Origin of the sequence: Streptococcus australis (genome assembly GCF_040226615.1) — a bacterium.
Taxonomy (GTDB): domain Bacteria; phylum Bacillota; class Bacilli; order Lactobacillales; family Streptococcaceae; genus Streptococcus; species Streptococcus australis_E.
In genome coordinates, this window is record NZ_JBCOAT010000008.1 from 57672 (window position 1) to 114133 (window position 56462).

Sequence of the window (56462 nt, forward strand, 5' to 3'; positions counted from 1 at the left end):
TTTCGACCCAGCCCCTCATCATTCTAGATGGCGCCCATAATCCGCATGCAGTAGCCCCTCTTGTAGCCACCATAAAAGAACGGTATGGACAGTTGGACAAACAAGTCTTGTTTACCTGTATCCAGACTAAGGCGATTGAGGAGATGCTAGAACTATGGAGCGGATTGGAAAAGAGTCAATTAACCTTGACGACCTTTGAGGATTCACGCGCCTATTCCGTGAGAGACATGCAGGAAATAGCCCATCAAAAAGGCCTGCCTTATCAAGAATGGAAGGTGTTTTTAACCCAATATCTAGAAAGAAAATTGCAACAATCTGATCTCCTCTTAGTGACGGGATCCTTGTACTTTTTGGCTCAGGTGAGAGCCTTTCTAATCGAAGAAATCAGTAGGAGATAACATGGATACAAAGAAAATTCAAGAAGCCGTGAAGATGATTATCGACGCAGTCGGTGAAGACGGAAGCCGTGAGGGCTTGCAAGAAACACCAGAACGCATTGCCAAGATGTACCAAGAGATTTTTGCAGGTCTCAACCAAACTGCGGAAGTCCACCTATCAAAATCTTTTGAGATTGTGGACAACAATATGGTGGTAGAAAAGGATATCTTCTTCCACTCGATGTGTGAACACCATTTCTTGCCCTTCTATGGCAAGGTCCACATTGCCTATATCCCAAATGGGCGCGTAGCGGGCCTCTCTAAGCTAGCTCGGACAGTGGAAGTGTACGCCAAAAAGCCTCAAATCCAGGAGCGCTTGACAGTGGAAATCGCGGATGCCTTGATGGAGTATCTGGGAGCGCAGGGAGCCCTTGTCTGGGTGGAAGCAGAGCACATGTGCATGAACATGCGTGGGGTACGCAAACCAGGGACAGCTACTGTAACGACAGCAGCGCGTGGCTTGTTAGAGACAGATAAAGACCTGAAAAACGAAGCCTATAAACTAATGGGACACTAATCCCTAGATAAACTGAGGTGACGATGGTGGATCAATTACGGATCAAAGATTTGGAAATTTATGCTTATCATGGTGTGTTTTCCGCTGAAAAGGAATTGGGGCAACGCTTTGTCCTGGATGTCTGTGTCGATTATGAGATGACAAAGTCTGCTCGGACGGGCGATTTGACGGCTTCAATCCATTATGGAATCTTAGCAGAGCAACTGACAAATTGGGTTCAAGCTGAGAAAATTGATTTGATTGAGACAGTAGCTTTTCAGCTTGTGGAGAAGATTTTTGCAACCTATGACTTTGTCAAAAAGGCTCGACTGGAGCTGAAAAAACCTTGGGCGCCAGTTCCTCTACCTTTGGATACTTGTTCGGTCACGATTGAACGAGAAAAAAGACGAGCCTTTATTGGTCTGGGAACCAATATGGGCGATAAGGGACAACAGTTGGAGACGGCTGTATCTAGACTAGAAGAAAAGGGGCTTACGATTCTCCAAACCTCTTCTCAGATTGAGACAGCACCTTGGGGAGGGGTCGAGCAGGATAGCTTCCTCAACCAAGTCGTAGAGGTCGAAACTTGGTTTACGCCCCAAGACTTGATTGAGACCTTGCTAGGAATCGAACTAGAAATGGGCCGGATTCGTGAGATCAAATGGGGACCACGGGTCATCGATTTGGATCTCCTTTATATGGAGGATTTGATCCTCTATAGTCCAGATTTGATTCTCCCTCATCCGTATGTGGCAGAACGGGCATTTGTCCTAGAATCCTTGAATGAAATTGCTCCTTACTTTGTGGATCCTGTCCAAAGAAAACAGATCCGACAACTGTGGGAGGCTGTGAAAGAAACATAAGGTAGTTGACCCTTAGGTCAACTACCTTTTTTACCTTGACAGGTTGACTGAGCAGGAGTATACTATGCATAAATAGATTAGGGGTAGGTGGGCGTCATGAAATCTTATCTTGTAAAATGGTTGATCGCGATTGTCTTGGCTGTTTTTTTCCTTTGGTTGAGTTTGGAAACGGACTTACTGCCAAAAGAAGCGTATCCCCTTCTCCTTGTCCCGATACTGATTGTGGGCCTCTATCTTTTTAAGGAGAGGTAACTCTCCATCCAATTAAACTATGAAAAATCCCCTGGGTGCCAACTGGTTCAGGCACTCAGGGGATTTTTTGTATATGGAGCTAGGACCAACGGTCTAGCCTTGCCTTTCTTTATTTGCGGTACAAGCGATCGTATTGGTAAACTGGATCCATGGTCACATGAATGCCCAGTTTGCGAAGAACGTTCTTATCTTCGTCTGTCAACATGACTGTTGAATGGGCTTCGCTCCCTTTCAATCGACCCAATTCTTGCATGGCAAGATTTGCCTCTGGATGGTTCATGGCGGTAATGGCGAGGGCGATGAGGATTTCATTTGAGTGGAGGCGAGGGTTGCGACTGCCCAAGTGGTTGATCTTCAAGCCTTGGATTGGTTTCACATATTCTGGCTCAATCAACTTGGTTTCTTTATCAATATGGGCCAATTTCTTGATGGCGTTGATGAGAACAGCTGCCGTTGGACCAAATAAGTCAGAAGTCTTACCTGTCACGGTTTCTCCGTTCGGCAATTCCAGTGCCAAGGCAGGTTCACCGGTTTCTTCCTCTTTTTGACGGGCAAGGACGGTGACTTGGCGGTCTTTTGGTGAAATGCCTAAGTCATTCATCAAGAGTTCAATTTTCTTAATAGCTCCGTTTCCGACACGCTCTGCCTTCACATCTAGAATGGTTTGGTAGTAACGGCGGATAATTTCTTGCTTAGAGGCTTCAATCGCTGCGTCATTGTCCACGATGGCAAAGCCGACCATGTTCACACCCATATCTGTTGGGGAAGCGTAAGGAGATTCTCCAAGGATGCGTTCCAACATCCGCTTCAAGACAGGGAAGATTTCGATATCCCGGTTGTAGTTGACCGTTGTTTCGCCATAGGTTTGGAGGTGGAATGGGTCAATCATATTGACATCGTCAAGGTCTGCAGTAGCAGCTTCATAGGCCAAATTCACTGGGTGATGCAAAGGCAGGTTCCAAACTGGGAAGGTTTCAAATTTAGCATAACCAGATTTGATGCCATTTAATTGGTCATGGTACATGTTGGACATACAAGTCGCCAATTTACCAGAACCAGGACCAGGAGCTGTCACGACAACGAGATTACGGCTAGTTTGAATGTAGTCGTTTTTCCCCATTCCCTCAGGAGAAATGATGTGGTCCATATCCGTTGGGTAGCCCTTGATTGGGTAGTGGAGGTAAGAGGCGATACCGTTCTTTTCCAACTGTTTGCGGAAAAGGTCTGCAGCTGGTTGACCAGCATATTGAGTGATGACGACAGAGCCGACATAGATGCCCAATTCATTGAATTTATCAATCAAGCGGAAGACCTCTTGGTCATAAGAGATTCCTAGGTCACCACGCGCTTTTGAATGCTCAATGTTATTGGCATTAATAGCAATCACAATCTCCACTTGGTCACGAAGTTCTTGGAGAAGCTTAATTTTGTTATCTGGTTCATAACCAGGAAGGACACGAGCTGCATGGAAATCTTCCAACATTTTTCCTCCAAACTCTAGGTAGAGCTTGCCATCAAATTGGTTGATGCGCTCGAGGATGTGATCGCGTTGCAAATTCAAATACTTTTCGGAACTAAAAGCTTGTTTCTTCATTTAAACCTCCAATAAAGAAGCGAGGGTGATCTTTAGCGGTGCTCCGCCTTTCACATAGGGAAAGGGGAGTGCAAAAGAACACCCGTTGCAATATTCATTCAGTATTATATCAAAAAAACCCCAAAATGGGGGTTTAAAAGAATTATTTTGGAAAAATATTAATAATTCTTAATTAAATCAACGGTTGAACGATCCAATTTTTTGACCAAGGCTTGAAGGAAGGCTTGGGCTTGAAGGAAGTCATCCATAGCGTAAAGGGTCTGGTGGGAGTGGATGTAGCGTGCGCAGACTCCGATGGTAGTAGATGGCACTCCACCGCTTCGTAAGTGGGCTACTCCAGCATCCGTTCCGCCTTTTCCACAGTAGTATTGGTACTTGATGCCGGCTTCTTCAGCGGTGGTGAGGAGGAAGTCCTTCATATTTGGCAACATGAGGTGACCTGGGTCAAAGATGCGAAGGAGGGTTCCCTCGCCGATGGCTCCTTGGCCTCCGTAGACATCTGCAGCGGGAGAACAGTCAACAGCTAGGAAGATTTCCGGATCAAACTTGGTCACAGAAGTCCCTGCACCGCGCAGTCCGACTTCTTCTTGGACAGTTGCTCCGACATAGAGCTCGTTTGCTAGGGCTTGTCCAGAGAGGGCTTGTGCCAATTCGCTGACCATCAAGACCCCATAACGGTTGTCCCAAGCTTTGGAGATGATGTTTTTCTGATTGGCTGTTAAGATTGCAGTGCTTTCAGGGACCAAGGTGTCACCTGGACGGATCCCAAAGCTCTCAGCTTCTTCTTTGTTGGCAAAGCCACCATCAAAGACAATATCTCCGATTGCGGGAAGGGCAGGACCGTTTGCGCCCCGTGTCAAATGCGGAGGAACAGATCCAGAAATGACAGGGTAGGAATGGCCATCGCGGGTCAAAAGGGTGAAACGTTGGCTGCTGACCACCATAGGGTTCCAACCACCGATTTCCACCACGCGGAAGGTGCCGTCTGCCTTGATCTCACTGACCATAAAGCCAACTTCATCCATATGGCCTGCGACCATGATGCGAGGAGCATCAGCCACTTCTGAGTGGCATACCCCAAAAATACTTCCCAAGCCGTCTGTGACCACTTCATCCACATGTGGAGTGATCTGTTTGCGTAGATAATCGCGAACAGGCGCTTCGTGGCCAGAGATGGCAGGAAGTTCTGTTACTTCTTTGATTTTAGAAAATAAATCAGTCATAAGTTACCTTCTTTCTGATTGTTATTTTATCACTTTTTTAGTTGAGATGGTAGTGGCAGTTGACGGGAATGAAAGCAGATCGTCATGATGGGGAGAACTATTCTCCTTCGTTGTCCCAGCTTGTATTTTGTGTTACAATATGAGGTATGAAAGCTAAAAAAATCATTTTATCCAGCCTTGCAGCAGCTAGTGCAAGTGCTCTTGCCCTTGGGGCCTATAAAATTGCCAAAGATCAAAAACGTCTACGGACGCAAGAAGAGTTAGTCGCAGAAGTCCGTGAGCAAATGGAGAATATGGGGAAGATTGCGACCCTTTATGTGGAACTCTATGAATCAAGCGAAGAGCGTTTGGTAGGAGGGATCGTATTTGAGGATGAGCGCCACTATCGCTTTGTCTATGAAGAGGGTCTCCTTCAGTATGAAGAGGAAAAACTATGATCATTCCACAGTCCTTAGAGGAATTAGCCCGCTACGTCGAGCAAGAAGGAAAGAAGGTTTTCTTCTTTTCAGCGGATTGGTGTGGCGATTGCCGGTATATCCAGCCCTTTTTGCCAGAGATTGAAGCAGACAACCCTGAATTTACCTTCATTTTGGTTGACCGAGACCAGTATCTAGACCTGGCTAAGCTTTGGGATATCTATGGCATTCCGAGTTTAGTGGTCCTAGACAAGGATCGGGAACTGGGGCGTTTCGTCAATCGTGATCGCAAAACCAAGGCTCAGATTTCAGAATTTTTAGCAGGATTGAAGTAGGAGAAAGAGAAAGAATGATTGTAACCTATAATAAAGAACAAGTCGGTGATGTCTTAATGCTCACCTTGAAAAATAGTGGGGATGCCAAGTTAGCAGTCGAGCGCAAAGGCAAAGTAGCCCGTGTCTACCGTGAAGACAAGCAAGAAACAGTGGCCTGGAATATTTTTGAGGCTTCGACTTTCTTTGCCCTTGACGGCAAGGGGCAACTTTTCTTGAGTGATGAGCAAGTTGCACGCCTCAATCAAGAATTACAAGCTGAAGGATTTGCAGAGGTCTTGGTTAATGACAAGGAGCCTAAGTTTGTCGTGGGGCAAATCGTTGAAATGGTTGCTCATCCAGATAGTGACCACCTCAACATCTGCCAAGTGGCTGTTGGACTAGACAAGACGGTTCAGATCGTAGCAGGTGCACCAAATGCGCGTGAAGGCCTCAAGACAATCGTGGCTCTACCAGGTGCGATGATGCCAGATGGCAGCTTGATTTTCCCAGGAGCCCTTCGTGGAGAAAAGAGCTTTGGCATGATGTGTAGCCCACGCGAATTGCACTTGCCAAATGCACCACAAAAACGTGGTATTATTGAATTGCAGGATACAGAAGAGGTGGGAACTCCATTTGACCCCGCTCGTCACTGGCAAGGATAAGAGAGTGGGACAGAAATCCGGCCCCTCAATTGTCTTTGGATTGTCGAGCAAGACGCAGTGGTTGAGTGGGCTCTACTACGCTGATTTCATCAGTTTTTACAGCCCTACTCAACTGTGCGGAGGTGGGACGACGAAATCGAATTCTAACGAATTACCGATTTCTGTCCCACTCTCTTTTTTTTATTTTTTCCTCAAATAGCTAGAAAACTACGAATTATATAAGTAGGAGGAAGAAATATGTACAATAAAGTAATTTTAATCGGGCGCCTTGTGGCTGACCCGGAGCTTCATAAGACCAGTACGGATAAGTCCGTTGCGCGTGCGACCCTGGCTGTCAATCGGCGTTACAAGGATCAAAATGGCGAGCGTGAGGCGGACTTTATCACCCTAGTGGTCTGGGGGAAATTAGCAGAGACCCTTGTATCCTATGCCAACAAGGGGAGCTTGCTCTCAGTAGATGGCGAGCTTCGAACCAGACGTTATGAGAAGAATGGGACGACCCAATATGTGACAGAAGTGCTCTGTCAAGGATTCCAGCTCTTAGAAAGTCGCGCTCAACGAGCGATGCGGGCTAATGGAGCAGGAGGAGATTTAGCGGATCTGATCCTCGAAGAGGAAGAGCTTCCATTTTAACAGAAGAAAACGGTGCAGCTGGTCAGCTGTGTCGTTTTTTCTTTTTCGAAACTTCTTACTGAAGTTGTAGGGAGAAGTTATTATCTAGATAGAGACGTAAAACGCATTCATTTCCGAGAGACCTTCAAGCTCTTGGTAAAAAATGCTATAATAAAAGGTATTAAATGCGAACGAAAATGTTTGATGTAGCAAAATAATCCGTTTTTAAGAGGAGAAGAGATGGAATTAGAAGAGGAAATCGTTCAAAAGAAACGGAATCGAGCGATGATTTATGCGATATTTTGGAGCCTGATTTTTGTGGTAGTGGTCATCTACTTGAATGCTAGTCAACTAAAGCCTGTTCCTGGTCAAATGCGGATTGGCGTGACTTACATGACCATGAACAATGAATTCTATCAAACGCTTAATGCAGAGATTGAACGAGTGGCTGACGAAAAAGGGGACTTGCTTCTAGTTCGTAATCCAGAGTTAGACGAAGAAAAACAAAGTCAACAGATTGATTATTTTCGTAAACAAAAGGTCAATGTGATTGTGATTAATCCTGTAAAAGGAGATAGTCCTAAAATCATTGCTTCCCTGAAGAGAGCCCAACAAGCAGGGATTAAAATCATTGCAGTGGATAGTCAGCTCAGCCATTTCACGGTGGATGCCAGTGTGGTGTCGGATAATTACCAGGCAGGGGTCTTGGTCGCCCAGCGCCTGATGAAGCAGAAAAATGGGGCGAAAATCCTACTCTTAGAGCATAAGGGGACAGTGTCGGCTGAGCAACGTATTCAAGGGTTCTTAGATACGATTCAGTCGGAGCCTGCCTATCAGGTTGTTGGGAGAGAAGAGACTCGTGGTCAAACAGAATTGGCCTTGCCAGCTGTTTCCCAGGTCATTCAGGATGGTCTGGTATTTGATACCGTCGTAGCCTTAAATGATCGAGCGGCCATCGGAGCCCTTGCGGCAATCAAGGAAAACCAACTAGCCATGCCGATTTCTATCTATGGAATCGATGGCTCTCCAGATATGAAGGTATTGCTCTCAACGACGGATGATATCGAAGGGACGGTTGCCCAATCTCCTCTTAAAATGGGGAGACAGGTGATGCAAGTGATTGAGTGCATGAGGACAGGTAAATCCTACAAGGAGCAATATAAGATTCCAGTTGAGATGATTGATAAGGATAATGTTGACCGATACGATGTCAACGGGTGGCAGTAATGACCAAGCTTCGTGGCATTCGTTATAGTTTGATTTTATTGAAAATTATTAATTTCATCGCCATTTTATTTAGTAGTTCGCTCTACTTACATGCGACCAATTACATCATCGCCAAGGGGCAAGGCTATCAATTGTTGGAGCAATTGAGAGAAATACCGAGTTCCCCAGCTCAGAATTTTTGGATCTCCATCCTTCTCTTTGGAGGGATTCTTCTCATTACCTTTTATCGGATGCGCCCAGGGACACAGGAGTGGTCGGTTTTTGACAAGTGGAATATCCTAGAAATATTGCTGATGTTAGGTGTCATGATGTCCCTCAGCTTCTCCTACAATGGGATCATCCTCTTGGTATTTGCTGATATCTTTTATGGTTCTAAAGAGTTTAGTAGTTCCAAGGACAGGCGCTACTGGTTTGCCTTTATCCTTCTGAGTTTCATAGTCCTCCTTGTGACCAATTATGACATTCTCTCTCTCGTTGTACAGTTGCCTTCGCTGGATACCTATATCGCCTTTTATCCTTCATCGATTCGGATGCTTATTCTATTTGCTAAAAATGCGCTAGCTTCCTTAAATATGGTTGTCTTTATTATTTCTCTTCTCTTTTACATTTTATCGGTAGTAGCAGAGCACCATCGAATCGAAAAAGAGTTAGAAATGGTATCGCAAGTTAATACGGAATTAAATAGCTACATGGCCCTTTCGGAAAAGATTGCGGAGGACCGGGAGCGCAAGCGGATAGCACGGGAAATTCATGATACTCTAGGCCATGCCTTGACAGGCATTTCTGCTGGGATTGATGCAGTTGGGGTTCTGATTGATATTGACCCTGGTCGTGCCAAGACCCAGCTGCAATCGGTCTCTACGGTGGTACGGGATGGAATCAAGGACGTCCGGGGCTCTTTGAACAAGCTTCGGCCAGGTGCCCTAGAGGATCATACCTTGAGGGATGCGGTTTTGAAATTGGTTCACGAATACCAAGTCATCTCCCACCTGCAAGTCGATCTCACCTATGACTGGGATGAGGTTGATCTGGATGTCATGGTGGAGGATACCGTCTTTCGCGTGATTCAGGAATCCATGACCAATTCTGTCCGCCACGGTCATGCTAGCCATATGCAGATTTCCTTTTTGGTGGAAGATGCCTATATCATGATTCTCCAAGATAATGGGGTTGGTTTTGACCACCTGCAGGTTGGCTATGGTTTGAAACAAATGCGAGAGCGGGTTTCTATCTTGGGAGGAAGGATCGAATTTGCCAATCGAAATGGATTTTATACACGAATTGAATTGCCCAAAGAAAAAGGAGGAAATCTTTTATGATCAAAGTAATGATTGCGGATGATCAAGCGCTGATTCGCGAATCGCTCCAAATTATTTTGTCTGCTCATCAAGATATTCAGGTGACTTCTGCAGTGGCAGATGGTCATGAGGTGCTAGAGCGAATCCCCCAAGATCGACCAGATGTTGTATTGATGGATATTCGTATGCCTAAGATGGATGGTGTGATGGCGACAAAAGAAGTCAAGGAACGCTTCCCTGAGGTAAAAATCATCATTCTAACCACCTTCGACGATGATGATTTCATCTTTCGGGCTCTGAAATATGGAGCTTCAGGGTATTTGCTCAAAGGGGCTTCCACAGAGGAACTCTACCAAGCCATTCAAATTGTCTATCATGGGGGAGCCATGATTAACCCCAATATTGCCAGTAAGGTTTTTCAGATTTTTTCTCAGATGGCTCAGAGCAATTATACAATCTCCGTTTCTGAAGAATATGTGAGCGACTTATCCCTGACCGAATGGCGGATCATCCAGCAGGTTGGTTTTGGGGAGTCTAATAAGGAAATCGCAGCCAAATTGTTCCTATCTGAGGGAACGATTCGGAATTACCTATCAACCATTTTGTCTAAGTTGAACTTGCGGGATCGGACCCAGTTGGCTATTTGGTCTGTTCAAAAAGGTGTGACCACTAAGGACTTTGGAACAGAAAGTGATAGCCGATGAAGAAAAAACGTAAGATTCGAGGCTCCAGATTGTTTCTAGGCTTGCTTTTGCTTTTTCTACTTGCTGGAGGGATTTGGTGGCAGCGTCAGCCTAAGCTTGTCCGCTTGGGGGTCTACGCTGGATCTAGCTGGGATGTGCCCACCCAAACGGAAGAAAAAGTCTTGGACCAAGCGATTGCTCGTTTCGAAAAAACGCATCCAGGGGTAAAGATTGTCTACGAAAGCGGGATTCCGAAGAATCAGTATGCGAGCTGGTTAGCCAATCAGATCCTCCATGGACAGGAGCCAGATCTATATATGGTATCCAGTACTGAGCTCCCGGTGTTAGCTGCGCGTGGGGCGGTAGAAGATTTGACCCCCTTGATGGACAAACAGGTCGATCCTTCTCATTTTTATCCAGTTGCCCTAGAAGCAGGTAAATACAAGAACCGTCAGTATGCCCTCCCATTTGAGAGCAATCCTGTTTTGATGTGTGTCAATAAAGATTTATTGGAAAAGGAAGGGATTGCTATTCCGAAAGAGGGGTGGACTTTGGAGGAATTTTATACGATTTGTCAAAAAGTGACGCGGGATACAGATGGAGATGGTGAGCTAGATCAGTTTGGAAGTACAGATTATACCTGGAGGGAGGCCTTGGCAGCTCATGGTGGCCAGCTTTTCCGTCAGGATAACATTAATCTGACGAGTAAAGAAATGAAGCGCTCGCTCTATTTTGTCGAAAAACTCGAAGCCCTTCATGGGAATTTCAATGTTACTTCTAAGGATTTTGATGAAGGCAAGGTCGCTTTTTATCCGATGACCTTGGCCCAGTACCGAACTTATAAACCTTATCCCTATCATGTTGCCAAATATTCAAATTTCACTTGGACCTGTATCCCTATGCCCGGGGCTTCTGGATCAACTCCGTCAACCTTAGTGGATACGTCCTTGTTTGCTCTGTCTTCTCGGGCCAGTGCTAGCAAGGAGGCCAAGGAATTCATGGAATTTTTGACCCAGGACCAGCAGGTCCAGCAGGACCTCTTCCGGCAGTCGCAGGGGACCTCTGTCCTCCCTTCGGTGGTCAATAGTTCGGAAAGTCGGGACCTTCTTAAAGCGGATGATTTCGGGGTTGATTCCTTGACGAATCGGACCCTGGACCAGATTATGAAAAAGGCTGTCCTAAGTACTCCTGGCAACCTACCCGATGATATCTGGGATCGATTGGATTATTTGATTTATAATGCTCTAAAAGCAAAGGATATTGATAATCAATTGCCTCAAATTCAAAAGATTATTGAGGAAATGCTTCGGGAGAAGTTTCGTTAAGAGCAACTAGGCATCTGTCAAGTGACAGATGTCATTTTTTTATTGACAGATGTCAACTTTTCTTTGTGACAAATGACAATAGTAAAACGCTTTCAAAAACAATACAATAAGGTCATCATAAAGGAGGAGAAAGGATGAAGTATCTGGTATTGGTCAGTCATGGTGGACTGGCAGAAGGTCTGAAAAGTTCGCTGGCAATGTTTGCTGGGGATAAGATAGATCAGGTGATTGCGGTCGGACTGAAAGAAGGCAAATCGGTAGATGATTTTGCTCATGATTTTCGTCAGGCGATTTCCCATTTAACAGATGAGGACTCTGTCTTAGTTCTAGCAGACATTGTAGGTGGCAGTCCTTTGACAACGGCAGCGACAGTGCTAGAGGAGCAAGGAAAGCTGAGTACAGCCTTGATCTTAGGTGGAATGAACTTGACCATGGCGTTGACAGCAGTTGTGATGAAGGACATGATGGAGGGGGCTGATTTAGCCCAGGTGATTTTATCCGAAGCTTCCACTGCCTTGCAAGAATTTGTCCTTGCCCCGGTAGAGGGTGACGATGAAGAAGATGATGATATTTAACTAAGGGAGGTTAGAAAATGGTAGTATCATTTGTACGGATTGACGACCGTATGATCCACGGTCAAACAGTAACTCGATGGGCTAAAGAAAAGCCTTGTGATGGCTTGATCGCTGTCAACGACGCAGCAGCTTCTAATAAGGTCTTGATCCAAGCCTATAAAGGGGCTTCAGATAAAAAAACCTTTGTCTGGACCAAGGAAGCTTTCAAAGAAAAATCTGCAAAAGTAACTGAATCAGAAACTCGCTATTTCTTGATTACTAAGAACCCCATCGATATGAAAGAAATTTTGGTAGACCAAGGGTTTGTCCCAGGCGATGTCAAAGAAATCATTGTCGGTCCTGCAAATGACCGTCCGGGTGCTGTGAAATTGGGAAATAACCAATCCATCACCCAGGAAGAAGCAGAAGCCATCGAAGCCATTCAGGCTGCAGGCTACAAGGTGAAATTCCAGTTGCTTCCAGATGTATCCATCGGTTACTGGGATGATTTTAAATCAAAATTCGGATTCTAGAGAGGGGAGTATCCTAGCTCTTCGTCACTAAACTATACTTACAAACAAAAGGAGCGTTTGTTATGACAATTTCATGGATTCAAGCAATCTTGCTTGGTATTTTCGCCAGCTTGTCTTCAATGCCTGGTATGGGTGGTTCCAGTATCGGGAACTATACACTTGGTCGTCCCCTAGTTGGTGGGTTGATCTCAGGGTTAATCCTTGGAGATGTGACAACCGGTATCATGGTCGGGGTTGCCCTTCAGGTCGTTTATATCGCTTTGGTAACACCTGGTGGAACTGTATCTGCCGATGTACGGGCTATTTCTTATATCGGAATTCCTCTTTCCATCTTATTTGTTCATGCCAACAATATTACTGGTGAGGCAGCAATTGCAGCGGCAGCAGCCCCAATCGGTGCAGCCGTTGGGACTATCGGTACCGTTCTTTTCTACGGTACTGCAACCATGAACTTGCTTTGGCAACATATCGGTTGGAAAGCCGTTGAAGAAGGAAACTTCAAAAAACTCTACGCAGTTGACTGGGTTTACCCATGGATTTCTCACTTCCTCTTCTCCTTCCTTCCAACGATGATTATCACCAAATACGGTGAAAACATGGTGGATTTGATGAAACAATACCTTCCAATGGATGGTTACTGGATGAAAGCCCTCTTTACAGTCGGTGCCCTTCTTCCATGTGTCGGTATTGCCATCCTCTTGAAGCAAATCGTTACAGAAGTGAGAGACTTCATTCCATTCTTTGTTGGATTTACCTTGGCAAAATCTCTTGGCTTGAACTTGGTAGCGAGTGCGGTAGTTTCATTGATTTTTGCAGTGATCTACTATGAACTTGAAGTGATTAAAACAATGAAAGTCGTCCCTGCTGGAGCAAATGACTTTGACGATGATGAGGAGGATATCTAAGATGGCTGATAAAAAGAAAATTTCAAAGAAAACGCTAACCAAAGCATTCCATCATTGGTATTATGGTCACTTGACCTGTTTCTCTCAAGAACACATGCAAACCTTTGGGTATTTGACTTCGATGCTTCCAATCGTGGAAGAAATGTATGATTCCAAAGAAGAACAAAAAGAAGCCATGCAAACCTATACAGCCTTCTTCAACACTGAGCCCCAACTAGGATCTCTTGTTGTAGGGATTACAGCTGGTTTGGAAGAAGCGCGTGCCAATGGAGAAGCAGTAGATGGCGAAACCATCAACGGGATGCGTGCTGGTTTGATGGGTCCAATCGCTGGGATTGGGGACTCCTTGGTTGTTGGGACCTTAATCCCTGTACTTCTCGGGATTGCCCTTGGTCTTTCTAAAGGCGGAAACATTGCAGGGGCTCTCTTCTATATCGTCGTTTGGAACCTCTTGGTCTACTTAGGCATGCGTTTCGCCTTCTTCAAAGGGTATCACTTAGGGGACAAGGCTGTTGAATTCCTTGTAGGACCAAAAGGACAAGCCCTTCGTAAAGCGATTAGTGTGGTCGGTGGTATGGTCATCGGTGCCGTAGCAGCGACTTGGGTCTCTGTTACAACAGCCCTCGAATTCAAAAATGCTGACGGAGAAGCCTTCCTTAAAATCCAAGAAAAGATTGATGGCGTCTATCCAGGTCTCTTGACTGCTGCCTTTATCACGCTTTGCTGGTGGCTCATGGCGAAGAAGAAAGTCTCACCAAACAAGGTCATGCTTCTCTTAGTCATCATCGCCTTAGCTGGGGTAGCTCTTGGAATCTTTGATCCAGGTCTCAAATACTAAGAGAAAACTGGAAACAGTTTATTGCAACCGGAGCATTGAGAATGAAGTACGTGACCTCCTTTACGAATACTTCATTCTCAATTTTTATTGAAGGAGGCATCTATGCACACCAGACAAGAATTAATAAAAGGGTATGAGACGGAAATTCGCTACCAACGCCATATGTTGGAAAACTTGGGTCGCTGGTTTAGTGTGCTCTTTCTCATGGCCAGTATTGGTGGACTGCTGATTTATTTCTTTCACAAGACTTCCCTCCTATTTTTGATCTTAGGTAGCTTGGTCGCCCTGATTGGAATAGCAGGGATGTTGCTAGTGGGGTATGGGATGTATCGTGGTCGAGCCAACTTACAAAAAGTCATCCAAGCTTACCAACAAAAACTAAATTTGGTTGGCTAGAAATCGAAAACACTTCGAAGAGATTGAGGTGTTTTTTTCTTGACTATTTTTGACCAAGTGATACAATAGAAACATGAGTTAGCACTCGATGTTGAAGAGTGCTAAAATACAAGAACGGAGGAATGACATGTTAAAACCATTAGGAGACCGCGTGGTCTTGAAAGTAGAAGAAAAAGAGCAAACAGTCGGTGGCTTTGTCATCGCAGGAGCAAGTCAAGCTGAAACCAAAACAGCAGAAGTCATCGCTGTAGGTGAGGGAGTTCGGACCCTCAGTGGCGAGTTGGTAGCACCAAGTGTCAAAGTCGGTGATACGGTCTTGGTGGAAAATCATGCAGGCGTTGATGTGAAAGACGGCGATGAGAAGTACACGATTGTTGGGACTGCAAGTATTCTTGCCATTGTTGAAGCCTAAAGAATCAGAAAGGAGAAAGATGTATGTCAAAAGAAATTAAATTTTCATCAGATGCTCGTGCAGCCATGGTCCGTGGGGTGGATATCCTAGCAGATACTGTGAAAGTGACCTTGGGACCAAAAGGTCGCAATGTGGTCCTTGAAAAATCATTTGGGTCACCATTGATCACCAATGATGGGGTGACCATCGCCAAAGAAATCGAATTGGAAGACCACTTCGAAAATATGGGTGCCAAATTGGTATCAGAAGTTGCTTCGAAGACCAATGATATCGCTGGAGACGGAACAACCACTGCGACTGTCTTGACCCAAGCCATCGTCCGTGAAGGGATCAAGAACGTTACAGCAGGTGCGAATCCAATCGGTATCCGTCGTGGGATTGAAGCAGCGGTTGCAACAGCTGTTGAAGCCTTGAAAAACAATGCCATTCCAGTTGCTAATAAAGAAGCTATCGCCCAGGTTGCGGCTGTCTCTTCTCGCTCTGAAAAAGTCGGTGAATACATCTCAGAAGCCATGGAAAAAGTGGGCAACGACGGAGTGATCACGATTGAAGAATCTCGTGGAATGGAAACAGAGTTGGAAGTCGTTGAAGGAATGCAGTTTGACCGTGGTTACCTCTCTCAATACATGGTCACTGATAATGAAAAAATGGTGGCAGACCTTGAAAATCCTTATATCTTGATCACCGACAAGAAGGTGTCAAACATCCAGGAAATCCTGCCATTGCTTGAAAGTATCCTTCAAAGCAACCGTCCGCTCTTGATTATTGCGGATGATGTGGATGGAGAAGCTCTCCCAACGCTTGTCTTGAACAAGATTCGTGGAACCTTCAATGTCGTAGCTGTTAAGGCTCCTGGATTTGGAGACCGTCGCAAAGCTATGCTAGAAGACATCGCGATCTTGACAGGTGGTACTGTTATCACAGAAGATCTCGGTCTTGAGTTGAAAGATGCGACCATCGAGGCGCTCGGTCAAGCAAGTAAAGTGACAGTGGACAAAGATAGCACAGTCATTGTAGAAGGTGCAGGAAATCCTGAAGCTATCGCTAACCGTGTGGCCGTGATCAAATCACAAATTGAAACCACAACGTCAGAATTTGACCGTGAAAAACTCCAAGAACGCTTGGCCAAATTGTCTGGTGGCGTTGCAGTCATCAAGGTCGGAGCTGCAACTGAAACGGAGTTGAAAGAAATGAAACTCCGCATCGAAGACGCCCTCAATGCGACACGCGCAGCGGTTGAAGAAGGAATTGTTGCCGGTGGTGGTACGGCCCTTGCCAATGTTATTTCTGCAGTTGAAACCCTTGAATTGGAAGGGGACGAAGCGACAGGACGCAACATCGTGCTTCGCGCCTTGGAAGAGCCTGTACGCCAAATCGCCCACAATGCAGGATATGAAGGGTCAATCGTCATCGATCGCTTGAAACATGCAGAAGTCGGAACAGGCTTCAATGCTGCAACAGGTGAATGGGTCAACATGATTGAAGCAGGAATTATCGACCCAGTGAAGGTGAGCCGTTCAGCCCTTCAAAATGCGGCTTCCGTAGCGAGCCTTATCTTGACGACCGAAGCAGTGGTAGCCAACAAACCAGAACCAGCTCCAGCAGCACCGGCTATGGATCCAAGCATGATGGGTGGGATGATGTAATCTGATACCAATGATTGGTGCTAAAGCACCGAATCATTGGACGGTAGCCGCTTTGTTGCGGCCTACCTAATCATCTTACTAAGAAAACAAAGAAGGCATTATCGGCCTTCTTTATTTTCTGTCGTAATCTGTGTGCTTGATTGAGGCTATGCTTCTAATCATTTGACGCCAACCGCTATCAGGCGGTTTGGCTAAACGTCTTACTAGCTCAAAGAGGTTGGCAAGTCTCCAATCCTCAATCGATCATTGGATGAACTGATTATTCTAATCTTTTCTTTGTGGCAGAAGGATGCATATTTATATATATTACGAAAGTTTGTGAAATAAATTTGGCTGAAGCCGGTCTTTTCTACAGGTCGGTTTCCTTTATTGAAGAAACTAAGATCAATCCGATGGGGATTATAGCAGTTATTTGAGGTGCGGGTTTTTGTTCACATATAGTGAAATCACGGGAAGAATAACCTTTGAAGTAGGTGGATAGATAGTTGGTATTTTGAAGTAACCTGCCTGTTCGATATTTGGAACAAAAATGCAATACAAATTCCTTTATTTTGTAACAAAGATGCGTTAAAATATAGGAAGTAGATAAATGTTCTACACTAGAGCAAGGGGGGAATACTTCCCACATACATGTCTAAAGACAAAAACTTGATCGAATAAATTAAAACTTTTTGATTCTTAATTTTTATCGACCTTTTTCATATTAAACTTTTTCATCCACCCCTTGCTAAGGCTCTTCCAGATTTTTCTGGGGGAGTTTTTTTTCTATTTCATAAACATTTCACATTTCTTTTCTATAATAACTATAACAAATGATGAAAGCGCCCATTTTGCATTGCTATGGGCTTTGAAATGGAGGGTGAGTTCATGCTCTTACAACAGGCAATTGCCTATATTACTCGAAAAAGAACGAGGAATCTGGTTCTCTTTCTGATTCTCCTCTTGATCCTCTCTTGCTTATATTTCTGTTTTTCACTGATGCAAGTAGGAGGAAGGCTGGAGGAACATATCAAACAGTCGGCTGGGACCAGTTTTGCCCTGACCAGTAAGCAGGGGAATACTCCCTTTGCGCTGAAAGAGGCTGAAAAGGTGCAGCGACTAGCTGGGGTGGGAGGCATGGTTCCTCAATATGAAAGTCCCGTTCGCATTCTTGGTAAAGAAGCGGTGACGGGGCAGCAGTCGGTGGAGCGAGACGATTTGGGTCAGGAAGCCAAGCAAGCGCTAGGTGCTGTCTTTACCCAGAAGACAGACCAGCACCTGGATTTCCGCAGTGGTAGTTTCCAACTGGTGCAAGGCAAGCACTTATCCGATAAAGCGAGCGGGCAAATCTTAATCCACGAAGAGTTGGCTAAGAAGAACAAGCTAAAGGTCGGAGATCAGTTGACCTTATCCAGCTTTCAGATGGGAGAGACTCCTGCCAAGGAGCAAACCTTTGAAATCGTTGGGATCTTTTCAGGTAAGAAACAGGAAAAATTCACAGGAATGACCTCTGATCTGAGTGAAAACCAAGTCTACCTTCCTTATGAGGATGCGACCAAGCTCTTAGGTCTCAGTCAACAAGAAGTGACCCAGGTTACCTTTGGCGTTAAAGATCCTGAGAAAATCGATGCTCTCTTGAAGCAAGTCAAAAGCTTGGATCTGGATTGGCAATCTCTCCGCTTGGTCGAAGATCGCAAGGCCTTTGACCAGATGAAGGAATCCTCTCAGACCCTAGAAGGCCTGGTACGGATCATGATGATCGTCCTCCTGGTGACGGGAGCAGGTGCCCTATCGCTCTTACTGAGTCTCTGGACACGGGAGCGAATCCATGAAATCGGGGTGCTCTTATCCATTGGGAAGAGCAAGGGACGGATCTTTGGACAGTTCCTCTTGGAAGTGGTGCTAGTATCCCTACTAGCAGTGATTCCGGCCTTTCTCATCGGGCGGATGGTTAGCCATCGTTTCTTAGAACAATTTGTCGGAGAGACGGGTCAACAGCAGACCCTAGACTTACTCCATCAGATCCCTCAAGGCCTTTCCTTAGGAATCGCCTATGCTAGCCTCTTGGGCTTGATCCTTCTGTCGCTCGGTGCAACCACCAGCTTGATCTGGCGCAAGACACCAAAAGAAATATTAACAAAAATGAGTTAAGGAGAAATGACACATATGTTAGAACTCAAAAATGTAGCCTATAGTTACCAAAGCTATAGTGAAGATATCCTCTCAAATGTGAACTATCAGTTCGAGAATGGGACATTTTACAGTATTATTGGCCAGTCAGGAACTGGGAAATCAACCCTCCTTTCCCTCCTAGCTGGTCTGGACAATCCCAAGAAGGGGCAGGTTCTCTTTGATGGGGAGGACATCCAGACCAAAGGGTCTAGCTACCACCGCAAGCACCATGTTTCCCTGGTCTTTCAGAATTACAATCTGATCGATTATTTGACACCACTTGAAAATGTCCGCCTGGTCAACAAACAAGCTGGGAAAGAGATTCTTTTGGAATTGGGGCTGGACGAAACGCAAATCAAACGTAATGTCCTCCAACTATCCGGAGGGCAGCAGCAACGGGTGGCGATTGCGCGTGCACTCGTTTCAGAAGCGCCTGTCATCTTGGCTGATGAGCCGACGGGAAACCTAGACGAACAGACAGCAGGTGATATCATTGCCATTTTGAAGAAATTGGCCAAGGAGCGCCAAAAATGTGTCATCGTCGTCACTCACAGCAAGGAAGTAGCAGAGGCCTCCGATGTGGTCTTGGAATTGAGTCGTCGTAGCCTCGTTGAGAAGAGCAAGTAAGGAGGGAATGCTATGTTGCGAAATGCTTTTGCTTATATCACACGTAAATGGCCCAAGTCTCTCTTGCTCTTTGCCATTATTCTCCTCATGGGGACCTTGAGCTTGATCGGACTCTCCATGAAGGGTGCAACCCAAAAAGCTTCATCGGAAAGTCTAGGCTCCATCACCAATAGCTTCTCCATGCAGATCAACCGCCGGACCAATCCGGGAACCCCTCGGGGAGCTGGAAATCTCAGAGGAGAAGATATCGAAAAAATCAGCCAGGTAGAGGGGATCACCTCCTCCATCAAGCGGATCAATGCCATCGCGGATATCCTAGACCACGAGATCATTGAGACCGAAGAAACCTTACAAAACCAATCTCCAGAGCGGGCTAAACACTTCAAGAATACCTTGATGGTGACAGGGGTCAATGACTCTTCAAAAGAAGATAAGTTTGTCTCCGGAGCCTACAAACTGGTCCAAGGGGAGCACCTGACTGATAAAGACAAAAACCAAATCCTCATGCACGAAGATTTGGCGAAAAAGAATGGCCTCAAGGTGGGCGACAAGGTGCGCCTCAAGTCTAACCTCTATGATGCTGACAATGAAAAAGGGGCCAATGAAACCGTCGAAGTGACCATTAAAGGCTTGTTCTCAGGGAAAAACCAAGCTCCTCTCACTTACGCCCAAGAATTGTATGAAGATACACTCATTTCTGACTTGGATACAGCTGCCAAACTCTATGGCAATACCGTCCAAACAGCCACCTATGAGGATGCGACCTTCTTTGCAAAAGGGGATCAGGACCTGGATAAACTGATCGAAAAAATCAAAGCCTTGGATATCCCATGGAATTACTTTGACTTGGTTAAGAGCTCTTCGAACTACCCAGCCTTGCAAAAATCCATCAGCAGCATGTTCCAAGTGGCAGACTACTTGTTTATCGGTAGCCTCATCTTTGCTAGCTTGCTTCTCACTCTTCTTCTTGTCTTGTGGCTCAATGCCCGTCGCAGAGAAGTTGGTATCTTACTGGCTCTTGGACTTTCTAAGGTACAGATTGCGGGGCAATTCGTGGCAGAATTGGTCATGATTTCCATCCCAGCCTTCCTCCTCTCCTATGGAGTCGCAGGACTTCTTGCCAAAGCAGTGGGAGATACGGTGCTCAAAAACGTAACCAGTGGCATTGCCAAACAAATGGCTCAAGAATCCTCTGCAGCTAACCTTGGTGGAGGAGCTGAGGCAGAAAGCTTCAGTAAGACCCTGACAGATATCCATATGGATATCCAACCGAGCCAATTGCTCGTGATTGTTTTGGTCGGTGGGCTTCTCTTGATTCTCGTATCCATCCTTTCTTCTCAATGGCTCTTGCATAAGAAACCAAAGGAACTCTTGGTGGATGTCGAATAAGAGATTGTTTCCTAAAATAGAAATAGGGTATAATAGGAGGTAGAAGAAGTTTCTTAGATAAAAGGAAAGTGTATGAAGATACTAATCGTAGAAGATGAAGTCCTGATTCGAGAAGGGATGAGCGACTATCTCATGGAATGTGGCTATGAGGTCTTTGAAGCAGGCGATGGGCAGGAGGCCCTGGACCTCTTTCACAGAGAGACACCAGATCTAGTCTTGCTAGACATCCAGCTCCCGATCCTCAATGGCTTGGAAGTCCTCAAGGTCATCCGGAAGACTAGCTCAGTCCCTGTCCTCATGCTGACGGCCTTCCATGATGAGGACTATAAGTTGACAGCCTTTGGAGAGTTGGCAGATGGCTATCTGGAAAAACCCTTCTCCTTGTCCCTCTTGAAGGTCCGCATCGAAGCTATTTTTAAAAAGCTCCAGCCTTCCCGGGTCTTCACCTATGGAGAGGCACGGGTGGATTTTGAGAGCTATACAGCCAGCCTAGCTGGGCAAGCCATCTCCATGAATGCCAAGGAGTTGGAAATCTTGGAATACTTGCTCCAGCATGAAGGCAAGGCCCGGACCCGCTCTCAGATCCTCGATGCCGTCTGGAAGGAGACAGAGGAGATTCCTTTTGACCGGGTGATTGATGTCTATATCAAGGAACTACGAAAAAAACTAGAGCTGGACTGTATCGTTACGGTGCGCAATGTCGGCTATAAATTGGAGAGACCATGACCAAACGGAGTATCTTTGCAAAGATTTTTCTGATCACCTTTGCCCTTTTTAGTGGCTTAGTCATCCTTCTACACGCTTCGGTTTACTTTATTTTCCCGTCGACCTATATCGAGTCCCAGCGCCAGACGATTTTGAAGAAATCACAGGCCCTGTCCAAGAGTTTCCAAGGTCAGGAAGAAGGAACCATTGAGTCGGTCATCGACCTATATTCCAAGACCAATGATATCAAGGTCTCTATCAAGGGCAAGCAAAAACAAAATGCCATAGAGGTCAAGGATGACCTGCTCCTGAACCCTAACAGCCAGAACAATTCCCTGGTGATTGAAGAGCGAAAGATTCAGACCAAAGAAGGGAAAGACCTGACCTTACAATTCTTAGCGACCGTCGATTCGCAAAAGGAAGCGCGGGACATCAGTCTGGGTTTTCTTCCCTATAGTCTCCTTGCCTCCTTTGTTCTGTCGCTGATTGCCTCCTATCTCTATGCCCGCATGATTTCTGCTCCGATCCTTGAGATCAAGCAGATGACCAAGCGGATGAAGCGCTTGGATCGGACAGCCAGTCTCCCCATTCACTCGCAGGATGAGATCGGCGTCCTCAAGCAACAGATTAACGACCTCTATCACCATCTTTTAGAAGTGATTGACAATCTAGAGCAGCAGAAGCAGGAAAATCTGAAGTTGGAGCAGATGAAGGTCGAATTTCTAAGAGGGGCCTCCCATGAGCTCAAGACCCCTCTGGCCAGCTTGAAGATTATCCTAGAAAATATGCGGGATAAGATCGGCCGCTACAAGGATCGGGACCGTTACCTATCGGTCTCCCTCGATATCGTCGATGAGATGAATCAGATCGTCCTAGAAATCCTGTCCCTGTCCTCTGTCCAAGAACTGGCTGGTGACAAGGAGTGGATCCAGCTGGACCAGGTCTTAGAGCAGATCCTCGACCAGTACAAGGTCTTGGCTCAATCCCGCTCACTCACGATTGACAATCGAATCCCTGACAAACCAGTCTATATGGATCCAGCCATTCTGAAATTGGTCCTCTCAAATGTCATCAGTAATGCTGTCAAGCATTCGGATGCCGGTGGAGAGATCCAACTCCGTCTCGAAGAAGAAGGGACGCACTTGGCTGTTGAAAATACCAGCCAGGAAATGGTAGAGACCGCTGAGATGCCAATGTCCGCTAGCCGCCAGAAGAAGGAAGGTGGCTTGGGACTCTTCGTGGTTCAACACTTGCTGGACCATGAAGAACTGGCCTACCAATTTGATAAAACGGCTATGGGCTTACGCTTCCGTATGGAACTGCCCAAAGATCCTCAAGACTAAAAAAATAGAGAGTGGGACAGAAATCGGTCATTCGTTAGAATTCGATTTCGTCGTCCCATCTCCGCACAGTTGAGTAGGGCTATAAAAGCTGATGAAATCAGCGTAGTAGAACTGCGTCTTGCTCGACAATGCAAAGACAATTGAGAGGCTAGGACTTTTGTCCCAGCCTCTTTTTGTACTTAATCAAGCTGTTCTACCTTTAGCAATTGGCCATGTTTTAATTCATAAATGGTATCCACATAGGTCAGGATGGAGCGGTCATGGGTCACCATGATGGCGCTCTTGTTTTTGGATTTGACTTCTTTCCAGATCAACTGGGCGATTTCTTGCCCCCGATCAGGGTCTAGGCTAGCGGTTGGTTCATCGGCTAAGATGACCTGCGGATTTCCGATAAAGGCCCGCGCGATGGCTGCCCGTTGTTTTTGTCCACCAGACATCTGATTAGGGTATTGGTGGTAACAAGCTTCGATGCCCAGATCTGCCAGCAAGGCTTTGACTTCCTCTTGGCGTTTTTTCTTGTCCTTTTCTCCTTTCAATTTGGCCACCAGTTCTAACTGGTCACCGATTTTCATATAGGAGAGGAGCTGGTGATCTTGAAAGATGAAGCCAAGCAATTCCAGCCGTTTTTGTGTCCACTGGCCTTGGTTGAGGCCGGTCAAGTCTTGGCCAGCGATACGAATCCGGCCCTCGTCTGCTGACAAAAGTAAGCCAGCGATGGCTAAGAGAGTGGATTTACCAGATCCTGAAGGGCCCAAGATCGCGACAAATTCGTTGGGTTCGACGCTTAAATTAAGTTGGTTGAGGACATGGTGCATCTGGCTGCCATCGGCGTAGGATTTTCTGATATTTTCTAATGCAATAATGGCCATCTTATTCTCCATTTCCACCAATGACTTCGATTGGATCTACTTTTTTGATTTTGACAAGGGACAAGGCACCACACAACATAGAGGTCAGGATAAAGCTAATCGAGATGGTGAGGTTGTCTTTCAGGGTCATAAAGGAAGGGACACTATTGGGTAAAAATGGTGCCATCATAGTTGCCAAGCCAAGCCCCAGTAGCACTCCGATGAGGGAGATGATGGTAAGTTGGGATAATTGGACATAGGTAATCTGGCTCATGGACATGCCAATGGCCTTTAGGACGCCAAACTGTTTCAACTTCTGCAGGGTGAGAATATAGAAGAAGACCCCAAGGATAGCAGAGGAAGCGAGTAGCAGCACCCAAGTAATCATCCGCAGCGTCAAGTTTTGAGCCTTGTAGCCAGGGATTTTATCGATTACTTGCTTTTTATCCGCTACCATTAAGTTGCTGGCTAGATCGCTAGAGGTGATGCTATTCTTGGTCACAAGGGTTTGGGCTTGCCATTGATAGCTTGGATCTGTTTTTTGCCGCATACCTGTGTAGGTCTCCGAGTTGATAAAACCAATCTCACTATAGCCGTATTTGGCATTGTTCGCGAAGGCCACGACCTTGAGTTTTTGCTTAGAAGTTTTATCGATCACTTGATCGCCGACCTGGATCCCCTCATCCTTTTTGAAAGAGCTGTCCAGAATGACCTCATTTTTCTTTAAATCGGATATCTTGAGGTCACTATCTTCCATGATTGGATTAAGGATTTCTTCTTCATTGTGGTCGGTCGCGAAGTAGGTGATATCTAGGGTATTGGAATCCTCTGATTTTGAGATAGTTGCTCGCTGGATCGACAAGCCAGAATAATCCATTTCCTCTATCTTGTTAATCTCATCTAAATCCTTAGCCGTAATGGTTGAGAAGGGGATAATCCCTTCTGAATCCGTCGAAAGGATGTAGTGGAGCGACCCATAGTTATCGATTTGGGCCGATACCGAACGCCCCAGTCCATTTGTTAGACCAGACAAGAATACCACCATAAACATGAGAATGGTAATGAGGAGTTCAATCAGGATAAACTTCTTGGGTTGGTATTTAATTTCATTCCATGCGATTTTCATATTCGTTCTCCTTTTAGTACGGAGGTGCTCAAGTAACTTGGCACCTAGACATACTCTACCATCATACCACAAGTTGGGGGAGAATAGGAGGCTGGTGTTTGGTAGAGTATGAAGGAATCGGATTTGTTTACTGTATTCCATTTGTTTCTCAATTATTAATTATTAATTGTTAATGTATACAAAAAAGAGATATACTATAGACAAGCAAAAAAGCCTTGGTTATCAAGGCTTTTTCCTGTTGGTTTAGATGCCCCTGCATGAATTTGTAAGAACTTTTCATATTGAAAATAATCAAAAATGTGAAATATAGATGATTTTAGGGAAGTACTTTTAGGTGTTTTCAATGCATGATATAAAAGTGGGGCAAAAACGATTGACTCACATTTGGTTTGAAAACCTATAATACCTAATGATTATGCTATACTAGATATATAGTGTTTTTATCAATAAATATCAGTGCGAGATCAAATCGGAGGATAAAATGGAAAAACAAATTAATGAAAAAATTATCGAGATCGTGCATCAAGCCAACGATATGATTCCAGTTGAGTGGGATGATTTGTATATTGTAATAGAGATGGACAAGACCTATAGTGGCGAAGCCTATTTTTATTTTAAATATAAGAATGAATATCATTACCATCTTGAAATGTCAGATGATTTTGGTCTATCAATGATGGAAGTTCTAAACGAGAATACCGTTTTATTTGAAAAATGTGAAGAACTGAAAAAAGTATTCGTTGAGAATGATTTGGCGGATTGGTATATTTGTATCATTCATTTGGATGAAGATAATAAGCTGTCAGTCGACTTTGACTATGCGCCATGGTTGGCAAGTGATTTTGGACCTACTGCTCGTATGAACTTTTTTAGATATCAGTTTCTTGGTTTTGAACCTCGAGATGAAAAGGAACTTGAGCAGTTCAAAGCCATGGAAGCCTTCCAAAGAGAGCATAATAGCAAATAGTTATATCAAAAGAATAAACCACCTTCGCGGTGGTTTTCTTATGGCTTGATCAAACCTATTACATAGGTTTTGTGGTATACTAGAGGCAGAGTGAAACGTGAATAGGAAATCAAATCGGAGGAAAACATGTTAGAAAACTTTATCAAAGTGGCAGACATGCCCCAAGAAGTTATTGAAAAATACAAGGACCAAGTCCCTGCTGAGTTGCTACAGATTTGGCAGGAAGATGGTCTGGGAACCTTTTTAGATGGTTATTTGAAGGTGATTAATCCAGAGGATTATCTAGAGCTTCTCCAAGATAGCTATTTCAGAGGAGATATCGCTTTTCCGATGTTCGTAACAGCATTTGGAGATATTGTTACTTGGGAAAAGAACGCCTATGTGGGAATTGTCCAATATAATATTCAGGATTTGGATATTATTTGTAAGGGGATGGATTTATTCGTTCAATTTTTAGATAACGAATATATTACAAAAAAATTTGAACTTGATTTATATAGACAAGCTCTTGCCAAACATGGTGAATTGGCCTACGATGAATGTTTCGGTTTTGTTCCTTTGCTAGCTTTGGGAGGCTTTAAAGATGTGGATCACATGGATAAAGTAAAAGTCCTGGAGCACATTTACCTCATGTATCAACTCACAGGCGGAGTAATGGACGATTGATAAAAAAGAACCCCCCTCGCGGTGGTTTTTTTATGAAAACAAGGTGTTAGATAACTAGCGAGTCTTTGGATGAGACTCGCTTATTCTGTGAATATAAACTTTTTGGTACAAATTTTGGTACAAAAAACAAAATGACAAGCAAAAAAGCCTTGTAAATCAAGGCTTCTTCCTGTTGATTTAGATGCCCCCTACATGAATTTGTAAGAACTTTTCATATTGAAAATAAACAAAAGTGTTGAAATATAGCTGATTTTAGGGAAATACTTTTAGGTGTTTTCAATGTCAGGATTTAAAAATGGGGCAAAAGTGGGGCAAAAACGAATGACTCACATTTGGTTTGAAAACCTATAATACCTAATGATTATGCCATACTAGATATATAGTGTTGTTATAAATAAATGTCAGTGCGAGTTCAAATCGGAGGATAAAATGGAAAAACAAATTAATGAAAAAATTCGTGAGATTGCACAGAGTGTTAATGAGACAATACCAGTAGCATGGGATAATCTTTTTATTAACATAAGTTTAGCTTTTGATGGAGGAGAGGTATATTATTTCTTTAATGAAGAGGGGAAAAATGAGTATATCTACAATCTATATATTCCAAAGCGGTATGGTATTCCTAATTTAGAATTTCGGAATCAAGAAAGACGCACCTTTAGATTAGCTTGGGAGTTGAGAGAAATTTTTGAGAAAGAAGGCCAACCTTTGTGGACTTCTTGTACTATAAAAGTAATTGGCACGAAATTATCTGCTGAATTTGACTATGCACCTTGGAATGAAAGTGATTATAGTTCAGGTCAACAAATGGACTTTTTTGAATATAAATATCTCGGAAAGCAACCAGCTAATGAAAAAGAACTAGAACAGTTCAAGGCTATGAAAGCCTTCCAAAGAGAGCATAATGGCAAATAGTTATATCTAAAGAATAAACCACCTACGCGGTGGTTTTCTTGTTGTTTAACAAATGTTGGTACATATGGTTTATGGTATACTATGGTTGTAGAGAAATGATGCTAAAAATCAAATCGGAGGAAAACATGCTAGAAAACTTTATCAAAGTGGCAGATATGCCCCAAGAAGTTATTGAAAAATACAAGGACCAAGTCCCTGCTGAGTTGTTACAGATTTGGCAGGAAGATGGCTTGGGAACCTTTTTAGATGGTTATCTCAAAGTCATTAATCCAGATGACTATCTTGAACTTCTCCAAGATAGTTATTTCAGAGGAGATATCGCTTTTCCTATGTTCGTAACAGCATTTGGAGATATTATTACTTGGGAAGAGAATGAATTTGTTGGTATTGTAAAATATAACCTTCAAGACTGCGACATTATTATAAAGAGCTTGAAATATTTCCTTCAGTATTTAGATAACTCATATGTGACTGATAACTTTGAACTTGATTTATATAGACAAGCTGTATCAAAACATGGTGCTCTGTCTTATAACCAATGTTTCGGTTTTGTCCCGCTCTTGGCATTAGGAGGCTTTAAAGATGTGGATCACATGGATAAAGTAAAAGTCCTGGAACACATTTATCTCATGTACCAACTCACAGGCGGAGTATTTGACGATTGATAAAAAAGAACCACCCTTGCGGTGGTTTTTTCGACGAAAACGAGTGTGAGATAAATAACGAGTCTTTGGATGAGACTCTCTAATTTGGTGAATATAAATTATTTGGTACAAAATTTGGTACAAAAAACAAAATGACAAGCAAAAAAGCCTTATAAATCAAGGCTTTTTCCTGTTGATTTAGATACCCCCTACATGGATTTGTAAGAACTTTTCATATTGAAAATAAACAAAAATGTTGAAATATAGCTGATTTTAGGGAAATACTTTTAGGTATTTTCAATGTCAGGATTTAAAAATGGGGCAAAAGCGGGGCAAAAACGAATGACTCGTATTTTGTTTGAAAACCTATAATACCTAATGATTATGCTATTCTAGATATATAGTTTTGTTATAAATAAATGTCAGTGCGAGATCAAATTGGAGAATAAAATGGAAAAACAAATTTCTACGCAGAATGGAATGCGAAAAAGTGATAATTAAAGAGACAAAAAAGCTGAGAATATGATTTCCCAGCTTTTTTGAATGCGATAGAAATAGCAACTAGACTATTTACGAAAGGCCTCAATAATGTAGGTGAAGCCAGTAACTAAAACTGAAAAGGCAATGACATAAACGACAAAGACACCTGTAGCCACTGGATTGAACAGAATCACTAGACCTAGTAAAAATTCAAGCAAGGCTACCCACGTGATATTGCTACCAATAATAGGGAAAGTCAATCTTAGACGATTGCCTTTAAAGAAAGCAATAATGGCTTCTACAATTAACCAAATTCCTACAATGGTCGGAATGACGACCGGCAGGGTCACAAAGCCATAAGCAACGAGGTAAAGAGCTAAGAGAAGACTAACAAATCCTTGGAAAAGATAAACAGGTGAGCGAAGCTCTTTTGGTGCAGAGAAATAGCCTAAAATAGCTGCTATAGAAGAAACCAGTAAACCAAATGAAATCCACCAGCTGTAAGCAACAAGATTAGCTACTGGGTTTGTAAATAGGAAAAGTCCTAAAAGGACAAAAACAACTCCTGCAAGGAATAGCAGTAAACGATTAGAAAATTTCATTTCAATACCCCCTATATAGTATAGTTTTCTAATAAAACTATTATACTTATTTTTATAGAAAATGTCAATAAAATAAATAAACAATTTGGAAGTTTCAGTCTGACTTACAAAAAGAAAAGGAGTTTTCACTCCTTTTCACAGATTGAAGACAAAGTCCTTATAAAAGTGTCTTCTAAAGATTTTAACTTCAATTTGAAGCGAGGTTATCCTCGCTTTTTCTATTTATCAAACAATTCCTTATTTTCAATTAAGAGTTCTAGTGGAGATTTATCCCTTGCTTCAATAAAACCAGGTTCATATTGGTTATGAAGTGTTCTTTTCTGAGAAGTTGGATCAATATACAACTCATCTCCATCTTCTGTGTATAGTTGGTTGCCTCTTGTTAAGTAAAGTAAATCCTCTAAGTACTGTCCATCAGTTTCTAGAAAATCTTCGATGTATTTGACAGCTTTTAAAATCTCACTTACTTTATCAGAGTATTCATTAGATTCAAGAACACTCTTTTCTAACTCAATCTCTTTACTAGTTCCAAATAGTTGGGTTGGAGTTGCATTAAAATATTCTGCTATCTTATCCAAATTTGCAAAGGTAGGATAGCTTTTTTGTTTTTCGTAATCAGAGATGTCTGGAAAGATTGCTCATAAAAAAATGTGGGGCAAATGATGGGGCAAATCAGTTATAGACAAGCAAAAAAGCCTTATAAATCAAGGCTTTTTCCTGTTGATTTAGATGCCCCCTGCAGGGCTCGAACCTGCGACCCATAGATTAAGAGTCTACTGCTCTACCAACTGAGCTAAGGAGGCAAAAAAAAGCTGTATTGGTGCCGAAACTTCACGGTTTGTATTGAACCCGCGCAATTAAGCAGGTGGGCAACTTGCTCTAACTGAAGCTGCTTCCGCGTGATACGGCCTGCATGCTGTTAGAAGTCCTTTGTTTCCCTAATAATACAAAAAATAGTCGGTCAACACTTAAGTGTGAAGTCGTACACCACAGCGTTTCTATATGTATATGATACCATATTTCAAAAAAATTTCAAGGGAAAATCTCAATTTTTTGGAACCGATATCACCTTTTCTTGAGTTGATCAATCTTCTCTTTTGTCGCCCCTAGGGCTCGCTCGTATTTGCCATTTTCATTGGGAGTGAAATAAGAGACCCCCTTAAGCTTGTCTGGTAGGTAGTCCTGTTGGACCCAATTGCCAGGATAATTGTGAGGGTACTTGTAGTCTTGGGCATTTCCCAGTTCCTTGCTTCCAGCATAATGACCATCGCGGAGGTGGCGAGGGATAGGAAGATTGCCCGATTTCCGGAGATCAGACAAGGCCTTATCCATGGCGACGTAGGCCGAGTTGGACTTAGGCGAAAGTGCCAGGTCAATGACGATGTTGGCGATGAGGATGCGGGCTTCGGGAAAGCCGATGCGCTCCGCTGCCTGAAGGGCTGTCACCGTATGGATCTGTGCATCTGGATTGGCCAGGCCGATATCTTCGTAGGCAATGACCGTCAAGCGACGGGCTAAGCTAGGGAGATCGCCCGCTTCAATCAAGCGTGCGGCGTAGTGGAGACTAGCATCGACATCGGATCCGCGGATGGACTTTTGCAGAGCAGAGAGGACATCGTAGTGGCCGTCTCCATCCTTGTCCATGGTGATATAGCTGCGCTGGAGGCTGTTTTCCATGATGTCGAGACTGATGTGGCGAACGCCATCCTCCCCTTCCTTGGTAGAGAGAACAGCCAAATCGAGAGAATTATAGGCAGAACGCAGGTCTCCATTGGTCGAAGTGGCGATGAAATCCAAGGCTTCCTCATCGAGGGTAACAGGGAAGTCAAAGCCCCGCTCAGGGTCGCTCAGTGCCAACTGGATCGCCTCTTTGACCTGTTCATTGGTCAAGGGTTCCAGCTCAAAGATCTGCACCCTACTGCGAATGGCAGGCGTCACGGAAAAGAAAGGATTTTCGGTTGTAGCGCCGATCATGATGACCAGACCGCTCTCCAATAAAGGCAGGAGAAAATCTTGTTTGGTCTTGTCCAAGCGATGAATCTCGTCCAAGAGCAGGACTAGACCACCTGAAAACTTAGCTTCCTCTGCAATCTCTTGCAGGCGTTTTTTACTGTCGACAGTTGCATTGAAGGTCCGAAAGGCATACTTGGTCGTGCCTGCGATGGCAGAAGCAATACTGGTCTTGCCAATCCCTGGTGGGCCAAAGAGAATCATGGACGAGAGACGATTGGCCTCCACCATGCGGCGGATGATTTTCCCTGGGCCGACCAGGTGTTCTTGTCCGATGACCTGATCAATGGTTTTGGGGCGCATGCGCAGGGCGAGATTGTCCGGCATGAGGGTCTCCTTTCTAGCTTTGTCTCCTTTAAAAGAGGCAGTTTTTATGGTAAGATTGTAGTAACTATTGTATCATATTCCGCTCTAAGAGTGGGAAATTAGAAAGAGGACATGATGTCTAAATATGGATTTTTGGATGTTTTAGAAGAGGAAATGGAAAAGGTCTTTCCCTTTGACTTTGAGATCAATTGGGATAAGAAGAATCATGCGGTAGAAGTGGCTTTTCTCTTAGAAGTACAAAACACAGGAGGGGTTGCCTTGGTCGATGAGTCGGGGGAAGAGTCTGACGAGGATATCTTCTTTGAAGAAGCCGTCATCTTCTACAATCCAGCCAAGTCGCATGTGGAAGAAGATGCCTATTTAACAGCCCTTCCGTATGAGCCGAAAAAAGGCTTGTCTCGGGAGTTTCTAGCTTATTTTGCGACCTTCCTAAAGGATACAGCCGAGCTGGCCTTGGATGACCTCATGGATTTCTTAGCAGACGAAGAAGCAGAGAGCTTTGAGATCGTCTGGAACCAAGAAGTTTTTGAAGAAGGCAAAGTCGGCCTGGAAGAAAGCACCTTTTACCCTTATCCGAGATATTAGAAACGAGTGGGTGAGTTGATGAAAAAACTTGGGACCTACCTGGTTTACGGCCTGTCCTTTCTTCTCTTGATGGGGGCTTTTGCCTTGGGGACGATCGCCTTTACGGAGTTAGGTTTTCAACTGGTTTTTGTACCGGGGTATCTCTTCACTTTTTCTAGCATGTATCTCATTTTCATTCTCCATGAACTGGGGCATGCTTTTTGTGGCTATCTGACGGGCTATCGGCTCGTCGCTTTAGGCTTGGGAAGTTTTCTCCTGACTAAAAAAGCAGGGAAGTTTCGTCTTAGTCGCACGGCCGTTCTGAAAAATGTCGGCGCCCAGTATATTGGACTAAAAGAGGATGAAAGTGACCAACGAATGATCTTGATGCTCTCCGGTGGTTTGCTGGTTCATTTGACTTTACTTATCGTATCCATCCTTTTTGGAGTTCTGACACAGAGTTGGTATTTTGCAGGCACTTGGATTTGTCTCAATCTCTCCTTCATTTTGGCCAATGCTCTCCCCCTTGGGATTACAGATGGAGCTAAAATTTTAGAATTGATGCACCATCCTGAAAATGTACCCTATGCTTATCTAGGATTGCGCCATTCTGCTCAGACCCTGCTAGCACCAGAAGATTACGATCTAAAAGATTTTGTTAGACCTGTTCCTGAGGAGGCGCAAGGAGGCTTTGTGGAGGGTGTCTTAGCCCTTCAAGGAGAAGTCTTGATTCTAGAGGGCAATCGCGAGGCGGCTAAGGAGCAGTTTCAGGCTTTACTGGAGAGAGCAGATAATCCGATGATTCAAACGGCTGCTCAGTTATCCCTACTGCATATCGCCTTGCTGGAAGGAGATGATGATAAAGCAGAGGAGTACGCGACCATTCGACGAGTCAAGTCTTTTTTGTCGATGAAATTGACCAATATACAGGCGGTCCAAGCCTGGTATCAATTTACCGTCAAGAAGGATTTGGCCCAGACCCACAAGGCGATCAAGATTGCCAGACAGAAGATGGATGTGAGTCGCATGTTGCGGGATGAGAAAGCCTATTACCAGCAGTGGTTAGATGAGTTGGAACAAGCCATACAGGAAGAAGAGACCCAGGTGAACTGAGAAAAGGAAAGAGAGCTGTACGATGCTTCAGATATTTAAGCGGTTATTTAGTAAAAAATCCCAAAAATCTCAAGAGCGTGAGTCGATCCTTCCTCGAAATCGCTTTGCGGATCTTGATTTCGAGCGAATATTGAAGTCTGGAACTCGTCGACTTGTCGATGAGGAGGGGCGCTATGCAGAAGATGGTACAGTCACAGAACTTGAATTTCCTGAAGACTTTGCGGAATTTGAATTTCTAGTTGGTTTTAATACGGAGGAAGAAGAGCAGTTTCAGCAACTATTAGCTAGTTTGAATAGTTTTGACAATGCCATTCAGTCCCATTTGGAAAGTGAGATGCAACAACCTATCCCTCAGTATGCCAAGAATCTCGGTTATACTCAGAAGAGGTGGGAGAAAACCTTTTGCTTCCATCCTTGGATATTAAGCGGTGAGGAAAACCCGCCTAATCTTCGCTATGTTGCAGATTATGTAAACGATGAGTTTACGGTTTATTTTGCGAAAAGACATGGCAGATGGCTGGCGTACTGGGATGCAGAGTGCCAAAAAGTAATCGAAGAAAGCTAGCTCGTATTTTCCTAGAGAGTAATTGTTATCATAGAAAAGAGTAAATATCATGGAATTATTGGATAGCAGAATGGATTTCCAAGGTTGCAAGATTGCCTTGATTTGTGGGGATAAGGTCTTGACTATCTTACGTGATGACAAGGACGATATCCCTTGTCCCAACATGTGGGAGTTGCCAGGTGGTGGTCGTGAAGGAAACGAAAGCCCTTTCGAGTGCGCAGCGCGTGAAGTTTATGAGGAATTGGGAATTCATTTAGATGAAGACTGTCTGCTTTGGAGCAAGATTTATCCTAGCGTAATCTTTAAAGACAAGCAATCGGTCTTTATGGTTGGTCAGCTAAGACAAGAACAATTTGACAATATTACCTTTGGGAATGAAGGACAGGCCTATAAACTGATGCCTATTGAGGAATTTTTGAAGTCTAAACAGGCAGTGCCTCAGCTACAGGGGAGATTGAGGGATTATTTGGAGGAAGGTTTATGATAACACTTGTTCGAGCGGGAGCAGAGGATTTAGAAACTATTATTGCAATTCAGAGAGCTAGCTTTAAGGCTGTTTATGAAAAATACCATGATGAATATGACCCTTATCTCGAGGACCGCGAACGAATCAAATGGAAACTAGTCGAACGTCCCAATAGCTATTACTACTTTGTAAAAGAAGATGAAGAAAACATCGGATTTTTACGAGTTCAGACCAATGCCGAGTTAACGGAAGCTTGGTTGGGGACCGCAGCGATTCTGCCTCCGTATCAGGGAAAAGGGTATGGATCTGAAGGATTGCGCTTACTAGAAGAGGAATTTTCAACTGTTAGACAATGGGACTTGTGTACGGTGTTACAGGATGCAGGCATGGTTGCGTTCTACGAGAAGAATGGCTACCATCAAACCCATATCGAGCCTGAAAAAGAAGGCATGGATATGGTCTACATGAAAAAATTGATAGAGAAATAGAAAGGACGGTTCAGTTAAATTTTTAAACTGAACCCGCCCTAAACACGGTGCCAAAAAGATAAACTTCTCTTAGACACAAACGTCTTCAGAGAGTTTCCTATTTTGGCTTTGTGTTTTACGGGCTTGGTATCTTAATAATGGAAACATGGCAAGAGTTAAAAGTTACAGTCAAGCGTGAGGGAGAGGAGTTGGTCTCCAATCTCTTGATTGAGTTAGGTGCCCAGGGTGTTGCGATTGAAGACAGTATGGACTATGTGGGCAACGTCGATCGCTTTGGTGAGATTTTCCCTGAGGTCGAGCAACAAGAAGAAATTGTGGTGACAGCCTACTATCCTGAAACGGTTGATGTGGTAGCGGTTGAAGCGGACTTGCAGGCTCGCTTAGCAGAATTGACGGATTTTATGGACTTAGGAGAAGTCAAGATTGGTACTACTGCCTTGGCGGAGGAAGACTGGGCCGACAACTGGAAGAAATACTATGAACCAGCTCGCATCACTCATGACTTGACAATTGTGCCGTCATGGACGGACTATGAGGCGACTGCGGGAGAAAAGATTATCAAGTTAGATCCAGGTATGGCCTTTGGAACTGGGACCCACCCAACAACCAAGATGAGTCTTTTTGCCTTGGAGCAGGTTCTTCGTGGTGGCGAAACAGTGCTAGATGTGGGGACTGGTTCAGGAGTTCTTTCTATTGCTAGCTCACTTCTGGGTGCCAAGGAAATCTTTGCCTATGATCTAGATGATGTGGCAGTTCGCGTCGCTCAGGAGAATATTGAACTCAACCCTGGCATGGAAAATATCCATGTGGCGCCAGGCGATTTGCTCAAGGGGGTGGAGATTGAAACAGATGTCATCGTGGCCAATATCTTGGCGGATATCCTCATTCATCTGACAGATGATGCTTATCGCTTGGTCAAGGATGAAGGTTACCTGATCATGAGTGGCATTATCAGGGACAAGTGGGACATGGTCCGTGAGTCGGCGGAAGCAGCTGGATTTTTCCTTGAAACCCACATGATTCAAGGGGAATGGAATGCCTGCGTCTTCAAGAAGACCAAGGATGTCTCAGGTGTGATTGGAGGCTAGCATGCAGCAGTATTTTGTCAAAGGTCTTGCCACATCACCTGTCACCATCGAGGACAAGGAGACCAGCAAGCACATGTTTCAGGTTATGCGCCTGAAAGAAGATGATGAGGTCGCTTTAGTATTTGATGATGCCATTAAGCGTTTGGCGCGCGTGGTCAATGTGGAGGCGCGTCAGTTTGAGCTGGTTGAGGAATTGGATGACAATGTGGAACTACCTATTCAAGTGACCATCGCATCAGGCTTTCCCAAGGGGGATAAACTGGAGTTTATCACTCAAAAAGTAACAGAGCTCGGTGCTAGTCAAATTTGGGCCTTTCCTGCCGATTGGTCAGTTGCCAAGTGGGATGGCAAGAAATTGGGTAAAAAGGTTGAGAAACTAGAAAAAATCGCCCTTGGAGCAGCAGAGCAAAGCAAGCGGAATCTTGTTCCAAGCATTACCCTTTTTGAGAAAAAGGCAGACTTTCTAGCCCAACTCGACCAGTTTGACCGCATCGTGGTGGCCTATGAAGAGTCAGCTAAAGAAGGAGAATCAGCTGCGCTTATCCAAGCTGTCGCTGGTCTTGAAAAAGGAGCTAAACTGCTCTTTATCTTTGGTCCAGAAGGTGGTTTATCCCCTGCAGAAATTGAAAGTTTTACAGCCAAGGGAGCGGTCCTTGCAGGACTTGGTCCTCGCATCCTACGAGCAGAAACAGCGCCACTTTACGCTCTCAGCGCAGTGAGTGTTGTCACAGAATTAATGAAAAACGCGTGAAGGTGATCTTCACGCGTTTCTTCTATATCTTATTTTATTCAGAATTTATTCGTTTTCTTATTTTTTATATATTACAAATTAATGGATTTTTTATAAAAAATGGAGTATTTGTATAAAAAAGGAGCCTACGTTTGGGATTTCTGGCTGATAGTGCTGGAAAGCTCCTCAAATAGCATGAAAGTCAATCGGACTAGTTTTCATATAGAGCTAAAAGTGATAGAATAGAAGGCAAGAAAGTGGAGAAAACTAGATGCCGAAAGAAGAACCTTTAACAGGGGGCCAGGTTATTGCCCTTACCAAAAAATACTTGTCGGGAGAGGATGTTGCATTTGTAGAAAAAGCTCTCCTTTATGCAGTCGACTGCCATAGTGGGCAATTCCGTAAATCAGGTGAACCCTATATCATCCACCCTATTCAAGTTGCCGGCATTTTGGCAAAATTGAAGTTGGATGCTGTGACGGTTGCTTGTGGTTTTTTGCACGACGTTGTCGAGGATACAAACGCGACCCTAGATGATCTAGAACGTGAATTTGGGCACGATGTCCGAGTGATTGTTGATGGAGTGACCAAGCTCGGGAAGGTCAAATACAAGTCCCATGAAGAGCAGCTGGCAGAGAACCACCGCAAGATGCTCATGGCCATGTCTCAGGATATCCGTGTCATCTTGGTCAAGCTAGCAGACCGCTTGCACAACATGCGGACTTTGAAGCATTTACGCAAGGACAAGCAAGAACGGATTTCCCAGGAGACCATGGAAATCTATGCGCCGCTAGCCCACCGTCTCGGGATTTCCAGCGTCAAGTGGGAATTGGAAGATCTATCCTTCCGTTATCTGAATGAAGTCGAGTTTTACAAGATTTCCCATATGATGAAGGAGAAGCGACGCGAGCGGGAAGCCTTGGTAGAGGAAGTCGTCCAAAAGATCGAGTCCTATGCGGCAGAACGCCACCTTTATGGGAAAATCTATGGTCGTCCTAAGCATATCTACTCCATCTACCGCAAGATGCAGGATAAGAAGAAGCGCTTTGATGAAATCTATGACTTGATTGCCATCCGCTGTATCCTAGAGTCACCAAGTGACGTCTATGCCATGCTGGGCTATATTCATGAGCTCTGGAAGCCCATGCCAGGTCGCTTCAAGGACTATATCGCCAACCGCAAGGCCAATGGTTACCAGTCTATCCATACGACTGTCTACGGTCCAAAAGGTCCCATCGAGTTCCAGATCCGTACCAAGGAAATGCACGAGGTTGCTGAGTACGGGGTTGCGGCCCACTGGGCCTATAAGAAAGGGATCAAGGGCCAAGTCAATAGCAAAGAATCAGCTATTGGGATGAACTGGATCAAGGAGATGATGGAACTCCAAGACCAGGCGGATGATGCCAAGGAATTTGTCGATACGGTCAAGGAAAACTATCTGGCTGAAGAGATTTATGTCTTTACCCCAGATGGAACTGTCCGTTCCCTTCCAAAGGATTCTGGACCGATCGATTTTGCCTATGAGATCCATACCAAGGTAGGGGAAAAGGCTGTCGGAGCCAAGGTCAATGGCCGGATGGTGCCTCTCAATACCAAGCTACGGACAGGGGATCAGGTGGAGATTATCACCAATGCCAACTCCTTTGGTCCAAGTCGTGACTGGCTCAATATCGTCAAGACTAGCAAGGCGCGTAATAAGATCCGCCAATTCTTTAAGAACCAAGACAAGGAACTCTCGATCAACCGTGGACGAGAGTTGCTCATGGCTCAATTCCATGAGCATGATATGATTGCCAACAAGTTCATGGACAAGAAGCACATGGACAAGGTCTTGCAAAAGACCAGCTACAAGACCGAAGATGCCTTATTTGCGGCCATCGGTTTTGGAGAAGTGGGAGCCATCTCTGTCTTTAACCGTTTGACGGAAGAAGAGCGCCGCGAAGAGGAAAAAGCCAAGGCGCGTGCGGAAGCAGAAGAGCTGGTCAAGGGTGGCGAAGTCAAGGTTGAAAATAAAAAAGACACCCTCAAGGTCCGTCATGAAGGTGGCGTGGTCATCCAAGGAGCTTCTGGTCTCTTGATCCGGATTGCTAAATGTTGCAATCCCGTGCCAGGAGATACAATTGTCGGCTACATTACCAAAGGACGTGGGGTTGCTATTCACCGTCAAGATTGTATGAACCTGCGGGCCCAAGAAAACTACGAGCAACGTTTGATCGATGTCGAGTGGGAAGACAATAACACGACCAAGGACTACATCGCCCATATCGATATTTACGGCCTCAACCGTGCAGGCCTCCTCAACGATGTCCTTCAAGTCCTCTCCAACACGGCTAAGATGATCTCAACCGTCAATGCCCAACCAACCAAGGATATGAAATTTGCCAATATCCACATTTCCTTCGGGATTCCAAACCTGTCTATGTTGACAACGGTTGTGGATAAGATTAAGAGTGTGCCGGAGGTGTACTCTGTTAAGCGTACCAACGGCTAATCTTCTGCGAAAATCGACTTCATACTGCGTTAGTTTCGACTGGTCTAACTACAGTTATGCCTGCGTCTCACTGCCTTGTCTGATGTCGATGTTCTTTGAAGATTGAGAAGCGTGGTCAGAACTCTTTTATTGCTTGGTAGCTCGCCTCGCCGTACTTCAGTACTGTCTTCATCTCGCTGCCTTGCTCTAAAAGCAACTTTATAGCCTCTGTTTTTTCAAAATAGTTGCCTGCTTTTCATCGTCTTATTTGAAGTCGATGTTCTTTGAAGCTTAGTGGTGAGCCCAATAGATTGTTTAAATAGGATAATAAGATGAAATTAGTGATTCAACGGGTCAAAAGGGCCTCGGTTTCTATTGATGGTCAAGTCTATAGTCAGATTCAGGATGGGCTTCTGCTCTTGGTGGGAGTGGGGCCGGATGATGACCAAAAGGACCTGGAATACGCGGTGCGGAAGGTCACCCAAATGCGGATTTTCTCGGATGAAGAAGGGAAGATGAACTTATCTGTCAAGGATATTCAAGGGGAAATCCTATCTGTTTCGCAGTTTACCCTCTTTGCCCAGACAAAAAAAGGCAATCGTCCAGCCTTTATTGGGGCAGCCAATCCAGAGATGGCCAGCCAGCTCTACGATGACTTCAATGATTTGTTAGAAAAGGAAGTCCCTGTCAAACGAGGGATCTTCGCTGCAGATATGGCAATCGAACTCATTAATGATGGCCCAGTGACTATCATCCTCGATACGAAAAATCCATAAAAAAACAAGCCCTTGATTAAAAGGCATGTTTGAATGTAGACAAATTACTTTTTACTTAGGATAGCTGGATAATTTTTCAAAAAAATTCTTATATTACTCTGGATTGTCAAAGTAAATCCGAAACTTTCCGCTGTGAGAAAAATGCTTGAAACATTGTTGTTTCAAGCATTCGGGAGTTTTGAAACCTTAGGTTCAAAACTAAGTCATGGAACTTCGTAGAAGTTCGCTGACGTCCGTACTCACCTAAGGAAAGTTTCTAGGAATACTATTTCTTCAATCTGACATGCCCTTTATCAAAGGGCATGTTTTTCTATGTAAAGTTGTTGGGCAATCAGATGATTGATTTGGATGTCTTGGTCTTTGATCTGGAGATGATAGAGGCCGGTGTAATCATCATAGCCTTTGAAGAGAATGACATCTCCAATGGTCAGCTGGATCTGGTCTAAAAAATTCAGCAATTCAAAGCTATCCTGGACTCTTCGCAAACGATAGGTTCCCAGTTCGCTGACATCACTCAAACGGTCCTGGTAAGCCTCGATGAGAAGTTTTCCTTTAGGTGGAATGGTTCCTCCGTGGGGGCAGGTCTTGGGAGTGTCTAACATTTGGTCAAGTTTATCTATAAAGCGGTCGGAGACAGTATGCTCGAGCACTTCAGCTTCTTCATGGACTTCTTCGGCCGTATAGCCCAGTTTTTTGAGCAAGAACACTTCAATCAATCGGTGCTTGCGAAAGAGATCGGAAACTGTTTGAAGGCCGAGCTCGGTAAGCAGATAGCCGTGGGTCTTATCCTTGATGAGGAGATTCTCCGAGATCATTCGCTTGACCATCTCAGTCACGGCTGGAGGCGAAACCTGCATCCGGGCCGCAATCTCTTTGTTACTAATTTTTTCATGTTGCGTGCCGATTTCATAGATGCACTTGAGGTAATCTTCTTTATTCGGTGTCATAGGGTCCTCTTTTCTTCGCTCCTTCTAGTATATCAAAAAAAGCACAAAATGGCTTGGCCAGTGGATAGGAATTGTCTGGGAGGGCGAAAGATGATAGTATAGAAGCATAAACTGAAAACAATATGGAAAGGAGGGTGCAAATGCAGCGACAGGAATTGGAAAAACTGGGCTGGACGACCAGAGGTCTCAGCTACTTAGAAGAACGACTGCAGTCTTGCAAAGATGAAGCAACAAGGCAAGACTCTTACCGCTCTGTCTTCGTCTTTGCCAGCCCTCTTTTCCAAGAGATGTGGCAGAGAGAACTGCAAGGGTTGACGGAAGGCCGTGCCCAGGCCCTCTTAAGAGGGGTCATGCACCTCTGTCTCATGCCACGGGATTTATCGGGGACCTGTGAGGAGACCGCCTTCTTACTGAAGCGGTTCTGGCCAGCTTGCCCCCCTCATTCACCTTTTTGGTCTTCTTTTTCAAGAGTGGTCCAAGTAGCATTTGCTCAGGATCCATTGGCTAGCAAAGAGGGAGACCAGCTCTTAAAACGCCAGGTCCACCAGTTCCGCTATCTGCTCTCTGCCTATCAGACCCAGTGGATTCGGGAGCATTATGCCAAAACTGGACAGACGGATGAAGAGGCGCTACAAGCTTACTTGCAGGAGACAAAAAGAATTAAAATCGATGCTTATGCAGCGGCTCGTCTCCATAATAAGGTCTATGTGGATCAAGACGGCCAACTCGCCTTCCCATCTCGTGCTCAGGCCCAATTGAATTTTAAGGTCTTGCTCAACTTTCATACAGAGTATATCCTGGATCAGGGTGGCCAGTTTCTCAACGAAGTGGATCCGAATCAGATTTCTGAAAATGGCATTGTCAATGGAGCCAGTTTCAACTATGGCTTAGCTAGAGGACATACCCATAAGGACTTGGATATCGATCCCGTTAAACCGTGGGATCCAGCTTTTCGCAAGAAGGTTCTCTATCAGCAAGGTGTTCGCTATCTAGCTCCGAAGAATGATCGCAGTATTGAAGGCTACTGGAGTCGGAAGGGAACCTTTGCACAAGGAGGCAAGAGCTATAAGCAACAAGTAGCAAAGCGCGTGCGGAGTTTCCTCAGAGGCATCCCACGCTTACGCTGGCGACTTTTACTCAAGAATGGGCTCCATCGGATTTTATAGTAGTCCTCTTTCGGATTGAAGAAAAAGGACTCTTAGAAACTCACCTAAGGAAAGTCTCTGAACAGATTTTGTAGATAAAGTAAAAAGAGGTCCTAGACCTCTTTTTACTTTATCCAAGTGCTTTGACGGCTTCGATTGCCGCGTCGTAATTGGGTTCGCTGTTGATGTTGTCTAGGTATTCGACGTAAGTGACCTTGTTGTCTGCATCTAGGACCAAGACAGCGCGTGCGAGCAAATGCCATTCATTGATCAAGAGGCCATAGGCTTTTCCGAAGGAATGGTCGAAGTAGTCTGAGATCATGATGGCATTTTCGATCCCTTCAGCAGCACACCATTTACCTTGAGCGAAAGGAAGGTCGACAGAAACTGTCAAGACCACAGTGTCCTCCATGTCAGAGAGGGCCTGGTTGAAGTGACGTGTTTGAGTAGAACAGATACCTGTGTCAATGGATGGGATCACACTGAGGACTTTTTTCTTGCCAGCAAAATCAGCCAAAGATTTTTTCTCCAAGTTTGGCGTAGTCAGTGAAAAGTCGTGGGCGGTATCGCCAACTTGGAGTTGAGATCCGGTAAAGGTAACAGGGTTTCCTAAAAATGTTGTCATAGCAAAGACTCCTTTTTTCTTTTCATTGTACATTAATGAAGGGGGAAGAGCCACTGATTTGTTTGAGAATCTAATCAGCTTTAGAGACTTATTTGTTCAAACCTTCTGCGATTTTCTCCAAATTCCATTTCATCATGCTGTAGTAGCTGTCGCCTTCTTCCCCTTCTTTGGCAATTGAGTCAGTAAAGATCTTTGCAAAGATAGGGATATTGCTATCCTTAGACACAGTTTTCATAGGACGCTCATCGACACTGGATTCGACAAAGAGGGACGGTACTTTGGTTTGACGCAATTTCTCTAGTAGCGTTTTGATTTGTTCAGGTGTCCCTTCTACTTCAGTGTTGATTTCCCAGATATAGGCAGATGGGACGCCGTAGGCTTTGGAGAAGTACTTGAAGCAACCCTCACTGGTTACGATCATCTTCTTCTCTGCTGGGATGTTATTGAATGCTTGCTTGGCTTCTTGGTCTAACTTACTTAGTTTTTCAGTATAGGCTGCTAGATTTTTTTCATAGAAGTCCTTGTTTTTTGGATCTTTGGCGATTAATTGTTTGGCAATGTTTTTAGCGTAGATGATTCCATTTTCGAGATTGAGCCAAGCGTGAGGGTCTTCTTTTCCAGCTTGGTTTTGGCCTTCTAGGTAGATGACCTCTACGCCATCGCTGGCAGCGAAATAGTCCTTGTTTTCTACTTTATTAGCATTTTTGACCAATTTGGTAAACCAAGCATTGCCACCCGTTTCGAGGTTGATCCCATTGTAGAAGATCAGGTCTGCTTGTGAAGTTTTTTTGACATCTTCTGGGAGTGGTTCGTATTCGTGGGGATCTTGGCCGACAGGGACAATACTGTGGAGCTCGATTTTGTCCCCAGCGATATTTTTGGTGATATCTGCGAGGATGGAGTTGGTGGTAACCACCTTCAATTTATCAGATGAGGACTTAGAAGAAGAGCCTTTGCTACAGGCCAACAGGCCAAATAAGAGCGCCACAAAGAGGGCGAGGACAGAAGCGATTTTTTTCATGTGTTTCTCCTTTAATGAGGTGAAAGAGCGTGCTTATTCTTTCTCTGCTTAGGAGCGATAAAGAAGCTGATGAGAAAGAAGATGGCAGAAGTGAGGACGATACAAGACCCGACAGCGATGTTGAAACTGTAGCCAATAAAGAGTCCTAGGATAGAGGCTAGGGCACCTAATCCGGATGAAAGGAGCATCATGGACCATAGGCTATTGGCATAGAGGTAGGCTGTCGCAGCAGGTGTGATGAGCATGGCGACAATGAGAATGGTTCCGACACTTTGCATAGCAGTGACAGAAACCAAAGTCAAGAGCACCATGAGGAGGTAGTGATATATCTTGACCCGGACGCCCATGGATTGAGCCAGAACGGGGTCAAAAGAAGTGAGCAGTAGGGGACGAAAGAGCAGGACAATCACCAGTAAGACTGCCACCCCAACACCGATGGTTATCCACATATCCTGGTCTTGCACGGCCAAGATATTTCCAAAGAGGATGTGGAAAAGGTCGGTGGAACTTTTAGCGACTCCGATCAGAATGACTCCTAAGGCGAGGAAAGAAGAAAAGGTAATCCCAATTGCAGTGTCGCTCTTGATGATGGAGTTGCTCTTGATATAGGTGATGAGGATGGAAGCTAATAGCCCAAAGGCAATGGCGCCAATAAAGAAATTGATGCCCAGGATAAAGGACAGAGCCACCCCTGGAAGGACTGCGTGCGAGATGGCATCTCCCATAAGAGACATGCCTCTTAAAATAATGAAGCATCCAACAGCTCCAGCGACAATCCCGATGGCAATAGCTGTAATCAGGGCATTTTGTAAGAAGTGGAATTGCTGTAATCCATCGATAAATTCTGCAATCATCCGACGCCACCTCCTATAAAGAGTTCATGCCCATAGGCTGCATGCAGATTCTCCTTGGTAAAAGTTTCCTCTGTTTTCCCAAAAGCGATCAGCTTGCGGTGAAGGAGGAGGACCTGGTCAAAATAAGCTGGGACCTTGCTGAGGTCATGATGGACGATCAGAATGGTCTTGCCTTCTTTTTTCAAGGTCTGAAGGGTCTGCATAATGATGTCTTCGCTGACAGAGTCAATCCCTGCGAAGGGCTCATCCAAAAAGATGACATCCGCTTCTTGGACCAAGCAGCGGGCGATCAGGACCCGTTGGAATTGCCCTCCCGAAAGCTGGCCGATCTGGCGATCCGCTAGATCAAGAAGATTGACAAGTTTCAAGGCATTTTCTACTTTTTTCAGATCCTCTTTGCCTTTTCTCTTGAAGATAGAAAGATGGGGGTAGAGGCCCAGTGAGACACACTCCCGCACCGTGATGGGGAAGTGGAAATCAATAGCGGATTTCTGTTCGACGTAGGCCACTCGTTGAAGAACTTGGCCGAGGTCCTTTTGATCGAGCTGGACCTTTCCCGAATGGGGGAGAAGTCCTAGCATGGCCTTGATTAGGGTTGATTTCCCAGCTCCGTTGGGCCCAAGAATTCCTAGGATAGTTGGACCCTGGATGGTGAGGGAAAGATCCTCCAAGGCCAGTGTTTGCTGGTAGGCAACACTTAGATGTTCAATTTGAATCATGATTTTACTCCTTTACCATTAATATACATAAATAAAAAAATTAAGTCAAGTTAATTTTTAAAATAATTTAGGTTAAATCTCTTGTAATCATTGAAAAATAGACCTATTTTTGATAAGGTTATTAGAAAAGAATGAAAGCGAGAAGATCATGGTACGTTTACAAGATGATTTTTATGATTACGTCAATGGGAAATGGGCTGAGACAGCAGTGATTCCTGATGACAAACCGTCAACCGGTGGTTTTATGGACTTGATCCAAGACATCGAAAACTTGATGTTGGATATTACCGGAAAATGGCAACGGGGAGAAGAGCTACCTGAAGACAGCATTCTGCAAAACTTCGTCAAATACCACAAAATGGTGGCAGATTTTGATGCGCGGGAAGCAGCCGGTGTGGCTCCAGCTATGCCTTTGATCAATGAAATCAAGGCCCTTTCTTCCTTTGAAGACTATACCAGCAAGTTAGGCACCTATGAACTAGCTGGCAAACCAAATCTCTTGCCATTTAGCGTATCACCAGACTTTATGAATGCCCAAATGAATGTCTTGTGGGGAGAAGCACTCGGTTTGATCTTGCCTGATACGACCTACTATGAAGAAGGCAATGAAAAAGGCCCAGAGTTATTGGCTGTTTGGCGTCAAATGGTTGAAAAGCTTTTAGCAAAATTTGATTTCTCAGAGGAAGAAATCAAAGATATCCTGGATAAGGTGATTGCGGCCGATGCAGAATTGGCCAAATATGTCTTGTCAAACGAAGAAAAATCCGAGTACAACAAACTCTACCATCCTTATGAGTGGGCAGATTTCAAGGCCTTGGTTCCAGAATTGCCACTCGATACCTTCTTTACAGAAGTGATCGGGCAAACGCCAGATACTATCATTGTTCCAGAAGAGCGCTTCTGGAAGGAATTTGCGCCAAAATTCTACTCAGCAGCCAACTGGGAAACCCTTCATGCCAAGTTGAAACTCAGTGCAGCTCTTTCTTGGACGTCTTTCTTGACTGAAGAAATCCGTGTCTTATCTGGTGAGTATAGCCGTACGATTACAGGGACACCAGAAGCACGTCCGAAAGAAAAAGCCGCTCTGGCCTTGGCGGAAGGGCCTTATAGCCAAGCGCTTGGACTCTGGTATGCGGGCGAAAAATTCTCACCAGAAGCGAAAGCAGACGTAGAGCATAAAGTAGCGACCATGATTGAGGTTTACAAGGATCGCTTAGAAAAAGCGGATTGGCTCGCTCCTGAAACTCGTGAAAAAGCCATTGTCAAGCTCAATGTCATCACACCACATATCGGCTACCCTGAAAAATTACCAGAAACGTATGCCAAAAAGATCATCGACGAGAGCAAGACCTTGGTGGAAAATGCTCAAAAATTGGCTCAAATTTCCATCGAGCATGTCTGGAGCAAGTGGAACCAACCAGTCGATCGGAGCGAGTGGCACATGCCAGCTAATATGGTCAATGCCTACTATGATCCGCAACAGAACCAAATCGTCTTCCCAGCAGCGATTCTCCAAGCACCTTTCTATGACCTTCACCAATCATCATCAGCTAACTATGGCGGAATCGGTGCAGTCATTGCCCATGAAATCTCCCACGCCTTTGACACCAATGGTGCTTCCTTTGACGAGCACGGTAGCTTGAAAGACTGGTGGAAGCCAGAAGATTATGAAGCCTTTACCGCTCGGACTCAAAAAGTTATCGATCAGTTCGAAGGTCAAGACTCATACGGTGCCAAGATCAACGGGAAATTGACCGTTTCTGAAAACGTGGCAGACCTTGGAGGTATTGCTGCAGCCCTTGAAGCGGCGAAGAAAGAAGTAGACTTCTCAGCAGAAGAATTCTTCACCAACTTTGCTCGCATCTGGCGCATGAAAGCTCGGACAGAGTACATGCAACTTCTCGCCAGTGTTGATGTCCACGCACCAGGAAAACTCCGTACCAATGTTCAATTGCCAAACTTTGACGAATTCTTTGAAACCTTTGATGTCAAAGAAGGAGATGGCATGTGGCGCGCACCAGAGGATCGTGTAATTATTTGGTAGTCTCGACTTCAGTTAAGCAATTGATTGATTTTCTTGATCGCTCGTGAAAAAAAATAAAAATCCCCGAAGCCAAGTTTCAGCTGACTGAAACTAGCTTTGGGGATTTTTGAGTGTATTAGAAATAACAGTGAATGTCATGATCTAAAAAAACTTGCTGGTAGTCATATAAATCTTCTGGATGCAGAGCCTTTATTCCTTCCATTTCATAGCGACGTCCTAAAAGCTTGTATTTGTTTTCTCCAAACTGGTGAAATGGGAGAAGCTGTACTTCATCGATGTTGAGAGAATTAAAAAGAGAAGCAAATTCTTCAGCATCGTTTAAAGAGTCATTGAAATTAGGAATGACTGGAATACGTAAAACGATTGTTTTGTTTTGAGCAAAGGCATAATGAATATTTTTAATAATCAGATGATTGTTGACTCCGACAACCCTCTTATGTTTAAGTGTATTGTAATGTTTAAGGTCTGTATAAATAAAATCGACATACTGAATGAGATCGACAAATTTTTCATGTTCAACAAAAGCTGTCGTTTCGATTGCAGTATGAAGTCCAACTTCTTTCGCAGCTTTTAAGATAGATTTGGCAAATTCAAATTGAGCAAAGATTTCTCCACCAGACAGGGTAAGGCCACCACCAGATTCTTCATAGAAATCAACGTCTTTTAAGACATCGTCTATGATTTCTGTGACTGTTTTTTCTTCTCCCGCGATAGTTTCCTTTTTAGTAACAGCATCTAACATTTTTTCAGGATTTGCACGCTGGGATTCAGGATTGGAGCACCATGGACAACGCAGGGGACATCCTTTTAGAAATACAGTAGTTCGGATGCCAGGGCCATCATGGATACTAAAGTGTTGGATGTTAAAGATAATGCCACGATTTTGTTCCATATTTTGCTCTCCTATCAATCTAGTAAGTCTATTATACATTATTTAAGAAACTAATTCAATTACGAACGAAAGTTTATTTTGTTTTGAAATCACTCAGAAATTTGCTAAAATAGAGAAGAGGTAAAAACAATGCAACGTTTAGATGAAATATTGAAATTAGTATCGGAGTTTGAAAAGATAGATGTCAATAGCTTGTCGGAGAAATTACAAGTCTCTAAAGTAACCATTCGAAAGGATTTGGACAAGCTAGAATCAAAAGGATTATTGCATAGGGAGCATGGCTATGCAGTTTTAAACAGTGGAGATGATATCAATGTGCGATTGTCCTTTCAATATGATACCAAGAAAAGAATAGCCCGGGAGGCCGCTAAATTAATTAAGGATAACGACACGGTTCTGATTGAATCAGGCTCTACGTGTGCCCTACTAGCGGAAGAAATTTGCCAAACAAAAAAGAATGTCAAGATTGTGACAAATTCTTATTTTATTGCAGATTATATTCAGGAATATGATTCCTGTAAAATCATATTACTGGGTGGTGAGTTTCAAAAAGAGTCGAGAGTGACTGTAGGTCCGCTTTTGAAAGAATTAATTCGCTCGTTTAGAGTTCCCTTTGCTTTTGTAGGGGTTGACGGATATGATGATGAACTTGGCTTTACTGGGAAAGATATGATGAGAAGTGAAGTTGTTCAAGCTATGTCCGATGTTTCTAAAGAAGTGATTGTCTTGACGGATTCAAGTAAATTTGAGAAATGTGGGACTGTCAGACGATTTGCACTTTCACAAGTTTCTAGAGTCATAACGGATAAGAATATATCTCAAGAAGCGAAAGAAAAACTTGAGGATTCGCAAACGATTTTAAACTTAGTATAAGAAGGAGAAGTCAATTGAAAGATGAACGGAAAAAGTTACTTGCTAAATTAGCCTATCTATACTATGTTGAAGACAAAAGTCAATCGCAAATCGCAGCAGAAACTGGAATCTACCGTACAACTGTCAGCAGAATGTTAGCGGAGGCTAAAAAAGAGGGAGTTGTAAAAATTGAAATTGAAAATTTTGATACTCGCCTCTTCCATTTAGAAAATTATATCAAACAAAAATATGGCTTGAAAGCTATCGAGATTATACCAAATCTAGTTGATGAGCCACGAGAAAGCCTTGAAAAGCGGCTAGCGCAAGCTAGTGCTGTCATGCTTCGAAATTTGATTGAAGATGGAATGACAGTTGGTTTTTCATGGGGCAAGTCTCTCAGATTAATGGTGGAACAAGTTGGAACTAAGCGTTTGGATGGTGTTCAATTTTATCCCCTAGCTGGAGGTCCCAGTCATATCCATGCTCGCTACCATGTCAATACTCTAATCTACAGTATGGCGAGTAAATTTCATGGAGAATGTCATTTTATAAACGCGAGTGTCATTCAAGAAAATTCTGAGGTAACGGAAGGCATCTTATCTTCTAAGTATTTCGAGGACTTGAAAGCTAGTTGGCGTTGTTTGGATGTTGCTGCTGTAGGGATTGGTGGCCATGCAGATAGCAAGAATCCTCAGTGGTTTGATATGCTAACAACAAATGATTTTAAGAAATTGGAGTCGGAACATGCTGTAGGAGAAGTCTGCTGTCGTTTCTTTGATCAAGAAGGTATCCCCGTTTATCCTGAATTACAGGAAAGAACAATATCTATCACATTGGAGGAATTGAGAAAGGTTCCGAATACCATCTCGTTAGCCTATGGTGATCAAAAAGCAAAAGCAATTTTATCGGTTTTGAAAGCCAACTATATCAATCATTTAGTCACAGATGAAGCGACGATCTTAAAAGTTTTAGAATTAGATGGTGATCAGCAATTTACTAAAAAATAGGACAGCAAGGATGCAGTCCTTATTTTTTTGAGTTGAATAGCACAATTGTGCAAAAAAACAAAAATAATAATCAAATGTTGTAGTTTTTATTGACCGGCAAAAATATAAATGGTATATTGACAATAGAAAAAGCGCTTTCATTAGATTGACAAAGGAGTGTAGTGCACATGGAAATAATTGTTGCAGACCAAATTATTATGGGCTTAATTTTAAATGCGGGTGATGCTAAACAGCATGTTTACCAAGCTTTATCATATGCTAAGGAGGGTGATTTTACATCTTCTGAAGGCGAAATTGCAAAAGCAGATGCAGCATTGCTAGAAGCGCATAACTTGCAAACCCAATTTTTAGCCCAGGAAGCAAGTGGGACAAAGACAGAGATTACAGCTTTGTTTGTGCACTCACAAGATCACTTAATGACTTCAATCACAGAGATTAACTTGATTAAAGAAATGATTGACTTACGAAAAGAACTTTCAGCGAAACAATAAGGAGGAAAAGATGATGAAAATTGGATTGTTTTGTGCGGCAGGATTTTCAACAGGAATGTTGGTAAATAATATGAAGGTAGCGGCTCAGGAATTAGGTATTGATGCTGAAATTGAGGCATATTCTCAAGCGAAATTAGCAGATTTTGCCCCAGAAATAGATGTCGCTTTGTTAGGGCCTCAAGTAGCTTATACTTTGGATAAATCAAAAGCGATTTGTGAGGCAAACCATATCCCTATTGCTGTCATTCCTATGGCGGATTATGGGATGTTAGATGGTAAGAAGGTACTAAATCTAGCTCTAGAACTGCTAGGAGAAAAATAAGGAGGCTTCCCATGTCTAATTTTAATTCTCAGAAAATTATCGCTCCAATCATGCGTTTTGTAAACATGAAAGGAATTATTGCTCTTAAAGATGGGATGTTAGCGATCCTTCCATTAACGGTAGTTGGTAGTTTGTTTCTGATTATTGGACAATTACCATTTGAAGGCCTTAATCAGGCTATTGCTAGTGTATTTGGCGATACATGGACAGAGCCATTTATGCAAGTTTATTCAGGAACATTCGCCATCATGGGCTTAATTTCTTGCTTCTCCATTGGGTATTCTTATGCTAAAAACAGTGGAGTAGAACCCTTGCCAGCGGGAGTTTTGTCCCTGTCTTCATTCTTTATCTTGTTAAAATCTTCTTATGTACCAGCTAAGGGAGAACCGATTGGCGATGCCATTTCAAAAGTATGGTTTGGTGGTCAAGGGATTATCGGGGCCATTATTATTGGTCTGGTAGTTGGTGCAATTTATACTGTGTTTATCCAAAGACACATTGTTATAAAAATGCCAGAACAAGTACCTCAAGCCATTGCCAAACAATTTGAAGCGATGATTCCTGCTTTCGTGATTTTCTTACTATCAATGATTGTCTATATCGTATCAAAAGTAGTGACAAACGGCGGTACCTTCATTGAAATGATTTATGATGTCATTCAGGTTCCTCTTCAAGGTCTAACAGGATCACTTTACGGAGCGATTGGGATTGCTTTCTTTATTTCATTCTTGTGGTGGTTTGGTGTTCATGGCCAATCAGTTGTCAACGGTGTAGTAACAGCCTTGCTACTTTCTAACCTAGATGCCAATAAATCAATGTTGGCAGCTGGGAAGCTATCCGTTGAAAATGGTGCCCACATTGTAACTCAACAATTCTTAGATAGCTTCCTTATTTTGTCTGGATCAGGTATAACCTTTGGGTTGGTTGTTGCCATGCTATTTGCTGCTAAGTCAAAACAGTATAAAGCTTTGGGGAAAGTTGCAGCATTTCCTGCAATCTTTAATGTCAATGAACCCGTCGTATTTGGATTTCCGATCGTAATGAACCCAGTGATGTTCCTTCCATTTATTTTGGTTCCAATTTTGGCTGCAATAATTGTTTATGCATCAATTGCTATTGGATTTATGCATCCATTCTCAGGTGTGACTCTTCCTTGGAGTACACCAGCCATTATTTCTGGATTTATGGTTGGAGGTTGGCAAGGTGCTTTCGTTCAAGTACTTGTTCTTGTGACCTCGACAGTTGTATACTTCCCATTCTTTAAATTCCAAGATAATCTTGCCTATAACAATGAATTACAAGCTGAAAAATAGTGCGTTTATTAGGGATGCACAGATGTGCGACTAGAACAGAATTTATATGTATAATCCATAATTCATTGAAATTCGTAAAATTTAATGCTACTATAGTTACGAAAGAAAACAAAATAATTTCAAAAGAAAGGTTTTGAAAAAATGAAACAAGTAGAAGTAGCAAGTACAAGCATTAAAACAGAATATTTTGGAAGCCTCACTGAACGCATGAATAAGTATCGTGAAGATGTCTTAAACAAGAAGCCTTACATCGATGCTGAACGTGCTGTTCTTGCAACTAAGGCATATGATCGTTATAAGGAACAACCAAATGTTCTTAAACGTGCCTATATGTTGAAAGAAATTCTTGAAAATATGACAATCTATATTGAGGATGAATCCATGATTGCTGGAAACCAAGCATCCTCTAATAAAGATGCTCCAATTTTCCCAGAATATACTTTAGAGTTCGTTTTGAAGGAATTGGATCTTTTTGAAAAGCGGGATGGTGATGTCTTCTATATTACGGAAGAAACGAAAGAACAGCTCCGTAGTATAGCACCGTTCTGGGAAAATAATAACTTACGTGCAAGAGCTGGAGCTCTTCTACCTGAAGAAGTATCTGTCTATATGGAAACAGGATTCTTCGGTATGGAAGGAAAGATGAATTCAGGAGATGCCCACTTAGCAGTCAATTATCAAAAATTATTGCAATATGGCTTGAAAGGTTTTGAAGAAAGAGCTCGCCAAGCTAAAGCAACCCTAGATCTAACGGATCCAGCTAGCATTGATAAGTACCATTTTTACGATTCTATCTTTATCGTAGTTGATGCTGTTAAGACCTATGCTCAACGGTTTGTGGAACTTGCTAAACAACTTGCTGAAACAGCAACTCCTGAACGCAAGAAGGAATTGCTTGAAATTGCTGAGATTTGCTCAAAAGTTCCATACGAGCCTGCAAGTACATTTGCAGAGGCTGTTCAGTCTGTTTGGTTTATCCAATGTATTCTTCAGATTGAGTCAAATGGACACTCACTTTCATATGGACGTTTTGACCAATATATGTATCCATACGTTAAAGCTGATTTGGAAAGTGGACGGGAAACTGAAGAGAGTATTGTTGAACGCTTGACCAACCTTTGGATCAAGACTATTACAATTAACAAAGTACGTAGTCAAGCACATACCTTCTCATCTGCAGGTAGTCCGCTTTATCAAAACGTTACGATTGGTGGTCAAACACGTGATAAGAAAGATGCTGTCAACCCATTGTCTTATTTGGTGTTGAAGTCAGTTGCTCAAACTCACCTTCCTCAACCAAACTTAACTGTTCGTTATCATGCTGGTTTGGATGCCCGCTTCATGAACGAATGTATTGAAGTTATGAAGCTCGGATTTGGTATGCCTGCTTTCAATAATGATGAGATTATTATTCCATCCTTTATTTCAAAAGGTGTTCTTGAAGAAGATGCTTATGATTACAGTGCAATTGGTTGTGTAGAAACAGCTGTTCCAGGTAAATGGGGATATCGCTGTACAGGTATGAGTTATATGAACTTCCCTAAAGTTTTGCTCATTACGATGAATGATGGAATCGATCCTGCTTCTGGCAAGCGCTTTGCACCAAGCTTTGGTCATTTTAAAGACATGAAGAGCTTCGATGAATTGCAAACTGCTTGGGACAAGACTTTGCGCCACTTAACCCGCATGAGTGTGATCGTAGAAAACTCTATCGACCTATCTCTTGAAAGAGAAGTGCCAGATATCCTCTGTTCAGCTTTGACAGATGACTGTATTGGACGTGGAAAACACCTAAAAGAAGGTGGAGCTGTCTACGATTATATTTCTGGTTTACAAGTGGGTATTGCAAACTTATCCGATTCACTTGCAGCAATCAAGAAACTGGTATTCGAAGAAGGACGCTTAACGCCACAAGAGCTATGGCATGCTCTGGAAACAGATTATGCTGGCGAACGTGGAAAAGAAATCCAAGAGATGCTTATCCATGATGCACCGAAGTATGGAAACGATGATGACTATGCGGACAGCTTAGTTCGAGAAGCATACGATATTTATGTAGATGAAATTGCTAAATATCCAAATACTCGATATGGACGTGGGCCAATCGGAGGAATTCGTTACTCAGGTACATCTTCTATTTCAGCCAATGTAGGACAAGGTCGTGGAACATTAGCTACTCCAGATGGTCGTAATGCCGGAACTCCGCTAGCAGAAGGATGTTCTCCATCCCACAATATGGACCAACATGGCCCAACATCTGTTCTAAAATCTGTCTCTAAATTGCCAACAGATGAAATTGTTGGTGGTGTTTTACTGAACCAAAAAGTAAACCCACAAACTTTATCCAAAGAAGAAGATAAATTAAAACTTATTGCTTTACTCCGTACGTTCTTTAATCGTCTACATGGATACCATATTCAATACAATGTGGTTTCTAGAGAAACGTTGTTAGATGCTCAAAAACATCCGGAAAAACACCGTGACTTAATTGTACGTGTTGCTGGCTACTCAGCCTTCTTCAATGTACTATCAAGAGCAACACAAGATGATATTATTGGACGGACAGAGCATACTCTATAGTAAAGAGGTATGTATATGGAATTTATGCTTGATACTTTAAATTTAGATGAGATAAAAAAATGGGCACGAGTGTTACCCCTTGCTGGGGTAACTTCGAACCCAACAATTGCTAAAAAAGAAGGGAACATTGATTTTTTTGATCGTATCCATAAGGTGCGGGAAATCATCGGAGGATCTCCTTCCATCCATGTTCAAGTTGTCGCAAAAGATTATGAAGGAATTTTAAAAGATGCGGCCGAAATTCGAGAACAATGCGATGAAAATACCTATATTAAAGTTCCAGTAACACCTGAAGGACTTGCTGCAATTAAAGTGTTAAAAGCAGAGGGGTACAAAATTACTGCAACAGCAATCTATACTGTTTTTCAAGGACTGTTAGCTATTGAAGCAGGAGCCGACTATTTAGCACCTTATTACAATCGTATGGAAAACTTAAACATTGATTCAGCTCAGGTTATTTCTCAGTTAGCGAGTGCCATAGAGCGTAATCATTCATCAAGCAAAATTCTAGCAGCTTCCTTTAAAAATGTGGCTCAAGTTAATCGAGCATTTAAAGAAGGAACACAAGCAATTACGGCAGGGGCAGATGTCTTTGAAGCAGCTTTTGGAATGCCTTCTATTCCAAAAGCAGTAGATGACTTCGAGGCAGATTGGTCAGCTGTTCATCATAAGAATACAATTTGATAAAGGAGGAGTGTATGAGAAATTTTGCCAGCCCATCCCGTTACATTCAAGGTGAAAATGCTTTATTTGAAAATGCAAAACCTATTTTAGAACTGGGGAGTCATCCCGTTTTACTCTGTGATTCAGTAGTCTATGATATCGTAGGGGAACGTTTTGAAAAGTATCTCCTTCGGTATGGCTTTACAGTCTTGCCAGTGTTCTTCAACGGTGAAGCTTCTGATAATGAAATCAATCGTGTGGTCAGTCTGGCAGAAGAAAATGGCTGTGACTTAGTCATCGGACTTGGTGGAGGAAAGACCATCGACAGTGCAAAAGCCATTGCTGATCTTTTAAAATCACCAGTTGTCATTGCTCCGACTATTGCATCTACAGATGCTCCGGTTTCAGCCTTGTCTGTTATTTATACGGATGAAGGTGCCTTTGCTCGCTATATCTTCTATTCTAAAAACCCAGAATTGGTCTTGGTAGATAGTAAAGTCATCTCTCAAGCACCAAAACGTTTGCTTGCTTCTGGTATCGCAGATGGACTAGCTACTTGGGTCGAAGCGCGTGCGGTAATGCAAGCCAACGGAAAAACCATGCTAGGCAAACATCAAACTCTAGCGGGTGTGGCGATTGCGCAACGTTGTGAAGAAATCTTATTTGCTGATGGTCTCCAAGCCGTGGCTGCTTGTGAAGCTAAAGTGGTGACGCCTGCATTAGAAAACATCATCGAAGCCAATACCCTTCTCAGTGGGATTGGGTTTGAAAGTGGTGGCTTGGCAGCAGCTCATGCCATCCATAATGGCTTTACGGCCCTTACTGGGGATATCCACCATTTGACTCACGGTGAAAAAGTAGCCTATGGAACCTTGGTTCAATTGTTCTTGGAAAACCGTCCAAAAGAAGAATTGAACAAATACATTCATTTCTATCAACAAATTGGCATGCCAACGACTCTGAAAGAAATGCATCTTGAAAATGCAAGCTACGAAGATCTTCTCAAGGTTGGCCAACAAGCAACCATTGAAGGAGAAACCATTCACCAAATGCCATTCAAGGTACAAGCATCTGATATTGCTCAAGCGATTGTAGCAGTAGATGCTTATGTCAAGTCCTTAGGCTAATCAAAGAAATACAGAAACCATCGCCTGTTGGCGATGGTTTCAGAACGTAGACAAACGTCATTTTTGGCGTTTGTCTTTTTGTTGTATTTTTAAAATTATTTGCTTTATCATCTG

The 56462-nt window shown here is 43.6% G+C and carries 59 protein-coding genes, 1 tRNA gene and 1 other RNA gene (1 of these 61 only partly in view); 46 read left to right on the plus strand and 15 right to left on the minus strand.

The window, feature by feature from the left end; translation table 11 throughout:
* The 3 genes in view from ABT997_RS07945 to folK are tightly spaced (at most 26 nt apart) and all read left to right on the plus strand, a layout consistent with a single transcriptional unit that may run on beyond the window.
* Positions 1 to 398, plus strand: partial view of a bifunctional folylpolyglutamate synthase/dihydrofolate synthase gene (locus ABT997_RS07945; RefSeq protein ID WP_006595127.1) — the end only. It extends 907 nt beyond the left edge of the window; only the last 398 of its 1305 coding nucleotides appear in the window; the start codon falls outside the window, past its left edge; the stop codon is at positions 396 to 398.
* A gap of 1 nt (position 399) precedes the next feature.
* Entirely contained in the window at positions 400 to 954 is a 555-nt protein-coding gene (folE, locus tag ABT997_RS07950; RefSeq protein ID WP_006595126.1) for a GTP cyclohydrolase I FolE, read from the plus strand.
* A gap of 26 nt (positions 955 to 980) precedes the next feature.
* Positions 981 to 1796 carry a 2-amino-4-hydroxy-6-hydroxymethyldihydropteridine diphosphokinase gene (gene folK / locus ABT997_RS07955; RefSeq protein ID WP_040803178.1) on the plus strand — a complete coding sequence of 272 codons (816 nt, stop codon included), beginning with the start codon at positions 981 to 983 and terminating at the stop codon, positions 1794 to 1796.
* 361 nt (positions 1797 to 2157) lie between these two features.
* Here folK and ABT997_RS07960 read toward each other — a convergent pair whose 3' ends face one another.
* Together ABT997_RS07960 and pepA are read right to left on the minus strand one after the other, a co-directional pair.
* Complete coding sequence (locus ABT997_RS07960; RefSeq protein ID WP_006595123.1) at positions 2158 to 3642, minus strand: DUF1846 domain-containing protein; 1485 nt, start codon at positions 3640 to 3642, stop codon at positions 2158 to 2160.
* A 158-nt stretch (positions 3643 to 3800) separates the two neighbouring features.
* Positions 3801 to 4865 carry a glutamyl aminopeptidase gene (pepA, locus tag ABT997_RS07965; RefSeq protein WP_006595122.1) on the minus strand — a complete coding sequence of 355 codons (1065 nt, stop codon included), beginning with the start codon at positions 4863 to 4865 and terminating at the stop codon, positions 3801 to 3803.
* A gap of 146 nt (positions 4866 to 5011) precedes the next feature.
* Here pepA and ABT997_RS07970 point away from each other — a divergent pair, with 146 nt between their 5' ends.
* The 20 genes from ABT997_RS07970 to ABT997_RS08070 all read left to right on the plus strand — a co-directional run bounded on the left by ABT997_RS07970 (position 5012) and on the right by ABT997_RS08070 (position 22901).
* Positions 5012 to 5302 (plus strand): DUF4651 domain-containing protein, encoded by a 291-nt coding sequence (locus tag ABT997_RS07970; protein ID WP_006595121.1) that lies wholly within the window; start codon positions 5012 to 5014, stop codon positions 5300 to 5302.
* Positions 5299 to 5616 carry a thioredoxin family protein gene (locus tag ABT997_RS07975; protein ID WP_195214330.1) on the plus strand — a complete coding sequence of 106 codons (318 nt, stop codon included), beginning with the start codon at positions 5299 to 5301 and terminating at the stop codon, positions 5614 to 5616. Before ABT997_RS07970 ends, ABT997_RS07975 begins: the two co-directional genes overlap by 4 nt.
* A gap of 14 nt (positions 5617 to 5630) precedes the next feature.
* Positions 5631 to 6257 carry a YtpR family tRNA-binding protein gene (ytpR, locus tag ABT997_RS07980; protein WP_006595119.1) on the plus strand — a complete coding sequence of 209 codons (627 nt, stop codon included), beginning with the start codon at positions 5631 to 5633 and terminating at the stop codon, positions 6255 to 6257.
* Between the two features lie 237 nt (positions 6258 to 6494).
* Complete coding sequence (locus ABT997_RS07985) at positions 6495 to 6890, plus strand: single-stranded DNA-binding protein (protein WP_006595118.1); 396 nt, start codon at positions 6495 to 6497, stop codon at positions 6888 to 6890.
* Positions 6891 to 7109: 219 nt separating this feature from the next.
* Positions 7110 to 8096 (plus strand): substrate-binding domain-containing protein, encoded by a 987-nt coding sequence (locus tag ABT997_RS07990; protein ID WP_006595117.1) that lies wholly within the window; start codon positions 7110 to 7112, stop codon positions 8094 to 8096.
* On the plus strand, positions 8096 to 9415 hold the full coding sequence (locus ABT997_RS09825; RefSeq protein ID WP_006595116.1) for a sensor histidine kinase: 1320 nt from the start codon (positions 8096 to 8098) through the stop codon (positions 9413 to 9415). The genes ABT997_RS07990 and ABT997_RS09825 overlap by 1 nt, the downstream gene beginning before the upstream one ends.
* Positions 9412 to 10098 (plus strand): response regulator transcription factor, encoded by a 687-nt coding sequence (locus ABT997_RS08005; protein ID WP_006595115.1) that lies wholly within the window; start codon positions 9412 to 9414, stop codon positions 10096 to 10098. The genes ABT997_RS09825 and ABT997_RS08005 overlap by 4 nt, the downstream gene beginning before the upstream one ends.
* Positions 10095 to 11402 (plus strand): ABC transporter substrate-binding protein, encoded by a 1308-nt coding sequence (locus ABT997_RS08010; protein WP_006595114.1) that lies wholly within the window; start codon positions 10095 to 10097, stop codon positions 11400 to 11402. Before ABT997_RS08005 ends, ABT997_RS08010 begins: the two co-directional genes overlap by 4 nt.
* 134 nt (positions 11403 to 11536) lie before the next feature.
* Positions 11537 to 11977 carry a PTS sugar transporter subunit IIA gene (locus ABT997_RS08015; RefSeq protein WP_350019117.1) on the plus strand — a complete coding sequence of 147 codons (441 nt, stop codon included), beginning with the start codon at positions 11537 to 11539 and terminating at the stop codon, positions 11975 to 11977.
* A 17-nt stretch (positions 11978 to 11994) separates the two neighbouring features.
* Complete coding sequence (locus ABT997_RS08020; RefSeq protein WP_006595112.1) at positions 11995 to 12489, plus strand: PTS sugar transporter subunit IIB; 495 nt, start codon at positions 11995 to 11997, stop codon at positions 12487 to 12489.
* Between the two features lie 62 nt (positions 12490 to 12551).
* Positions 12552 to 13394 (plus strand): PTS mannose/fructose/sorbose/N-acetylgalactosamine transporter subunit IIC, encoded by an 843-nt coding sequence (locus tag ABT997_RS08025; RefSeq protein WP_048690546.1) that lies wholly within the window; start codon positions 12552 to 12554, stop codon positions 13392 to 13394.
* Entirely contained in the window at positions 13378 to 14232 is an 855-nt protein-coding gene (locus tag ABT997_RS08030; protein WP_042361448.1) for a PTS system mannose/fructose/sorbose family transporter subunit IID, read from the plus strand. Before ABT997_RS08025 ends, ABT997_RS08030 begins: the two co-directional genes overlap by 17 nt.
* A 102-nt stretch (positions 14233 to 14334) precedes the next feature.
* Positions 14335 to 14628, plus strand: coding sequence for a hypothetical protein (locus tag ABT997_RS08035; RefSeq protein WP_048690545.1), 294 nt, complete (start codon positions 14335 to 14337; stop codon positions 14626 to 14628).
* Between the two features lie 127 nt (positions 14629 to 14755).
* Entirely contained in the window at positions 14756 to 15040 is a 285-nt protein-coding gene (groES, locus tag ABT997_RS08040; RefSeq protein ID WP_048690539.1) for a co-chaperone GroES, read from the plus strand.
* Positions 15041 to 15063: 23 nt separating this feature from the next.
* Positions 15064 to 16686 (plus strand): chaperonin GroEL, encoded by a 1623-nt coding sequence (groL, locus tag ABT997_RS08045; RefSeq protein WP_120701336.1) that lies wholly within the window; start codon positions 15064 to 15066, stop codon positions 16684 to 16686.
* 867 nt (positions 16687 to 17553) lie between these two features.
* Positions 17554 to 18816, plus strand: coding sequence for an ABC transporter permease (locus ABT997_RS08050; RefSeq protein WP_350019118.1), 1263 nt, complete (start codon positions 17554 to 17556; stop codon positions 18814 to 18816).
* Between the two features lie 15 nt (positions 18817 to 18831).
* Positions 18832 to 19464, plus strand: coding sequence for an ABC transporter ATP-binding protein (locus ABT997_RS08055; protein WP_009731296.1), 633 nt, complete (start codon positions 18832 to 18834; stop codon positions 19462 to 19464).
* Between the two features lie 12 nt (positions 19465 to 19476).
* Positions 19477 to 20853, plus strand: coding sequence for an ABC transporter permease (locus tag ABT997_RS08060; RefSeq protein WP_023022102.1), 1377 nt, complete (start codon positions 19477 to 19479; stop codon positions 20851 to 20853).
* Between the two features lie 72 nt (positions 20854 to 20925).
* On the plus strand, positions 20926 to 21579 hold the full coding sequence (locus ABT997_RS08065) for a response regulator transcription factor (RefSeq protein WP_154854038.1): 654 nt from the start codon (positions 20926 to 20928) through the stop codon (positions 21577 to 21579).
* Positions 21576 to 22901 carry a sensor histidine kinase gene (locus tag ABT997_RS08070; RefSeq protein ID WP_350019119.1) on the plus strand — a complete coding sequence of 442 codons (1326 nt, stop codon included), beginning with the start codon at positions 21576 to 21578 and terminating at the stop codon, positions 22899 to 22901. The genes ABT997_RS08065 and ABT997_RS08070 overlap by 4 nt, the downstream gene beginning before the upstream one ends.
* Positions 22902 to 23080: 179 nt before the next feature.
* Here ABT997_RS08070 and ABT997_RS08075 read toward each other — a convergent pair whose 3' ends face one another.
* Positions 23081 to 23770, minus strand: coding sequence for an ABC transporter ATP-binding protein (locus ABT997_RS08075; protein ID WP_154854032.1), 690 nt, complete (start codon positions 23768 to 23770; stop codon positions 23081 to 23083).
* Position 23771: 1 nt separating this feature from the next.
* Positions 23772 to 24875, minus strand: a complete 1104-nt coding sequence (locus ABT997_RS08080; RefSeq protein WP_154854028.1) for an ABC transporter permease — start codon at positions 24873 to 24875, stop codon at positions 23772 to 23774.
* Between the two features lie 481 nt (positions 24876 to 25356).
* Between ABT997_RS08080 and ABT997_RS08085 the strand changes: the two genes are divergently transcribed.
* From ABT997_RS08085 to ABT997_RS08100, 4 genes are all read left to right on the plus strand, one after another.
* On the plus strand, positions 25357 to 25842 hold the full coding sequence (locus tag ABT997_RS08085) for an immunity protein YezG family protein (protein WP_154854025.1): 486 nt from the start codon (positions 25357 to 25359) through the stop codon (positions 25840 to 25842).
* A 126-nt stretch (positions 25843 to 25968) separates the two neighbouring features.
* Complete coding sequence (locus tag ABT997_RS08090; protein ID WP_123159822.1) at positions 25969 to 26508, plus strand: T6SS immunity protein Tdi1 domain-containing protein; 540 nt, start codon at positions 25969 to 25971, stop codon at positions 26506 to 26508.
* Positions 26509 to 26937: 429 nt separating this feature from the next.
* A complete protein-coding gene (locus ABT997_RS08095) occupies positions 26938 to 27423 on the plus strand; it encodes an immunity protein YezG family protein (RefSeq protein WP_009732100.1) in 486 nt (161 codons plus the stop codon).
* 125 nt (positions 27424 to 27548) lie between these two features.
* Positions 27549 to 28088, plus strand: coding sequence for a T6SS immunity protein Tdi1 domain-containing protein (locus tag ABT997_RS08100; RefSeq protein ID WP_049473943.1), 540 nt, complete (start codon positions 27549 to 27551; stop codon positions 28086 to 28088).
* Positions 28089 to 28633: 545 nt separating this feature from the next.
* Here the strand turns inward: ABT997_RS08100 and ABT997_RS08105 are convergent.
* The 5 genes from ABT997_RS08105 to ABT997_RS08120 all read right to left on the minus strand — a co-directional run bounded on the left by ABT997_RS08105 (position 28634) and on the right by ABT997_RS08120 (position 31486).
* Positions 28634 to 29149 (minus strand): HdeD family acid-resistance protein, encoded by a 516-nt coding sequence (locus tag ABT997_RS08105; RefSeq protein WP_023022109.1) that lies wholly within the window; start codon positions 29147 to 29149, stop codon positions 28634 to 28636.
* A 218-nt stretch (positions 29150 to 29367) separates the two neighbouring features.
* Positions 29368 to 29784, minus strand: a complete 417-nt coding sequence (locus ABT997_RS08110; protein WP_225305933.1) for a helix-turn-helix domain-containing protein — start codon at positions 29782 to 29784, stop codon at positions 29368 to 29370.
* A gap of 95 nt (positions 29785 to 29879) precedes the next feature.
* Positions 29880 to 29952, minus strand: a tRNA-Lys gene (locus tag ABT997_RS08115).
* A 2-nt stretch (positions 29953 to 29954) separates the two neighbouring features.
* Positions 29955 to 30148: non-coding RNA, 6S RNA (gene ssrS, locus ABT997_RS09830), on the minus strand.
* Positions 30149 to 30214: 66 nt separating this feature from the next.
* Positions 30215 to 31486 carry a replication-associated recombination protein A gene (locus ABT997_RS08120; protein ID WP_350019120.1) on the minus strand — a complete coding sequence of 424 codons (1272 nt, stop codon included), beginning with the start codon at positions 31484 to 31486 and terminating at the stop codon, positions 30215 to 30217.
* A gap of 114 nt (positions 31487 to 31600) precedes the next feature.
* Between ABT997_RS08120 and ABT997_RS08125 the strand changes: the two genes are divergently transcribed.
* From ABT997_RS08125 to dtd, 9 genes are all read left to right on the plus strand, one after another.
* Entirely contained in the window at positions 31601 to 32071 is a 471-nt protein-coding gene (locus ABT997_RS08125) for a DUF3013 family protein (RefSeq protein WP_023027600.1), read from the plus strand.
* 18 nt (positions 32072 to 32089) lie between these two features.
* Positions 32090 to 33163, plus strand: coding sequence for a site-2 protease family protein (locus tag ABT997_RS08130; protein ID WP_129270384.1), 1074 nt, complete (start codon positions 32090 to 32092; stop codon positions 33161 to 33163).
* Positions 33164 to 33185: 22 nt separating this feature from the next.
* Positions 33186 to 33728, plus strand: coding sequence for a hypothetical protein (locus ABT997_RS08135; protein ID WP_129270386.1), 543 nt, complete (start codon positions 33186 to 33188; stop codon positions 33726 to 33728).
* A 49-nt stretch (positions 33729 to 33777) separates the two neighbouring features.
* Positions 33778 to 34212 carry an NUDIX hydrolase gene (locus ABT997_RS08140; protein WP_031574864.1) on the plus strand — a complete coding sequence of 145 codons (435 nt, stop codon included), beginning with the start codon at positions 33778 to 33780 and terminating at the stop codon, positions 34210 to 34212.
* The gene (locus ABT997_RS08145) at positions 34209 to 34682 is read left to right on the plus strand and encodes a GNAT family N-acetyltransferase (protein ID WP_117744950.1); all 474 of its coding nucleotides are present in this window, start codon (positions 34209 to 34211) and stop codon (positions 34680 to 34682) included. Before ABT997_RS08140 ends, ABT997_RS08145 begins: the two co-directional genes overlap by 4 nt.
* A 137-nt stretch (positions 34683 to 34819) precedes the next feature.
* Positions 34820 to 35770 carry a 50S ribosomal protein L11 methyltransferase gene (gene prmA, locus ABT997_RS08150; RefSeq protein WP_129270388.1) on the plus strand — a complete coding sequence of 317 codons (951 nt, stop codon included), beginning with the start codon at positions 34820 to 34822 and terminating at the stop codon, positions 35768 to 35770.
* Position 35771: 1 nt separating this feature from the next.
* Complete coding sequence (locus tag ABT997_RS08155; RefSeq protein ID WP_350019121.1) at positions 35772 to 36521, plus strand: 16S rRNA (uracil(1498)-N(3))-methyltransferase; 750 nt, start codon at positions 35772 to 35774, stop codon at positions 36519 to 36521.
* Between the two features lie 250 nt (positions 36522 to 36771).
* Positions 36772 to 38991 carry a RelA/SpoT family protein gene (locus ABT997_RS08160; protein WP_350019122.1) on the plus strand — a complete coding sequence of 740 codons (2220 nt, stop codon included), beginning with the start codon at positions 36772 to 36774 and terminating at the stop codon, positions 38989 to 38991.
* A gap of 311 nt (positions 38992 to 39302) precedes the next feature.
* On the plus strand, positions 39303 to 39746 hold the full coding sequence (dtd, locus tag ABT997_RS08165) for a D-aminoacyl-tRNA deacylase (RefSeq protein ID WP_347087357.1): 444 nt from the start codon (positions 39303 to 39305) through the stop codon (positions 39744 to 39746).
* 293 nt (positions 39747 to 40039) lie between these two features.
* Here the strand turns inward: dtd and ABT997_RS08170 are convergent, their stop codons facing one another.
* Complete coding sequence (locus tag ABT997_RS08170) at positions 40040 to 40693, minus strand: metal-dependent transcriptional regulator (protein WP_350019123.1); 654 nt, start codon at positions 40691 to 40693, stop codon at positions 40040 to 40042.
* 140 nt (positions 40694 to 40833) lie between these two features.
* Between ABT997_RS08170 and ABT997_RS08175 the strand changes: the two genes are divergently transcribed.
* Positions 40834 to 41859, plus strand: coding sequence for a DUF3114 domain-containing protein (locus ABT997_RS08175; protein ID WP_350019124.1), 1026 nt, complete (start codon positions 40834 to 40836; stop codon positions 41857 to 41859).
* Positions 41860 to 41968: 109 nt separating this feature from the next.
* Here ABT997_RS08175 and tpx read toward each other — a convergent pair whose 3' ends face one another.
* The 4 genes from tpx to ABT997_RS08195 all read right to left on the minus strand — a co-directional run bounded on the left by tpx (position 41969) and on the right by ABT997_RS08195 (position 45057).
* Complete coding sequence (tpx, locus tag ABT997_RS08180; protein ID WP_048717579.1) at positions 41969 to 42463, minus strand: thiol peroxidase; 495 nt, start codon at positions 42461 to 42463, stop codon at positions 41969 to 41971.
* Positions 42464 to 42551: 88 nt separating this feature from the next.
* Positions 42552 to 43484 (minus strand): metal ABC transporter substrate-binding protein, encoded by a 933-nt coding sequence (locus tag ABT997_RS08185; RefSeq protein ID WP_061564678.1) that lies wholly within the window; start codon positions 43482 to 43484, stop codon positions 42552 to 42554.
* 11 nt (positions 43485 to 43495) lie between these two features.
* Positions 43496 to 44338: a metal ABC transporter permease gene (locus ABT997_RS08190; RefSeq protein ID WP_048717582.1), complete on the minus strand. Its 843-nt coding sequence runs from the start codon at positions 44336 to 44338 to the stop codon at positions 43496 to 43498.
* A complete protein-coding gene (locus ABT997_RS08195) occupies positions 44335 to 45057 on the minus strand; it encodes a metal ABC transporter ATP-binding protein (RefSeq protein WP_048717584.1) in 723 nt (240 codons plus the stop codon). The genes ABT997_RS08190 and ABT997_RS08195 overlap by 4 nt, the downstream gene beginning before the upstream one ends.
* Positions 45058 to 45205: 148 nt before the next feature.
* On the opposite strand from ABT997_RS08195, the gene ABT997_RS08200 reads away from it, so the two are divergent.
* Positions 45206 to 47101, plus strand: a complete 1896-nt coding sequence (locus ABT997_RS08200; protein WP_048717585.1) for a M13 family metallopeptidase — start codon at positions 45206 to 45208, stop codon at positions 47099 to 47101.
* A 115-nt stretch (positions 47102 to 47216) separates the two neighbouring features.
* Here ABT997_RS08200 and ABT997_RS08205 read toward each other — a convergent pair whose 3' ends face one another.
* Complete coding sequence (locus ABT997_RS08205) at positions 47217 to 47993, minus strand: glycyl-radical enzyme activating protein (protein WP_023022128.1); 777 nt, start codon at positions 47991 to 47993, stop codon at positions 47217 to 47219.
* A gap of 129 nt (positions 47994 to 48122) precedes the next feature.
* Between ABT997_RS08205 and ABT997_RS08210 the strand changes: the two genes are divergently transcribed.
* From ABT997_RS08210 to ABT997_RS08245, 8 genes are all read left to right on the plus strand, one after another.
* Positions 48123 to 48866, plus strand: a complete 744-nt coding sequence (locus ABT997_RS08210; RefSeq protein WP_023022129.1) for a DeoR/GlpR family DNA-binding transcription regulator — start codon at positions 48123 to 48125, stop codon at positions 48864 to 48866.
* A 14-nt stretch (positions 48867 to 48880) separates the two neighbouring features.
* Positions 48881 to 49852: a sugar-binding transcriptional regulator gene (locus tag ABT997_RS08215; RefSeq protein ID WP_023022130.1), complete on the plus strand. Its 972-nt coding sequence runs from the start codon at positions 48881 to 48883 to the stop codon at positions 49850 to 49852.
* A gap of 167 nt (positions 49853 to 50019) precedes the next feature.
* Entirely contained in the window at positions 50020 to 50343 is a 324-nt protein-coding gene (locus tag ABT997_RS08220; protein WP_006595062.1) for a PTS lactose/cellobiose transporter subunit IIA, read from the plus strand.
* A 10-nt stretch (positions 50344 to 50353) separates the two neighbouring features.
* The gene (locus tag ABT997_RS08225) at positions 50354 to 50665 is read left to right on the plus strand and encodes a PTS sugar transporter subunit IIB (RefSeq protein WP_006595061.1); all 312 of its coding nucleotides are present in this window, start codon (positions 50354 to 50356) and stop codon (positions 50663 to 50665) included.
* Positions 50666 to 50676: 11 nt separating this feature from the next.
* The gene (locus ABT997_RS08230; RefSeq protein ID WP_350019125.1) at positions 50677 to 51978 is read left to right on the plus strand and encodes a PTS sugar transporter subunit IIC; all 1302 of its coding nucleotides are present in this window, start codon (positions 50677 to 50679) and stop codon (positions 51976 to 51978) included.
* A gap of 141 nt (positions 51979 to 52119) precedes the next feature.
* A complete protein-coding gene (locus tag ABT997_RS08235; protein ID WP_350019126.1) occupies positions 52120 to 54558 on the plus strand; it encodes a glycyl radical protein in 2439 nt (812 codons plus the stop codon).
* A 15-nt stretch (positions 54559 to 54573) separates the two neighbouring features.
* Complete coding sequence (locus ABT997_RS08240; protein WP_006595058.1) at positions 54574 to 55242, plus strand: fructose-6-phosphate aldolase; 669 nt, start codon at positions 54574 to 54576, stop codon at positions 55240 to 55242.
* A gap of 14 nt (positions 55243 to 55256) precedes the next feature.
* A complete protein-coding gene (locus ABT997_RS08245; RefSeq protein ID WP_006596970.1) occupies positions 55257 to 56348 on the plus strand; it encodes a glycerol dehydrogenase in 1092 nt (363 codons plus the stop codon).
* The last annotated feature ends 114 nt before the right edge of the window (positions 56349 to 56462 follow it).

Excerpts from the sequence above, each read along its gene's own strand:
- folE (WP_006595126.1), top strand. The coding sequence starts at position 400 with ATGGATACAAAGAAAATTCAAGAAGCCGTGAAGATGATTATCGACGCA.
- ABT997_RS07960 (WP_006595123.1), bottom strand. The coding sequence starts at position 3,642 with ATGAAGAAACAAGCTTTTAGTTCCGAAAAGTATTTGAATTTGCAACGC.
- pepA (WP_006595122.1), bottom strand. The coding sequence starts at position 4,865 with ATGACTGATTTATTTTCTAAAATCAAAGAAGTAACAGAACTTCCTGCC.
- ABT997_RS07970 (WP_006595121.1), top strand. The coding sequence starts at position 5,012 with ATGAAAGCTAAAAAAATCATTTTATCCAGCCTTGCAGCAGCTAGTGCA.
- ABT997_RS07975 (WP_195214330.1), top strand. The coding sequence starts at position 5,299 with ATGATCATTCCACAGTCCTTAGAGGAATTAGCCCGCTACGTCGAGCAA.
- ytpR (WP_006595119.1), top strand. The coding sequence starts at position 5,631 with ATGATTGTAACCTATAATAAAGAACAAGTCGGTGATGTCTTAATGCTC.
- ABT997_RS07985 (WP_006595118.1), top strand. The coding sequence starts at position 6,495 with ATGTACAATAAAGTAATTTTAATCGGGCGCCTTGTGGCTGACCCGGAG.
- ABT997_RS07990 (WP_006595117.1), top strand. The coding sequence starts at position 7,110 with ATGGAATTAGAAGAGGAAATCGTTCAAAAGAAACGGAATCGAGCGATG.
- ABT997_RS09825 (WP_006595116.1), top strand. The coding sequence starts at position 8,096 with ATGACCAAGCTTCGTGGCATTCGTTATAGTTTGATTTTATTGAAAATT.
- ABT997_RS08005 (WP_006595115.1), top strand. The coding sequence starts at position 9,412 with ATGATCAAAGTAATGATTGCGGATGATCAAGCGCTGATTCGCGAATCG.
- ABT997_RS08010 (WP_006595114.1), top strand. The coding sequence starts at position 10,095 with ATGAAGAAAAAACGTAAGATTCGAGGCTCCAGATTGTTTCTAGGCTTG.
- ABT997_RS08015 (WP_350019117.1), top strand. The coding sequence starts at position 11,537 with ATGAAGTATCTGGTATTGGTCAGTCATGGTGGACTGGCAGAAGGTCTG.
- ABT997_RS08020 (WP_006595112.1), top strand. The coding sequence starts at position 11,995 with ATGGTAGTATCATTTGTACGGATTGACGACCGTATGATCCACGGTCAA.
- ABT997_RS08025 (WP_048690546.1), top strand. The coding sequence starts at position 12,552 with ATGACAATTTCATGGATTCAAGCAATCTTGCTTGGTATTTTCGCCAGC.
- ABT997_RS08030 (WP_042361448.1), top strand. The coding sequence starts at position 13,378 with ATGAGGAGGATATCTAAGATGGCTGATAAAAAGAAAATTTCAAAGAAA.
- ABT997_RS08035 (WP_048690545.1), top strand. The coding sequence starts at position 14,335 with ATGCACACCAGACAAGAATTAATAAAAGGGTATGAGACGGAAATTCGC.
- groES (WP_048690539.1), top strand. The coding sequence starts at position 14,756 with ATGTTAAAACCATTAGGAGACCGCGTGGTCTTGAAAGTAGAAGAAAAA.
- groL (WP_120701336.1), top strand. The coding sequence starts at position 15,064 with ATGTCAAAAGAAATTAAATTTTCATCAGATGCTCGTGCAGCCATGGTC.
- ABT997_RS08050 (WP_350019118.1), top strand. The coding sequence starts at position 17,554 with ATGCTCTTACAACAGGCAATTGCCTATATTACTCGAAAAAGAACGAGG.
- ABT997_RS08055 (WP_009731296.1), top strand. The coding sequence starts at position 18,832 with ATGTTAGAACTCAAAAATGTAGCCTATAGTTACCAAAGCTATAGTGAA.
- ABT997_RS08060 (WP_023022102.1), top strand. The coding sequence starts at position 19,477 with ATGTTGCGAAATGCTTTTGCTTATATCACACGTAAATGGCCCAAGTCT.
- ABT997_RS08065 (WP_154854038.1), top strand. The coding sequence starts at position 20,926 with ATGAAGATACTAATCGTAGAAGATGAAGTCCTGATTCGAGAAGGGATG.
- ABT997_RS08070 (WP_350019119.1), top strand. The coding sequence starts at position 21,576 with ATGACCAAACGGAGTATCTTTGCAAAGATTTTTCTGATCACCTTTGCC.
- ABT997_RS08075 (WP_154854032.1), bottom strand. The coding sequence starts at position 23,770 with ATGGCCATTATTGCATTAGAAAATATCAGAAAATCCTACGCCGATGGC.
- ABT997_RS08080 (WP_154854028.1), bottom strand. The coding sequence starts at position 24,875 with ATGAAAATCGCATGGAATGAAATTAAATACCAACCCAAGAAGTTTATC.
- ABT997_RS08085 (WP_154854025.1), top strand. The coding sequence starts at position 25,357 with ATGGAAAAACAAATTAATGAAAAAATTATCGAGATCGTGCATCAAGCC.
- ABT997_RS08090 (WP_123159822.1), top strand. The coding sequence starts at position 25,969 with ATGTTAGAAAACTTTATCAAAGTGGCAGACATGCCCCAAGAAGTTATT.
- ABT997_RS08095 (WP_009732100.1), top strand. The coding sequence starts at position 26,938 with ATGGAAAAACAAATTAATGAAAAAATTCGTGAGATTGCACAGAGTGTT.
- ABT997_RS08100 (WP_049473943.1), top strand. The coding sequence starts at position 27,549 with ATGCTAGAAAACTTTATCAAAGTGGCAGATATGCCCCAAGAAGTTATT.
- ABT997_RS08105 (WP_023022109.1), bottom strand. The coding sequence starts at position 29,149 with ATGAAATTTTCTAATCGTTTACTGCTATTCCTTGCAGGAGTTGTTTTT.
- ABT997_RS08120 (WP_350019120.1), bottom strand. The coding sequence starts at position 31,486 with ATGCCGGACAATCTCGCCCTGCGCATGCGCCCCAAAACCATTGATCAG.
- ABT997_RS08125 (WP_023027600.1), top strand. The coding sequence starts at position 31,601 with ATGTCTAAATATGGATTTTTGGATGTTTTAGAAGAGGAAATGGAAAAG.
- ABT997_RS08130 (WP_129270384.1), top strand. The coding sequence starts at position 32,090 with ATGAAAAAACTTGGGACCTACCTGGTTTACGGCCTGTCCTTTCTTCTC.
- ABT997_RS08135 (WP_129270386.1), top strand. The coding sequence starts at position 33,186 with ATGCTTCAGATATTTAAGCGGTTATTTAGTAAAAAATCCCAAAAATCT.
- ABT997_RS08140 (WP_031574864.1), top strand. The coding sequence starts at position 33,778 with ATGGAATTATTGGATAGCAGAATGGATTTCCAAGGTTGCAAGATTGCC.
- ABT997_RS08145 (WP_117744950.1), top strand. The coding sequence starts at position 34,209 with ATGATAACACTTGTTCGAGCGGGAGCAGAGGATTTAGAAACTATTATT.
- prmA (WP_129270388.1), top strand. The coding sequence starts at position 34,820 with ATGGAAACATGGCAAGAGTTAAAAGTTACAGTCAAGCGTGAGGGAGAG.
- ABT997_RS08155 (WP_350019121.1), top strand. The coding sequence starts at position 35,772 with ATGCAGCAGTATTTTGTCAAAGGTCTTGCCACATCACCTGTCACCATC.
- ABT997_RS08160 (WP_350019122.1), top strand. The coding sequence starts at position 36,772 with ATGCCGAAAGAAGAACCTTTAACAGGGGGCCAGGTTATTGCCCTTACC.
- dtd (WP_347087357.1), top strand. The coding sequence starts at position 39,303 with ATGAAATTAGTGATTCAACGGGTCAAAAGGGCCTCGGTTTCTATTGAT.
- ABT997_RS08170 (WP_350019123.1), bottom strand. The coding sequence starts at position 40,693 with ATGACACCGAATAAAGAAGATTACCTCAAGTGCATCTATGAAATCGGC.
- ABT997_RS08175 (WP_350019124.1), top strand. The coding sequence starts at position 40,834 with ATGCAGCGACAGGAATTGGAAAAACTGGGCTGGACGACCAGAGGTCTC.
- tpx (WP_048717579.1), bottom strand. The coding sequence starts at position 42,463 with ATGACAACATTTTTAGGAAACCCTGTTACCTTTACCGGATCTCAACTC.
- ABT997_RS08185 (WP_061564678.1), bottom strand. The coding sequence starts at position 43,484 with ATGAAAAAAATCGCTTCTGTCCTCGCCCTCTTTGTGGCGCTCTTATTT.
- ABT997_RS08190 (WP_048717582.1), bottom strand. The coding sequence starts at position 44,338 with ATGATTGCAGAATTTATCGATGGATTACAGCAATTCCACTTCTTACAA.
- ABT997_RS08195 (WP_048717584.1), bottom strand. The coding sequence starts at position 45,057 with ATGATTCAAATTGAACATCTAAGTGTTGCCTACCAGCAAACACTGGCC.
- ABT997_RS08200 (WP_048717585.1), top strand. The coding sequence starts at position 45,206 with ATGGTACGTTTACAAGATGATTTTTATGATTACGTCAATGGGAAATGG.
- ABT997_RS08205 (WP_023022128.1), bottom strand. The coding sequence starts at position 47,993 with ATGGAACAAAATCGTGGCATTATCTTTAACATCCAACACTTTAGTATC.
- ABT997_RS08210 (WP_023022129.1), top strand. The coding sequence starts at position 48,123 with ATGCAACGTTTAGATGAAATATTGAAATTAGTATCGGAGTTTGAAAAG.
- ABT997_RS08220 (WP_006595062.1), top strand. The coding sequence starts at position 50,020 with ATGGAAATAATTGTTGCAGACCAAATTATTATGGGCTTAATTTTAAAT.
- ABT997_RS08225 (WP_006595061.1), top strand. The coding sequence starts at position 50,354 with ATGATGAAAATTGGATTGTTTTGTGCGGCAGGATTTTCAACAGGAATG.
- ABT997_RS08230 (WP_350019125.1), top strand. The coding sequence starts at position 50,677 with ATGTCTAATTTTAATTCTCAGAAAATTATCGCTCCAATCATGCGTTTT.
- ABT997_RS08235 (WP_350019126.1), top strand. The coding sequence starts at position 52,120 with ATGAAACAAGTAGAAGTAGCAAGTACAAGCATTAAAACAGAATATTTT.
- ABT997_RS08240 (WP_006595058.1), top strand. The coding sequence starts at position 54,574 with ATGGAATTTATGCTTGATACTTTAAATTTAGATGAGATAAAAAAATGG.
- ABT997_RS08245 (WP_006596970.1), top strand. The coding sequence starts at position 55,257 with ATGAGAAATTTTGCCAGCCCATCCCGTTACATTCAAGGTGAAAATGCT.